Below are 46188 nucleotides of genomic sequence, written 5' to 3' on the forward strand. Positions count from 1 at the left end.
TCAAGCTGGTGAGAAATCCCATTTTCACCCGCTTTCTCATTCCGTGAACCAACCTTATACCAAACCTGCGCGCTAACTACAGGTGCCGTGTGAACTTCCTTAGTAAGTACAGTTAAACCATTCGCCAGTACCGTTTTCCGTACCCCCTGAGTCAGAGAATCCGCAGGAACCGCGAAAGCGAAATTTGATGGCAACAATACACCACTCAAAAGAAAACTAATAAAAAGACCTATTAATATAGACCGCCGAAACTTGGAAAATATACGCATACAAACTAAATTTTTCCCTAAATATCAAGATACACAAAGCATCAACAATTGTTTCCCCACCATCTCCATGTTAAAAATCTCTCTTGCCATTTAAACAACATGAGAGCGCCAACAATCGTACATAAACAATAAATTTAAGATTTGCTTAATTTTAGGCTAACAACCCCGTGTGAACTACCTGTGACGATTATTTGAATTTTTAATAGACAAACCCAAGATTTTTGCGGTTTATAAACTAAATATCCGTTACATCCGTTCTATCCGTTGCCAATTTCTTCCTCGAAGCCCAAAACTTCAAAAACTCCGTCAAACGCTTAACTCCACTCAGCGTTACCAAAGTTAAAAAAGCTGCGAGTAAAGCCATTTGCCATAAACCGCAACCTATCGCAGCTCCTAAACCTGCCGAAAGCCATATCGATGCTGCTGTCGTTAGTCCCCGCACTCTTAGCGATTTTGATTCTCTGGGTGATTCATGTAATATTAATCCGGCGCCAATAAATCCTACACCAGTTGATACACCTTGAATTGTCCTACTCAGCGCATTGGCTGCATTCTCAATATCACTACCCGCTTGTAAAGGAATCATTACAAAAAGTGCAGACCCCATGCTTACCAACATAAAAGTTCGCATTCCTGCTGCTCTACCACCTTTTTGACGATTCAAACCAATAATGCATCCAACAAAGAGCGCTAAAACTAGTCTCGTTCCTATTTCCAACCAGTCATCAGAACTAACAAACATCGCACCCATCACTCTATCTTAACCATAAGTTAACCAATATATAATCTTTTCACCTGCAATACATACCTAGCAAGGATGAGAGTAGGCTCTAAAAGCTTGTCTTTAGACTGAATTCTACTTACTTGACAGATTATATCTATATACTACAATAATAATACAGCATGAAACTTATCAAGTGCGGGTGGTGGTACAAAACAATATGAGTGTTTTAAAAGTTGAAGTTGTAAAAATTAGTGAAATTAAGCATCATCCCAATGCAGATAGATTAGATATTGCTCTGTTTGAAGGAATGGCATATCAAGTTATTACAGTCAAAGGTAACTTTAAAGTAGGTGATTTAGCATATTACTTTCCTATCGATAGCGTTATTCCAGATAAATATTTAGATGAATTTGGAATTCGCAGCTATTACTTAAAAAAACTACGTGCGGCGAGACTGCGAGGAATTTTTTCTGAAGGTTTATTGATAAGAGTTGGCGCCAATTTTACAGGTCAACTTGGTGACGACTACACCGAGCATTTTGGTGTGACTAAATATGAATATCCTATCCCACGCGGAATGAGTGGAGAAATGGAAAATCATATTGGACAATATAAATTTCCAAGTCCCGAAAACATCAAACGCTATAAAGATGTATTCGTTGACGGAGAAGAAGTTGTAGTTACCGAAAAAGTACACGGCACGAACTTCACTGTTTTAGTCGATGATGAGGGAGTGGTTAAAATTGGCAGTCACAACTACTTCTGGAAAAATAGCGAAGCGAATAAAAATCTAGTTTATATTCGTGCATACCATGAAAACCCAGCTTTGCAACAATTACCAGTAAACACCCAAGTCTTTGGAGAAATATATGGTGTACAAGACATTAAATATGGTTTAAGCAATGGTAAAATTGCGATTGTCTTATTTGCAGTACGTCGTGGTAGTGAATTCCTGAACTACGATGAATTTGTCGAATTTTGTAACTCATACTCCCTTCCTAAAGTACCTTTACTTTACAAAGGCGCCTACAGTTGGGAAACAGTATCACAATTCAATAATAAAGACAGCGATATGAGTCCAAGCTGTATGATGGAAGGAGTAATAATTCAACCAGTACAAGAAAGAACACATCCAGAAATTGGACGAGTAGTAATCAAATTAATTAGTGATAGATATCTGCTCCGTAAAGATGGTACTGAGTTACATTAATGTAGAGACGTAATATATTACGTCTCTCTCCACAACATGGAAATTTTACAAATAACTTAGCACTACCATCAAAATGCAAACCATTCTTTTTCTATGCACGGGTAATTACTACCGTAGTCGCTTTGCAGAACACTTGTTCAACTACCTCGCACGTAAACATGAACTCAACTGGCAAGCTGACTCACGCGGTTTGGCACTAGAACGTGGTATTAATAATGTTGGCGCCATTTCTCACTATGCCAAAACAGCATTAGCACAAAAAGGAATTACACTACTTGATGAAGAACGCTTTCCCCAAAGTGCGCTGCTAGAAGACTTCCAGTCATTTACCAAAGTCATCGCTATTGACGAAGAAGAACATCGTCCACTCATGACCGAACGTTTTCCACAATGGGTTGATAATATTGAGTATTGGTTAGTCCACGATATCGATAAAACTGCTGCGGACGAAGCTCTAGGTCAAATTGAATTAAAAGTAACTCAGTTAATTGACGAATTAAGCAAAATTTGATATTACTTCTCTGCGCTCTCTGTGCCTCTGTGGTAAAAAAATACACGTAGAGACGCAATTAATTGCGTCTTTACTTGACACGCCACTGTTATTGTAATATCCTGTATTACACTTAATTTATGATAGAACAAAAATATATAAATTGAATTATATGTATTATTTTATACGAATTATAGTTGAGATAAATAAGTAAACAAAAGAAAAACGCTACACTTGAAAAGATAAGTAAAAATAGCTTATTGATTCCAATCTCTACCTTTTTATTTCTAGAGAGTCCACCAATTTAGCTCCATCAGTGTTATAAAACTGAAGTATGGATTTTGATTATTTTAGAGGCAATGACGGCTCTGCCGAAAATAGAAATCGTCACAACCTGCTAGCTAGCGGTTGGAGACCGTTTAACCGTGATTTTAACGTTAAGTATTTTTGGGAAGTACTTTGGAACGATACACAGGAGTTAACTCAAAGAAGCGTTAATTTAGCAAGCTTTTACGCTGATGCTTTAGGACGACGAGATTACAGTTGGTGGGCAAACATCTTAAACGTAGCTTCTGACTATACCCGTGCGGAGTTTGAGAAGTATTGGAATTTTATTACCCCCCAACCTTTAACACCCGACCATCGTTACAAAGATGTTTTAAGTACCGAAACTCCCATCATCCAGTTTGTTAGTCGCAATAGTATTCCTATCGATTACGTTTTGAACCGTTTGCAAGAAATAACAGTTTTGCGAAGCTTAGAAATTCTTGATCGTCCCGATATTATCACACAGTACTACTCAGAGCGCGATTTTTATTTTCCACCAGAGAAATTTATTAGCTGGGAACGTCTTGATGTTCTCAACACCGTTTACGCTTACTGGTCACAGTATGACGTTTGGTTACAAATTGACCCATACGACCGTGGACGGCGCCATTATTCTTTGATGGCCAGAAACTTGGCGCCTTTAATCAATAAAGCGACATATGATTTAGCAGTAATGCTGAGTGGATACCAAAGTCGTGTAGGCAAAGTCCAAAGTCAATATCCAATTCGTACCTTTCCTTCAGGTATTCAAAATTTCACTGATACCGTACAACAAACTGTTTTAAACCAAAATCAGTTAGCGGTTCTAGTGCATGGAGAACCAGGAACAGGAAAAACAGCATGGACACAAGCTGTTGCCAAAGAAATATTAGTACCACTTGGGTATGTAATATTTATTTTAGACCACGATGCCATTACAAACTTCGTTCCACCCACCTACTTAGAACGCATTTGTATAATTATTAATGAAGCCGATAACTTAGCGCAAAATCGCGCATCAGAAGTTGCTCAGTATAATAACAAAACCGAACATATTCTTAGCTTACTCGACGGAACGCTCTATCAAAGCGTCATCGATGAAGGTGGTATTCAAATTCAACAAAAATTAGTCATTTTATTGACATGTAATACAACAGAGCGTCTAGACCCTGCTATGTTGCGTAAAGGCCGCGTAGATTTAATGTGTGAATTTATACAAAAATACGTTTAGGAATTCCCAAAGTAAAACCATCTATCTTGTGGAACAGGCATCCCTGCCTGTCCCAAACCTACACAATTAAACCTATAATTTGCCTTTTTTAACAAAAGTTAATAGTGAATGTACCCTGGAAAAAGCCCTAGTAAAACTGAAGATTGGGCATTTAATTCACAAAGCAACAGCTTTGCGTTTTTTTTGCACCCTAATGAGTCAAATCTCCATCCTATTAACAGGATAACACCAATTAGCACATCACGAATCACTAAATTGTTAAACCATAACAAATAGCTTGGTTTTATCTTAAATAAATCTGTAATTGATTTACAAAATAAATTCATAAAGATTGTATCAAAATTGCCGCCCCCAATCTTCACGCCAACGTTCTACAACAACTTTTGTTTGTGTAAAAAATTCAACTGCATGATTACCTTGACCGTGTAAATCACCAAAGAAACTTTCTTTCCAGCCGCTAAATGGGAAGAAAGCCATCGGTGCCGCAACACCAATATTGATACCAATATTACCAGCCTCTGTTTCGTAGCGAAATTTGCGTGCGGCACCTCCACTAGTAGTAAATAAACAAGCCATATTTCCGTATTGACCACTATTCACGAGCGATATGGCTTCATCTATTGTATTAAGATGAATTAAGCTCAATACTGGTCCAAAGATTTCAGTCTTCGCAATCTCCGAATTTGGATCAACGTCTTGTAAAATCGTCGGACGCACAAAATAGCCGTTTTCATAACCGCTAACTTGTGGTTGGCGCCCATCTACTAGTAATTTTGCACCATCAGAGGTACCTTTCTGAATTAAAGCTTCAATACGTTGTTGACTTTCAACAGAAATAACAGGCCCCATTTCCACACCCTTTTCCAAACCATTACCAACAACTCGCTTCATCGCTGTTTCAGTAATAGCTTCGGTAAATGTTTGCTTCGCAGAACCCACAGTCACAGCTAAAGAAGCAGCTAAACATCTTTGTCCTGCACAACCAAAAGCACTATCAGCAGCAATGCGAGTAGTCATGGTCATATCAGCATCAGGCAAAATAATAATTGGATTTTTTGCCCCACCCTGACACTGTACCCGTTTTCCATTTGCGGCACCACGACTATATATATATTTCGCCACAGGTGTAGAACCAACAAAACTAATTGCCCGAATGCTAGGATTATCAATAATCGCATCTACAGCTTCTTTGGCGCCATTAACTAAATTAATAACCCCTTTGGGTAAACCTGTTTTTTCAAGTAACTCAAATATTTTTTGCATCGTCAACGGTACTTTTTCCGAAGGTTTGACGATATAGGTATTACCGCAAGCAATAGCATAAGGTAAAAACCAAAACGGAATCATCCCCGGAAAATTAAACGGACAAATTACCGCGCACACACCTAACGGTTGCCGTATCATCATTTCATCAATACCGCGTGCAATATCTTCGCTATTAACACCCTGCATCATTATTGGAATACCGCAAGCAACTTCCACATTTTCAACTGCACGCTGCATTTCTCCTTTTGCTTCCGCCAGCGTTTTACCACACTCAGTTGTTATAGTAGAAGCCAAATCATCAAAATTTTCTAATAATAAAGTTCTTAATTTAAATAAATACTGCACTCTCTCAGTAGGTGGTGTCCGGCGCCATGTTTTAAATGATTCAGAAGCTGCATGTACTGCCTCATTAACTTCAGAAGCAGTAGATAAAGGTACTTTCGCGATAACTTCACTCGTTGCTGGGTTAAAAACCTCTAGTTGGTTAGTAGCTTTAGATGCAACCCATTCCCCATTAATATAATTGCGTATACTACTTATAGTCATTCTCTTTGCGCCCTTTGCGTCCTTTGCGGTTCGTTTTATTTTACCCAAAACAAATCCAATCATCCTCAACAAAAGCAATAATACCACCAGGAAAAGGGTCAGTTTGAGAACGTCTTGGCGCCGTTATTAACCCAATTAATTTTTCTATATGTTCAAAATTTGGAGACTGAGGAAGAATTTCGAGTAATATTTGACGCATTACCCTTCGTTGTAAAGCAAGTGGCGCCTTCTGTAAAATACGACGATTTAATTTAATTGGGTATTGACTTTCCATTGCTTGCTCTCGTAACTCTTGTGCAGCTTGTTCCAAGTACTCAACATCAGCTTGTAATAATTCAGCAGTCTGGGCAAGATTTGACGTAACTTGAGGATTAAAATTTTGATGTAAATACGGTAATAGCTCTTTACGAATACGGTTACGAGCGTATTTTAAATCATCGTTAGTAGAATCTTCCCAAATTTTCAAATCAAAATCTTGACAAAATTGACCCGTCTCTTTACGAGTAACTTCAAGCAATGGGCGCACTAATTGTACATTATCAGCTAATTGGCGCCGCCATGTTAAAGCTTGTAAACCATCGGCACCTGTACCGCGCATCAAATTATAAAGTAGAGTTTCAGCTCTATCGCTAGCTGTATGTCCTGTAATAACACAGACGTAATTATGTTGAAGTGCGACTTGAGTTAAAACTTGATAACGCCAGTCTCGCGCTGCTGCTTCTGTATTTACAGGTTTATCAGCAGTTTCGAGGTAAAAAGGTACTGAGTAACTGTTTACTAACTCTTCCACATGCTGCGCGTTAGCCGTTGAATCTTGGCGCCAACAGTGGTTACAATGAGCAACACCCAGGCGCCATTCCCATTTTGATTGTAAATCTAATAATAGCTTTAATAAACATAACGAATCTTGACCCCCTGACACTGCAATGAGTAAACCTTGCCGAGGTTGAAGTAAATTACGCGCACGGATAGTTCGATGTATTGCTGCATGTAAAGAAGTCCACACCATTAATTATTTTGAATTGCTGTGTACTTATTTACTTTATTCTAAATTCCTGCCTTTTTTAAGGTCAGGAATTTTATTTTTTACCACAGAGACGCAGAGTACACAAAGGAGGAGGGGATGAAGAGAGGTTTATTACTTAACATTTATGAACTTCTGTATCTTGTAACTCTTTAGCAAAATCTTCTAATGGTGATTCATTTTCATCAGGTCGAAATTCCAACGATAGTCTGACTTTTCCACGTCTCCAACTGTTAGCACGAAAACGCAGTACTTCACATTCGATACCTTTATCAAATAATGAAGACTCTGCTGTTTCTAACCCAACTAGCTCTTTGATTGCTTCTAACAGTTGAATCACTTTGAACGTATCTGATACATCTAAGCTATCTAGATTTTCTGTATTTATAGATACAACTTCATAGTGATGTAATCGATGAAATTCATTATCCATAGACATCTATAATATTTATTTTAAATATATCTATTTTTTATATAAAAGTCACAAATTAACATAAATTAAATATAAACTTCAAATAGTAAGGTAGACCGAAGCCCACCCTACTTTTCAAACCCGGTATCAAATTAAAAGAACCATCCGTAAGAATGTAAACCTTTACCCAGCAAATTGACACCTAAATAACAAATCCACACAACAACAAAGCCACTAGCCGCTAAAATTGCAGGGCGCCGACCTTGCCAACCACGTGTAATTCTCGAATGTAAGTAAGCAGTAAATACCAACCAAGTAATTAAAGCCCAAGTTTCTTTAGGGTCCCAACTCCAGTAAGAACCCCAAGCTTCGTTTGCCCAAACGGCGCCTGCAATAATACCAATTGTCAGTAAAGGAAAACCTAAACCAATGACACGGTAACTAATATTATCTAATGTTTCTGCAAGACTTAAACGCTGTGGTGATAAAGTTGATGCTGTTACTGCTTGAGTATCAGCCGCAACAATATTTAAAACCGCAGAAGAACCATTTCCATTATTATTACTGCCTTTGTAACGCCCATAGCCGTTGTTATCAGCAATACTATTTACATCTGGTTCCGTTACAAGCTCACCAGCTTTATGCAAACGATAACCATTACTACGATATCCGCCGGCACCAAACGAACTACCTTGAAGTTGAATATCTTGTCCTTTTGTAACAACAAGAAATGCAATTGCTAACAACGAACCAACCATTAGCGCAGAATAACTTAGCATCATTACACTAACATGCATCATCAACCAGTTAGATTTGAGTGCAGGTACCAAAGGTTCAGCTTTTTGCATCTCAGACGGTAAAGTTAATGTTGCAAAAGCTGTAATACCCATAGCGACAGGCGCCGTTGCTACTCCAACTAAACGACTCCGGCTAGTATTTTCAGCTATAAGATGTACTGTAGTAATACCCCACGCCAAAAAAAACAGCGACTCGTATAAATTACTAAGAGGGAAATAACCCGCTTCAATCCATCGCGCTCCTAACAATGTTGCCATGCATAAATTCGCTATCGCCATTCCCGCAGTCCCCAGTGCAGGTAAAAAGGGTAGGTTCCCAAACGCCGCGCCGCTCCAATATACCAGCATCGTAATAAACAAAACTGCAAAAGAAGCATTGTCCAGCCAGTTCTGGAGGACAACCAGATTGACAAAATTCATAAAACGTGTTCTCCAGTCAATTCCTGAACAGTTTATTCTATTACTTAAATCCTAACTTTTTCTGACGATTTGTTAAATGTATTGCGTCTTTGGTTTACGGTGTTACAGTCGGACTAGGCAACGGCGCTGGCTTTCCACCTTTTTTAAGCGAGATAAATATATCGTAACGATTGCTGCGGTTATCACTAACTGCACTCGTTACTCCAATCGAACGTGTAGCGTTTAAAAATATTTGCTGGTTAGGAAACAAAGGAGGCAACGGAAAGTTTTTAGAGGTACGTTCCACATCTAAGAAAAATTGACCGTTAATTGGATTCAGTTCTGATGGAACTGCTTTTTGAAAAGCTTGAGTGCGTGCAAGCGAGTTATCCGATTGATTCGTAGTCAAAATTTTCTCAGCAATCGGCGCCCCTAATGCTATAAAAGCAACATCATCATCCATCCATCCATGACTGGCAGTTAAAGTACCAAATGGCCCAATCCAATTAATAATCGGCTTACCTAACGCTTGCTTCTCTTCTATTCTAAACTGGTACTGACTACGCATAGCCTCATCAAGCTGTTTGAGAGCAGCATCAGCGCGTTGACGATTGTTAGTCTTTACCATAAATACTAACGCGGCGCGGAAAGTTTCATCTTGACTATCTTTAGAAGTCGGAATTACTGATACCGAAAACTCACCATTCATCCAACTCAAAAAATCGCGCTCTAAATCCATATTAACCCAAGATTTAAAGCCATTACGTAATTGCTCGGGCGGCATTGGTGATAAAGGATTATTTTGCGATGTTGAACTATAATCTGCCCAAGCACGCGCTAAATTTCCACCTGACAGCATCATCAGTGTTTCAGCAGGGACACGATTTTGCATTTCCCCCGCACTGTTATCCACTCTTAACACTCGTGAACTATTAGGGTTTAACCAAGAAACACCTTTAAGCCTAACTCCCTCATTTTCTAAAGTAATTGTTCCTGCAAGACCTTGATTAGTTTGCAATTGCGATAACACTTGAGCTGGAAACTGACGGTTTGGAGCTGCACTCGCAATTTTCGCACTCGTTGGTACATTTATATAGAATTGACCAAAAGGCTGGTAGCTAGAAATTTTAGAAATATTATTCGCATACCCAGGAACTGTAGAAAGCGATGTTTTTGCTTGGTAAGCATCAATTGCTTTCTCCATTGCCTTTGAATCATCAGTAATAACTACATATTTATTTTCAATAACCGAGACAGCAAAATCCTCATTTGTGCTACTGGGATTAATATCAATCTCTTTTATTGGTATATTTTTATACTGGCGTTCTTTTAAACTGGCGCCTTTTTTAGCTTGAAGTTGAGTTAGAGCAGTTTTAGCATTTTGAGCATTTTTAATTGGTAATACCAAAACTAACTGTTGACTACTAGCAGTTCTAATATTTTCAGCCACAGGTTTAGCAGGTGGTTTTGAGCTATCAACATTAGCAAGAACCGCTAAAGTTACTTCTTCTCCTACCCAAGGTTGGATATCTTTGTGAAAATCGTAACCATTATTACTAAGAAAACGGTCGCGTAACTGAACTATATTTTTATCGATTTCTGCTTGTACCTCGCTAGTTCCAAACTGACGTAACTGCTCCCACTGTCTAACATCAGTTGTTAACGAAACAGCGAACAATGCGTCTTGAGGAATAATAGTCGCTCCAGGTGGTAAATCCCTAGATAATGGCTTTCCTTGTGTTAATAGCCAGTATCCAGCAATACCACCACCAATCAGTAATCCAGCAGAAGATAACGTCAGTATCAGAGACGGTTTCTTTTTTTTCATTGAGACACACACACTTACCCGTGCCATTGGGACTTACACCTCATCAATATTGCTTAAATTAATCAGAAACCGGGTTTCTACGCATTCCTTGTCGCAGACAAATTGTCATTTTTATTACAATATATCAACAAGAAACCCGGTTTCTTAGATTTTAAAATAACGTCTAAAACTCAGAATTCAAGCCATTAGAAGCGTTTAATATCAAAATTCTGCTTAAAACCGTAAATTTTAATCATCTGAACAACAAAGCACCATTATATCTACATGCGAATACTGCTTAACTTATAACACTTCCATAATCTACATTGATGTATTATTTACTACCTATTAAAAACCATAACGCCGTAGAGACGTTACATGTAACGTCTCTACATCAACGGGTATAAAAAATATGATATTAAATCAATCAAAGCTTTGGAGAGCCGAGATATTTTGCCAAATAAGGAGAAAAAACTTCGTAAATTAAAGTAAGAGGTTGCCCATGATGCCAAAACAAGTAATGGCGCCCCCAAAAAGGCCCAGGCATGTCAAAACCTGACTCTAATGCTTGAGAGTGACCAAAGTAAATTCCTTGAACATCGCGATAAAGTTCTGTACGCAAGCGCGCGAGACTTGCCCAAATTGGTAACGAACGATTTTGTAAATACTCATCCACATGCGAAGCTTCCCACCATGAAGTTGCATATGCCAAACGTTGCCCACTAGCTGTGCGTAACCAAACTTGCCGCCGTAGTCGTGGTCCCGGTACAGCTTGAATTAAATCAGGTGCCCCATCCATATCCATGCCAATTAACGACATATCAATGACATCAACCTCTGTAGGTTCGCCAGTTAACAATTGTAAATGCCTTGTCGGAGAACCATCACCCAAAAGCAACAATTGCCAAGCTGGCGCCAATTCGTGATGAGGCAAACCCTTTTGAATTGCTTCGTCAGTACCTGCCCAACTAGGAGATAACCTATGCCAAGCATTGGGCACTATTAAATTATTCGTTGGTGTAAATATAGCAGTCATTCTTTACAAAACTTTATCTATATATATAAAAGCACAAAAACCAGCAAAAAATGTAGAGACGCGATTAATCACGTCTCTACAATGTGAAAATTATTGAAAAATATCATAATGCGGATGGCGAGACTCGAACTCGCAAGCCAAAGGCACACGCCCCTCAAACGTGCGCGTATACCAATTCCGCCACATCCGCTCAACTTATTCAACTAAATAGAGAATATAACACATAAATCTGGTTATGGCGATAGGGGAGTGAAAAAATTTTAATATAAGTGAAACTAACTTGCGCTACAGCAAGGTTTTAAAATGCTGCTAACGTAGTGAAGCAGTTCGTAATACTTAATTTTTTATTGTGGACAGCATAAAGCTCAAATGCTGTCATAATCTAGAATTAACCCTTGAGTCGCTGGTATGACAAAGCGTGTAGGTCTATTTATTCAATCTTGTTGAAGCTAAAAGATGAAGTTTGACAAAATATTAATTGCTAATCGAGGAGAAATAGCGTTGCGCGTTCTCCGGGCTTGTGAGGAGATGGGGATTGCGACGATTGCTGTTCATTCTACGGTTGACCGCAATGCGCTGCATGTTCAACTTGCAGATGAAGCGGTTTGTATCGGGGAACCTGCTAGTGCTAAAAGTTATTTGAATATACCTAATATTATTGCGGCAGCTTTGACTAGGGGAGCCTCTGCGATTCATCCTGGTTATGGTTTTCTGTCAGAGAATGCACGCTTTGCTGAAATTTGTACTGACCATAAAATTGCATTTATTGGCCCATCTCCAGAATCAATTCGGTTGATGGGAGATAAGTCAACGGCGAAAGAAACGATGCAGCGTGCTTCTGTGCCAACAGTTCCAGGAAGTGATGGGTTAGTCGAATCTGAAAGTGAGGGGTTAGCAATTGCACGAAAAATTGGCTACCCTGTCATGATTAAAGCTACCGCTGGAGGTGGTGGACGTGGTATGCGATTGGTACATTCAGAAAGCGAATTTGTCAAACTATATTTAGCAGCACAAGGAGAAGCAGGCGCCGCATTTGGTAACTCTGGTGTTTATATAGAAAAATTCGTTGAACGTCCTCGTCACATTGAGTTTCAAATCTTAGCAGATAACTACGGCAATGTAGTACATTTATTTGAGCGTGACTGTTCGATTCAACGTCGTAATCAAAAGCTATTAGAAGAAGCTCCCAGTCCTGCCTTAGACCCCGAACTACGCGAAAAAATGGGACAAGCTGCTATCAAAGCTGCTCAATTTATTAATTACAGCGGCGCCGGAACCATTGAATTTTTGCTTGACCGTTCGGGACAATTTTACTTCATGGAAATGAACACCCGTATTCAAGTCGAACACCCTGTAACAGAAATGATTACTGGTGTTGATTTAGTGGTAGAGCAAATACGTATAGCTCAAGGAGAAAGACTAAAATTTACACAAGACCAAATATTACTTCGAGGTCATTCAATAGAATGCCGTATAAACGCTGAAGACCCAGACCACGATTTTCGTCCGGCGCCAGGTCGTATTAGTGGCTACCTTCCACCAGGTGGACCAGGTGTAAGAATCGACTCTCACGTTTATACCGACTACCAAATACCCCCTTATTATGATTCGCTCATTGGTAAATTAATCGTATGGGGTCCCGACCGTCCAACAGCCATAACCCGAATGAAGCGCGCGCTGCGTGAATGCGCTATCACCGGACTGCCCACAACAATAGGATTCCATCAAAAAATTATGGAAACACCACAATTCCTCAAAGGTGAGGTATACACTAACTTTGTCCAAGAAATGAACGAAGCAAAACCTTAAATAAGTTAGGAGTGAGGAGTGAGGAGTTAGGAGTTTTTTGTCACTCAGCACTCAGCACTCAGCACTTTCTAACTCATCATCGTCAACAACCCTTGCTGTCCAAGTAAAATCTCGCGTATTAAGCTAACGATACCCACCCAAATAATGGGGGTAATATCCACCCCACCAATCGGTGGGACAATTTTGCGCGTTGGAATCAAGAAAATTTCAGTTGGCAGCGCTACTAGATTAAATGGAAAGCGCTTTAAGTCTACTTGTGGGTACCACGTCAGGACTATACGGAAAATAAACAGAAAAATCATTAGTCCTAACAACGGACCAAGTATCAAAGTTGTAATATCTACAGGTGTCATAGGTTGTATACTGAATAACCTTAAGCTTTGTTAAGACTTCTTTCATCTTAACGCGAAGGTGAAATGGGCAAAACTCATACAGTTAATTTCTTTTACTCCTTTTCAAGTACGCTATACACTATTAGAATTGTTAGTAAGTATGTAATAAAAGGCTGGTTTAAAGTTATGACACCTTCTTTAGCAAATTTTCTTTGGAGTCTACTTGCTGGTACATTGATTGTCGTCGTTCCCGCAACCGTGGGATTGATATTTGTCAGCCAAAAAGATAAAATCCAGCGCGGCTAGAATTTTGAGAGTCAGCGTGACTCTTAAAATTGTCTCAAGTGTTGACAGATTCTACTTTCCCCTAATTTTGGAAAAAATCTTCTAAAATTAGGGGAAAGTCCTGTATCTAATCATGATGTCTCTTGTACATATATTGTTATTGTGATTTGTTAGAGTAGAGTTTTTAATATTAAGCCGCTAACATAGATTTTGAGATTAGGTAAAAGATAATGCTAATTTTTGGGCTGACAAGCGCCAGTGTTCTGGCTCAGGTAAATGTAGGCGCCACCCCAGCTACTTTTTTAGGGATTTTCCTGGCTGTTGCTGGGGCAGCTCTCTATTTCATTCGTAACGTTAAACCAGAATTAGCCCGCGACCACGATATATTTTTCGCGGCAGTTGGTTTGCTTTGCGGGTTTATATTAATATTTCAAGGTTGGCGCCTTGACCCGATTTTGCAATTTGGTCAATTAATGCTTGTAGGGTCAACGGTGTTTTTTGCTTATGAGAGTATTCGTTTGCGAAGTATTGCAACCGAACAAGCAAAGCGCAACACACCAATTGTTGACGAAGACCGTCCTGTTAGTAAAAACTACGGAAGTTATCGTAGAACTTCTAAAGCTGAACGAGTAGACATGGACTTAGAGCCACTTCCTTATTATGAGGACGACGAATATCAAGAACGTCCTCGAATTCGTGGTAGTAATCCCGAACGGCGCCCTAGAAGCGGTTACGATGATTATCAAGATTCGGACGTAGATTCTTCACGTCGTACATCGCGTCGCAGTAGTAACGATAGAAATGATTTAACTACCGATAAACCCGCTCGGAAGAGAACATCTCGTACAGAAGGTCGTACTTCCCCAAGGTTTGATGATGACGATTGGAATTCTTCAAGCTCCTCAAGGGGCAATAACGAAGATTGGGATAGCCCAGCTAGCGAAGAACGTAGAACTTCACGTCGTGGCAGCAGTTCCGAACGTCCAGAAACTCGTTCCAACGATGATGTTGCACCAACGAGACCTAGACGCAGAAGACCTTCTTCAGAAGGAGCGCGTTCAGATAATTTCGATATAGATGAATCAATACCGACTGCTGATTATACACCGCTTGAGCAACCAAAAGAAAGACCAGAGCGACCAACCAAGTTTGATGATGACGATTTGCCAATGAGCTAGTAATATTACACTGACCTGTTTTAATTTAAATAGGTGAGCGTGAACCCGATGGAAAATAGTTAAGGTGAAAAAACTTACACCTAAATGGCTCCAAAATAAAATCTATTGGAGTCTACTTTTTAGTTTAGTCGTTACTTCTTGTAGTTCTGACAATATTCCTATAGGTCCGACATCGCTCAACAGTCGTTTTACCGAAGAACAACCAGCGTTGAGCGGTAACGGACGTTTTTTAGCGTTTATTTCAAACCGTAACGGCGCCCATCAACTACTAGTATACGATTTGCAACAGCAAGAATTCTTTCGTATCCCACGTTTAACCCGACCCGATACAATTATTGAGAGTCCGAGTTTAAGCTACACAGGACGTTATGTTGCTTATATTACAAGCGACCAAGGTAGACCCGTTATTGGACTATACGACCGTGCTGCCCAACAGTCGCAGATTCTCACCCCAATTTATCGCGGCTGGGTGCGTAATCCTAACATTAGTCCAGATGGGCGATATGTAGTATTTGAAACTAGCGCACGCGGTCAATGGGATATTGAAGTACTCGACCGAGGTCCAAATATTGAATTAGATATTCCAAATGGGGCGCCAATCAATCCACCCTAACATCACCCTAATGTATGGCTAGTATGGCTACATGAAAGCATGACAAATAAATCTATTTTTATACCCTTATTGTTAAGCCTAGGCTTTTTAGGTGGATGTGGTGGATATCCACGTATATTAACCTATCCTTTTGACCCAGGTGGCAGAGGTCTAAATAGTTTTGCTTCAGAATTAAATCCTCAAATATCAGGTAGATACATCGTTTTCACTAGCGACCGTAGAGGCAGTCAAGATGTATACATGTTTGATACAGCTACACGCTTCTTAATCGATTTACCAGGCTTAAATTCATTTGATACAATTACCTCACATCCTAGCGTTACAGAAAGCGGTCGCTACATCGTATTTGCCGCAAGTCGTCAAGGTAGGTCAGGTATATTTATTTACGATAGAGAAACGCGACAATCACGCAATTTAACGACAAATTTGCAGGCAGAAATTCGCAATCCTACTATTAGCGCAGATGGTAGTAGAATTGCTTTCGAGACAACAGTAAACGGTCAATGGGACATATTAGTGTACGACCGAGCATCAGGACAACCCCTAAACATCCCCCAAGACCCAAGGTAAGAGAGTGCTGAGTGATGAGTGCTGAGTGCTGAGTAATTTTTTATAACTCCGCGCCTCCTAACTTTCTTCTTTTTTCACTGCCTCAATTAAAGAACGAACTTGTTGTGTTCCTTCAGATGGCTCAAATTTGAGGGGAAATTTTCCACGCTTAAGCATTCGTAGTCCTAAAGGAGCAATACTCAATAAACCATTGAGGTCTTGAAATTGATTCCCAACTACTTGTAACCCAAATTTACGCTCATCAATCCAACCACCGTTTTTGACTAAATCAATTAAAACTTTACGGTGACGAATTGAGCGACCATCGCTTTTTTGTTTCCGCTCTAGAATTTCTTGTTTAATTTTAGTGATTTGATCTAAAGGAGCAACATCCATTGGACAAACGGAGTTGCAGTTATAACAACGAGTACACCCCCAAACACCTTTACTATCTTCGTTATAATTTTCTAACCTATTTTCAGTGTTGTTATCGCGTGAGTCTGCTACCATTCGATATGCTTTTGCCAGTGCGTGAGGTCCTACAAAATTTTGATTCACCTCGCGCGCATTACATTCTGAGTAACAAGCGCCACACATAATACAATTACCAGTTTGGTCAAGAAGTGCGCGTTCGGATGGTGTTTGTAAAAATTCACGTTCTGGTACTTGTCGTCCAGCAGTACTAACGTATGGTGCCACAGCTTCAAGATTGTCCCAAAAAGGGTTCATATCAACTATTAAATCTTTAATAACAGGCATATTACCCAGAGGCGCCACTGTTAAAACTGGTTTGCCCTCGTAAGTATTTGTTGTAGCTGTATTTTCATATGATGATTTTAAGAACTCAATCTCGCTGCCAACATTTTCTTTACAAGCCAAAGCCGAACGTCCGTTGATTCTAAGAGCACAACTACCGCAAATAGTGTTACGGCAATTCTTACGGAATGCTAGAGTTCCATCTTGCTCCCACTTAATTTTATTAAGGCAGTCGAGGATTGTATTTCCAGGCTCGGTTTCCACCAAATAATCCTGCACCGAAGGCTTGGAGTTCGGTTTTTGTCGAATAATTTTAAAGATAACTTCCATATACACAAATCCTATATATCGTATTTAACTCGGTTAATATCTATTACACACCGCAGTGGCTATTATTCTCACTCAGCATCATCAATCCCTGCTCTTTAGTACTGAAGAGCCGCAAATGTCTTGATTACAGCACACTTAAGATGAAAGGCGCGGCACCTCCAATTGGTCTGAACATCTTCCAAGTATAACCATTAAATCTAAATCCATATGCTCAGAATCTGATTCAATTACATAAGCGTAATATCCAAGACACTACAACTTATAAGAGTTGGTTGGGCGCTCCACAGGCAATATTAAGCAGCTATAACAAGCAAACCAACCACGACCTACCCGTGGCTCACGTAACCTCAAATATGTAAATATGTTCAAACACGTATTTGACGCGAACATCAACACCTTACCGTAAGGTTGTAGTTGTTGGATATATAGAATTGTTAAATTGTCTTGCCTCCAAGTCAACACCTCATCCAATACCCAAGAATTTAGCCTTCGCTGATTCTCATGTTGCCGAAATATGTAAGGCATCGGATGGTGAATTTTGATTTCTTGAGTAGCCAATACTCACCCTAAAGGTAGAAATTTATATGTAAAGTGTATCGTAAATTTAATTCTAAATTAAATAAATATTTTGCTATTATTAGTCCATGCTAGTATTTAATATAAAATAACGGAGTGACAAATCGAGTGTAAATCGCCCTGACTGTGCGAATATTACTGCTTTGTTTATTCGTAATTGTAAAGACGTGAAAATATCGTCTTTACATGTACGAGAAAAAGGTGTATAACCTCAATACCCTCGATATATACTATGCACTGTTCGCTCTTGAACTGAGTTAATGAATGCGCGCATTCTAAAACTTGTTTCTTGATTTGGGTAAGTGCAGTCGTTAAAAGCCTGTCCATGTGCAAGTCTATAACATAGCTGTTATAGAACATGAGCAGGTATCGAATCTTGATGAGCCAAATTTTCCTGAATGTAATTCTGGAACTCAACGCTCCCCTCCTCACAATCTTTCAGCCACCGATTTTACCTTTGTTGGCTTGAAGTCAAATTGCCACATCAATGCCAGTCGTAGAAAAGAATTCTCTGACCGATGGCGAATGATGGTTACAAATGCCGTAATATTACCGCGTTTCAAACCTGCTGATATTTTTGAACTCTCTTTGTGTGAGGGAAACCTTCACCGCAGAAAGTCTCAAAGTTCTTCATAAGCAGGAATCTGCCGTAACCCCTGGATATGAGCCGCCGTGCAAATAAAATTGGCTCAATATGTGGTATTTCATTACCCAGTTAAAACGTTTGGAGACCTTTATAGGATAATTTGAATCGAATGAGTGAAACAGCTACCGCGCCATTAACCGGAAAAGCCCTGCTTGCTAAAGTCAAAGAGCTTTCAACTTTACCAAGACGAGAAAGAGCTAAACAATGTGGCTATTACACCACTACTAAAGGTGGTCAAGTACGAGTTAACTTGACTGATTTTTACGACGCTTTGCTATCGGCTCGAGGAATTCCTTTGAGTCCAGAATCTCCCAAAGATGGTCGTGGTCGTGAACCTACGTACCGTGTTAGTGTCCATCAAAACGGTCAAATTGTTATTGGTGCAACATATACCAAAGCAATGGGTTTAGAGCCTGGTGATGAGTTTGAAATTAAGCTTGGATACAAACATATTCATCTGATTCAAGTTGACGGCGATAAAAAGAGTTCCCAGTTAGAGGACTCAGATATCGATGACGAAGATGAAGATGAAGACGAAGATGACGAAGAGTAAATTTTCAGCAATAGAGTTAATCAACTAGTTTTAACCACAGGCTTACAAACTGTATCGTGTTATAAACGGCACTCTATTGCCGAAATTTTCGCTATCTTAAATTTAGACGATTGATACATTCCCGACACATTTAATACGCACGTTGGGAATGAGTACAAAAAATTCAATGTTACTTTTAGCAGCTAGAGTCATATCTGGCTGCTTTGATTTTGCTCTTACTTAATCCCAAATATTCTTTATAAAAATAAAAATCAACAAAATTAATTATAAATAATCACATTGCATCTAGCTTCTTATTAACACTCTAATATCAAGTTAATAGATGTAGGTTGGGTACAACCCAACCCCAAAAACTACAAATTTTTAACTACCGCTAAAAGGAGTTAAACGTTTAATCGCACGACCAGCAACATCTCTATAACGTAGTTGTCCGCAAAGAATTTTGCCCATCAATTGTGGACCACTTGGACGTTTAACACCCAGGTTATAACCAACGTGAGGCAGACGGTAGAAAAGACTTGCTATTTTTGAAGCCCACGCCATATCGGCGCCCCATTCAGAATTCATAATATTGGAGTAATTTTCTAGTGCGTTGATATCACCACTAAGAGCATCATCGATGGCATCACTAGCTTTGAGTCCGCTAAAAATTGACGGACGAATACCTTCAGCAGTCATTGGGTCAACAACACAAGCAGCTTCACCAGCTAAAACAGCATTAGTCGTGTGAAGAGTTTGTTCACCGTTCCATAAACACAGAGCATGACCATACTGTTTACACGTACTAACATTCAAATTAAAGCTCTTGCCGTATTCGTCAACGATTTTTTTAAAGTTTTGTGCTTGCCCACCAATAAAAGTACCTACACCAATCGAATAACCATCAGCTTTCGGAAAATTCCACGCATACCCGTTTTTTACAATGCCAAATTCTAGGTCTATGACATTTTTTCTTTCAACAATAGCAGGCGCCTCAGCTTCTAAAGCACCAGCTAGACGACGTAACCTATCTTTAAAACCAAGCCATTTTGCCATTGGTCCAAAGGCGCCATCAGCAGCGATAATATAGCGACCCTGGAAACATCCATTTTTAGTATTAACTTCCCAGTAATCACTTTTAAATTCAATACCCGTTACTTCGGTGTTATCGCGCAGTTCAGCGCCTTGCTTTTGAGCCTGCTGAATAATAAAATGGTCGAATACATCACGGCGAACCAACCATACTGGCTCTGGTGTTTGTAGTTCAACCTCAATAACATCATCCATTTTCCAAGTAAAGCGAATTGTATCAGCTTTAACCGAAATCGCTGGACTAAAATCAAAGTCAAACCATTCAGCGATCTGAGGAGATACTCCACCACCACAAGGTTTATACCGTGGTAAAGATTCTTTTTCTATAACTAATACCGAACGTCCCCTCTTGCTTAAATGATACGCAGCAGTTCCACCCGCAGGTCCGGCACCGACGATTATACAGTCATACATAAAATTTTATACCTACCTGAATAAAGTCTTATCAATAAGAAAGCAAAGCTTAAAAAGGGGTAAGAGGAAAAAAGCAAAGGAACAAACATCCTTCACCCTTCTCCTTTTACCCCGTCCAACAGCCCAAAGTATTAACGACTAACCGAGTTAGAGCTAGACAGTAGTAATGTCTTTTTCTTTCTCCGCCAGTAAATCGTTAATTTTAGCAGTATATTTGTCTGTTAGTTTTTGTAGTTTGTCTTGTAAATCGCGAGATTCATCCTCAGATATTTCTGATGCCTTTTCTTGCTTGCGAATCGACTCAACGCCATCACGACGAATATTACGAATTGCAACGCGCCCTTCTTCGGCATATTTAGCTGCAATTTTGACAAATTCTTTCCGCCGTTCGGTCGTTAATTGCGGAATATTCAGGCGAATCACCGAACCATCGTTACTGGGTGTTAAACCCACATCCGACATTGAAATTGCCTTTTCGATGAGAGTTAGTGTGTTTCTATCGTAAGGCTGAATTAAAATAGTTGTCGCATCTGGAGTACTAATGTTCGCAAGCGATTTCAAAGATGTAGGCGTACCGTAATACTCTACAGAAATTCTGTCGAGTAAACTTGAATTCGCGCGCCCAGTGCGAATAGTATTGAAAGACCGTAGCGTTGATTCAACGGTCTTTTGCATGGTACTCTCAGCGTCAGCTAACTTCACAAGAACCTCCCACAAGCGTTCCAATCGATTCTCCCACAACTGCGCGGTAAATATTACCACTAGTGGTTAGATCAAAGACGAGAATCGGAATATTATTCTCCTTACATAAGGCTATCGCGGTACTGTCCATTACTCGCAAATCTTTTGCCAAAACGTGAGAATAAGTCAAAGTCTTATAGCGTTTGGCGTCAGGTACTTTCATCGGGTCAGCATCATAAATACCGTCTACTTTTGTAGCCTTAAAAATGACTTCTGCCTCAATTTCAGCCGCGCGTAGTGCCGCAGCAGTGTCGGTGGTAAAAAATGGGTTTCCAGAACCGGCGCCAAAAATAACCACCCGTCCTTTTTCTAGATGACGGATGGCACGACGGCGTATATAAGGTTCTGCTAGTTCTTGCATAGCAATAGCCGTTAAAACTCTTGTCTGTACTCCTATACGTTCGAGGGAGTCTTGGAGTGTCATGGCGTTCATTACCGTGGCAATCATGCCAATGTAGTCAGCGGTTGCTCTGTCCATTCCTGCCGACGCGGCTTTGACACCTCTAAATATATTGCCCCCCCCTACGACAATAGCGAGTTGAACACCTGTGGCTACTACCTCTGCTACTTCTTGTCCTATGTTCTTGACCACTTCGGGGTCAATTCCATAACCCATGTTGCCCATTAGGGCTTCACCGCTCAGTTTAAGTAAAACCCGTCGGTAATGTGTACCCATGAAGTTTCGTTTTATTTCAAAGAAAAAAAGTTGTAATTTCCTCCAATTTAAGATAGCAGTATGACGACAATATGTCTCTACTTGTGACAAATTTTAGTCACGCCAAATAATTTTTGTGCCGATTGGCTCAGTTTCTGTAATATCTATATTATTGTTACCAAACAGTGACGCTATCGCGCTTCTAAGATATCGTACCTGCACTGCTTCCGGGTTTTCCGGGTTGTCGTCTATTTGCCCACGATATCGTACTCTTCCTTCAGAATCTATTAAAAAACACATTGGCGTAGTCATGGCGCCAAAACTGCGAGTTACATCTTGCGTTGAGTCCCATAGGTAGGGAAAGTTAAGTTCATGCTTCTGGGCAAAACCTTTCATCCGGTCAAAACTTTGCACTAAGTCTTGGTTCGCAGCGCTGCCATTTACGCCAATAAGCGTAAACCCAAAGCTTGAAAACTCTTGTTGAATTTGTTTCAACCGTTCCAGGTAATGTCCAACATAAGGGCAGTAGTTGCACATCAAAACGACGCCAACTGCGTGGAACTTTTCGAGATAACGACTGAGATGATGAACCTGCCCGTCAATACCTGGCAGTTCAAAATCTGGTGCGTAGCTTCCTATCGGAGTATCAGTTGTTAAGCGCGTTTTCATTTTCCCCTGGCTTCAAGGAACTAGGAACAAAAATTTGGTTTAATGAACATGTCATGCGACCGCATCGAACCGCTTTTTGCTGTAAATGCTTGATATTCGACCATTTTATAAACCTATCTACACCACCGACCGCCGCGAAACTACTGAAATTATCCTTTCTCAGATTTATTCTTATTTTGTGAAAATAAAGTCTTAAAATATTGTTAACTTATGCCACGGTGCTTGTGAGCGATCAGGGAGGAGATGCTCTACTTTGAGATTCATCACTCGATCCGTTGGCACACCCCAACCGTCAAAAACACATACTATCTCCGGAATAATCTATGTCAATCGGCTATGTTGCGCTCGTTCTCCACGCACACCTGCCCTTCGTTCGTCACCCAGAAAGCGACTACGTGCTAGAAGAGGAATGGCTGTATGAAGCAATTACAGAAACATACGTACCTTTATTAAAAGTATTTGAAGGGTTAAAGCGGGACGGGATTGACTTTAAAATTACGATGAGCATGACACCACCTTTAGTGTCAATGTTACGTGACCCTTTATTACAAGAACGTTACGATGCCCATTTAGCGCAGCTAGAAGAGCTTATCGAGTTAGAAATCGAGCATAACGCCCACAACGGTCATATCAAATATCTCGGAGAACATTACGCCAAAGAATTTAGTGAAACACGCCTTATTTGGGAGCGTCATCAAGGAGACTTAGTAACCGCGTTCAAAGAATTTCAAGACTCAGGCAACCTCGAAATTATTACTTGCGGCGCCACTCACGGGTACTTACCATTAATGAAAATGTACCCCCAAGCAGTGTGGGCACAACTTCAAGTCGCATGTGAACACTACGAAGAAACATTTGGACAACCACCAAGAGGAATTTGGTTGCCAGAATGTGCGTACTATGAAGGTTTAGAGCGAATGCTTGCCGACGTTGGCTTGCGTTACTTCCTAATCGACGGACACGGCATTTTATACGCACGTCCCCGTCCCCGATATGGTACTTATGCTCCAATATTTACCGAAACAGGGGTAGCAGCATTCGGTCGTGACCACGAATCATCGCAACAAGTTTGGTCTTCTGAAGTCGGTTATCCCGGCGCCGCAGAATACCGTGAATTTTATAAAGACCTAGGATGGGAAGCGGAATATGAGTACATCAAGCCGTTTATAATGCCAAACGGTCAGCGTAAAAATACTGGAATTAAATATCATAAAATTACAGGACGTGGACTAGGGCTATCGGATAAAGCTTTGTATGACCCTTACTGGGCAAGAGAAAAAGCCGCAGACCACGCAGCCAACTTCATGTATAACCGTGAACGACAAACAGAGCATTTACACGGAATAATGGGGCGCCCGCCAATAATAGTTTCGCCCTACGACGCCGAACTATTTGGTCACTGGTGGTACGAAGGCCCCTGGTTTATAGATTACCTATTCCGTAAATCATGGTACGACCAACAAACCTATAAAATGACACACCTCGCCGACTACTTACGTGCAGAACCGTCACAACAAGTTTGTCGTCCCTCACAATCAAGCTGGGGTTATAAAGGCTTTCACGAATATTGGTTAAACGAAACCAATGCGTGGATTTACCCCCATCTCCATAAAACAGCCGAACGCATGATAGAAATATCAACAATAGAGCCAGAAGACGAACTTCAATGGCGCGCGCTTAACCAAGCCGCACGAGAATTACTCTTAGCACAATCATCCGACTGGGCATTTATCATGCGAACCGGAACAATGGTACCCTACGCAGTACGAAGAACACGTTCTCACGTTATGCGCTTCAACAAACTTTACGAAGACATAAAAATCGGCAAAATAGACAGCGGTTGGCTAGAAAAAGTCGAACTAATGGACAACATCTTCCCCAACATCAACTACCGCACCTACCGCCCCCTATAACCCCCTTGTAGCACAGCCTTCCCAGGCTGTGCATTGTGTTTAATTCTCATTACCACAGAGACACAGAGTTCACAGAGAAAAGATTTATCAAAACTTATGTTAGCTCTTGTTCCTCGGCGCCAACCTACAAAGATAAGGGTAAGGTGGGTATTGCTCACCCTTATAATGGGCAATTTGAGCATCTTCTTCGCACTGACTTATGTACATTTCTATTTTCATAAGTTATAACTGACACAAAATATGTTCAAACATTAGCTAGTTATATACCTTCCTAGCTAAATTTGTTATGGATAGCTATTGAATAACAGTTAAAAGGAGAGTAGATTTGGCATTATCAAGCACAATAAAAGGTGAGATAAGTGAATATCTAGAAAGTTTGATACCCAGCGTTATAATTTCTCTAAATAAACTTACATTAAAAGACATTCTTTATCATAAAAATCCTTTAATAAGAGAAATCTTCTACGATAATCCCAAAGAATTTATTTCATTTTTCGTGATGGAAAGGGTTGAACGTTCATTTGTTACTACAATGGATAACGTTATCGAAAATATAGTTGAAATCTTAGTCAAAAGCCAAGGTGGAGAAATTGTAGGTACAAAAAAAGATTGGAAACCTTATGATTTAAAGTTTCGTTTGCCAGATGGAAAAGAATACTGGCTAGAAATAAAATCAATACTAGAACAAAATAATAGTAATAAAAGAAGCATAACAACTTATAAAGATAATGCTGCTGAACATGGCAAAGAATTTCGCTTATGTATTTATTATCCAACTAAATTAACAAGTAAAGAACCACATATCCTTATAGGTAAAGAATTTTGGAGCTTCGTAGGTGGACATGATAACACACAGTCAGAAGTTTTTAACTTAATAAGATACACAGCAAAAAACTTTTCTTTTAAAGATTTAATTGACAGTCGAACAGAACTCCTTCTTGAAGAGTATATGGCAGCTAGTTTACCTTCCTCATAATGCAACTTTTGTTTTTTTGTAAATATTTTTGTAACTTTAGATTTAAACTAGTTATTAATTTACTGGTAGTCATAAAATTACCAACTTACAATTCTATATATTGTTTCCGACTTCGAGAAAATAATCGGGAATCTGTTTATTGATTTTTTATAAAACAAATGTCTCCTGATAGTTTGTAATATCAAGCCACCGCAAAATCTGTATATTCTCTCATTTTTTGCTTATGGAATGCCAGTACAATATCCTCTTTCGGTACACCTTGACGAACTAAATCGTTTGCAATACCTTCCTCCGTCAAATCTTCTTCTATCCAGAATTTACCATTATTGATTCGGATATAAACCGTCATACCAGCAACACGTTCACTTTTTTGCCAGCCAAGATTCATCCAAATATAATGACCTTTCATATCATCCGCTATTAAAAATGTTTCAATGTTATTATTACCATAGCGATTGGACAATTCTATATATTCAGACAAGATATTTTTGATAATTTTTGGGTACTCGGTTAATTTATCCATTGTGTAACCTTTAGCTATACTAAATCAAAACTAAATTATCACGATGTACAACAGTTTCGGCGCCCTCATACCCTAAAATCTCTCTAATTTCTCTAGAATGGCGCCCACGAATCTTTTGCAATTCATTACTACTATAATTCACTAATCCCCGCGCTATTTCATTCCCATCCCCATCAAATATCCCTACAGCTTCTTGCGTATCAAATTCACCTTTTACTTCAGTAATACCCGCAGCAAGTAGAGATTTTCCTCCATCAGAAATTGCTGTAGCGGCGCCATTATCTAAATAAAGCTTACCCAATGGAACTAAACCATAAGCTATCCAGCGTTTGCGCGCTCCTGTTGGTTCCGGTTGTGGTTCAAACTGAGTACCAATAGACTCACCATTAATAATTTTGCTTATATTATGAGGGTATTGTCCTTGTGTAATTACTGTCCGTACTCCTGCTGCTGTAGCAATGCGAGCCGCAGAAATTTTTGTTACCATTCCCCCCGTTCCCCACTGCGAACCTTGACCACCTGTTTGAACTTGCATAGCCGTCAGTTCTTTTATACTGTTTACCAAACTAATTGGTTTAGCATCAGGTACAGAGCGAGGGTCTGCGGAATATAATTTATCTACATCTGTAAGCAAAAACAGCCAATCAGCTTCAACTAAACTAGCAACAAGTGCAGAAAGAGTATCATTATCACCAAACTTCAACTCTTCAACAGCAACAGTATCATTCTCATTCACGATAGGAATAACACCAAGTTCGAGTAACTCCCGAAACGTATTGTAAACATTTAAATATCTACTACGCTGCACCAAATCACTACGAGTTAAAAGTACTTGAGCAATAGGTTGTTGCAACGTCGTAAACAAATCATCATAAACCCTCATCAGGCGCCCTTGTCCAACAGCAGCAACAGCTTGTTTTAGGGCAATACTTTTTGGACGTTCGGTTAAACCTAAACGCGCACTTCCCACTCCTACGGCGCCACTCGATACAAGAATAACTCTATGTCCTTTCGAGCGCAGTTGTGAAAGCACTTCAGCTAATGTAGCAATAGTAGATAGCGCTAATAATCCTGTTTCAGGTTGAGTAAGACTAGAAGTTCCAATTTTAATAACTAGAGTCTGAGGCATCTTATATATCGTAGAGGCAGTTTAACAAATATCCTAAAACAGCACGCAACACCTCGTACACCCGCTCTGACATCCAAAACACTAAAGCGCCAGTTCCCCTATCGTGAGGACTAGCGCTTTAAAGGTTTTAAAGTTATTTACTATGGCTAGGGTATATATTTTGTTTACCCCATCTTATTAATTTTCATAATCCCTTATTTTTGTCTGTAAAGAACCTTTTTTAATTATTTCTTTAGATTTACTTCCTTGAAGATTTATTACGCTTTGTAAATCTTTTTTCCTTTGGACTAATTGTAGCCCCTAAAATTTCAGATGCCCACACTTCAAAATTACGGACAGGGTGAGAGCGCAATGCCGCGCCAGGATGCATCATTGGTTCAACGAGAATTGTAAACATTCCCAAACGATTACCAACCAATACATCAGTAAATAACCTATCCCCAACCATGCCAACTTGGTTTACAGGCAAATTCATTTCAGCGAGTGCTGCACGGACTTTACGACGTGACGGTTTCGCGGCGCCATGATAATAAGGTAAATCTAGCGCACGGGCAATATTGCTAATTCGATTTTCACTGATATTATTGCTGACCAGCCATAAAGACGCGACTTGACGCACTTGTCTTACCCATTCAGTGAGTTCAGGCGAAGCAACAGCCGCTTTAAATGGTACTAATGTTTCATCAACATCAAGCACCAGCCCTTTAAGGTTATACCGTTGAATAATATCAGGCGTAAGGCTTAATATCGAAGAAGAGAGAATTAAATCAGGTTGTAGTAATTCGTTCCAAGTCATTAGTTCAAATTTAGTAATGTAGAGACGTGACATGTCACGTCTTTGTCTTTCAAAAATTTAAAATTATCTTTTCTGTCGTTCTCTACGAATTTGAGCAACAGCGGCTTCGTGTTCCTGTATAGTACGACTAAAAACGTGAGTCCCATCATACCGAGCAACAAAAAATAAATAATCAGTATTTTCAGGATTCAACACAGCTTGTAGTGCAGGCAAACCAGGCGCCGCTATGGGAGTAGGAGGTAAACCAGGTGTAGCATAAGTATTATATGGTGATGGTTGTCTGACTTGTGCGAATGTTAAAGGTCTATCAGGAGTTTGAGTAATTCCAAAAGCATATTCAACAGTGGGATCACTTTCTAGTTTTATCCCTTTTTGCAAGCGAGATACAAATACACCCGCAATCCGGCGCCTTTCTTCTGCCACAACAGCCTCTTTTTCCACGATACTAGCAAGCGTCACCCATTCTTTAAGTGTAAAGTTTGTTTTACCTTTCTCTTTTTGGTATACAGGTAAAGCAGTTTGCTCAAAACGTTCAAGCATTTGCTCGACAACACCTTGAGGTGTAATTTTCTCCGCTGGAAGTTGGTAAGTATCCGGAAAAAGAAAACCTTCCAAAATCGGAATATCAGCAGGAAGCCAAGAAAATTGTTTTCTATCAACTTTACTTGCAGCCTTTATAAAATCTTCAGCAGAAAACCAACCCTTTTCTTGAAAGTACCTCGCCATTTGTCTCAAAGACCAACCTTCTGGGATAGTAAAACTAGTTTGCACAACCTTACCATCTCGAATTGTTTCAGCTATTACATTCATTGGCTGATTTGCAGATAATTCATAGGTACCAGCCTGAAAATCACCTTTTGGGTCTTGCCAATTTTTATATCTTGCCAATAAGCTCCAGGCATATTTCGACCGAATTAAACCAGCTTGTTCTAACTTGGCGCCAATTTGTTGAGTAGCTGTACCTTTATGAATTTGGAACCGTTGAGGTTTTGCGGTACTAGATACAGGTGAAATAACCCAACTCCACCAAAGCCAACTGGTGCTGCCAACAATACCCAACAGTAAAGGCAGCAGGCTAAATATAAATAACCGCTGCCAACCTCTTTTTTGATAACTCATCATTAAGTACTGATTTTTACGAAAAAATTCTTTACTCAACTTCGTTAAACAACTGTTCTTCCAAAAGCGGTTGAACTTTACGAAATTCTTCAGGAGATAAAAGCTCAGGTTGACCAGATTTTGTTAATCGTGCAAAAAACAAAAGCGGGTCAAGGGGAGTGTATATGGCGTATTCTTGCTCATCTTGGTAAAAGGTCGCAAGCAATTGTAATTGTTCAGGTTCTAAATCCGCGTCTTCGTCTTCAATTTCGAGAGTGAAAAGTTCGGAATCTTCAACAGGCGGTAATTCACCTGCTACAGTTAGGGCATAAGCTGTATTTTTGAGCGCTAAATTGTGTTCTGACAACACAGCTTGAGCGTTGGCAAATAACTCATCAATTGCGGCATCGTCTTCTACTAGAATTGCTTCTTCTTCCTCATCGTCACCTTGCCAAGCAAAGATTTCTACGGGGGCATCTACAGGAAGAAGTAAAACATATTCTTGCCCTTCCACCGAAAGTGAATGCTCGACATAACATTCAAGCGTGCGTCCTTGCTCATCCGTCAAGGTGATGGAACCAGCTTGAGCTTTATCATTGTCTTCAGGAAATTGTGAGGAATACATAGCCGATATATGCAAATATATTAACTACCAGCAACTGCAAAAACTGCTTAATTGTTTCTTAAACAGGTAATGTAAATTAAATTGAGTCGAACTGGCTACCAAACTTCAGGATATCATGCATTTGGAATTGGTCGTGTTTCAAAATTCCTTCTTGCATCAAGCCATTGTTGCAAAATCAATGCTGCCGCTTTTCGGTCGATTAAACCTTTATTACGAGATGGAGAACGATTGGAAGCTAAAATCATTTGTTCAGCTTGAAACGACGTTAAACGCTCATCAACATATTCCACTGGCAGGTTTAATATTTTGCTAACACGTTTGGCAAATTTCTGAACGTGTTTTGCTTGAAACCCTAGAGTCCCATCCATGTTATATGGTAAACCCACAACTAATACATTTATTTCGCGCTCAATAACTAATTGGCGTAATTGCTCGATATCCTTCGAGAAAGCAGTGCGCTCAATAGTAGTTATGCCAGTTGCGATAAGTCCTGTTTTGTCGCAACCAGCAACACCAATTCGCTTGCTTCCTACATCTAATGCTAAAGCAAGAACGTATTTAGATTGAGATGAGGAAGACACTAAAGAAACTTCATTGTCTTCCCTTAACTGCTGATTAACCACGCAACTGCTCCTGGTCGGCATCGCTTTCAAAATCATTCGATGCTTCTACGCTACCGTGATTATAGGAAAATGCAACCGAATCTTTAACAGTATTATTTTTGACAATCCTGTCCGGAACTGACGGTTTACCTTGTTGAGTCCAAGACATTCCACCAGGTATTGGTTTACGTGCAGGTTGTAAACCTTGTAATACTTCAGGCAGTTGAATACCTTCGAGCGAAACAAACTTCGATTCGCGCACTTTATGCCACACTGACCGGGACATAATTAATGTATGCTCAGTTCGGCTTGCTCCAATTCGTTCTAGATATTCCTCTCCTTCTGGTAAATAATCAGCTGAAGCTATACGTAAAGCTTGCTTAGGAAAATCTTGAGCGATGCGTGCTAACTGAGAAAGTAGCTCTGGATATAGCCAAGTATAAGCAGGATGTACCGTTAGTGTTGCGACGTGTGGTGAATTTCCTTTTCTGTCTACAGTTATTTGAAAGTAACCTATCGCTGCTTTGCGAGAAGGTTCAAAAACATACCCACTAACAACTTCGCTTTTATTGAGCCACTGTTTAAAAGCATCCGTCAACCCTTCAAATAAACCTGTTTTAAAGTCACAAGTTTGACGGTCAAATACTTGTCGCACCAAAGGTGGCATTGATGCTGTATCTAATTGATACAACAATTGGGCATCAGCATTACTGACAGGAAGTAAATTTGGCAAGTCTGGTTCTGCCAAAGCCAAACTTGATAATAATTCTGGTTTTAATTCCCAATACGTAATTTCCGCAAGACGTTGGAATCCGTTGCGACGGTAAAGTGCTAATGCGTCTGCGTCGTTTACATTAACTTCGAGTATCCAGGTACGCGCTTCTAATATTGACTCGAAGCAATGACGTAAAAGCTGTGAGCCAATGCTTAATCTATCATTACCCCGTTCTAGCAGTACACGGTCTACGCGCCAAGTACTTCGTGTCCGGTTAAATGGTGACACTTGCACCATCCCTAATAATGTTCGTCCAGTCTCTAAAACGTAAGCACACAGACGATATCTTAAAGGGTTGGGAAACCAACTTAAACATTTCAGCAACCCATACCAACGACGTAACCATTGTACTTGCTTGGCGCCGTCACTTTCTCCCTGTGGTGTTAGGGCAGAGAATGACTCGTGAGTCAAGCGTTCAATACCGTCCAAGTCACGATACTGTACTGGTCGGATAACAACACTTAGATTTTGGGGTAATAAAGAAGTCATTTTCATTCGAGCCGCTACACAGCCATAGGTAATGGTGTTGAGAATATATATCTATTGCATTAATTTTAACGGCTTTTGACGTTTTGGCGCCAAATCATAAGAGGTATTTATTTAAAGCTAAACGCCAAAAAGCAAACCCAGCTAGAATAAATTTACCCTAAAGAAACTAGGTCTGCTTTAAATATATTTTAAGTTTTGTTAAAAATTGTATAAGCCTTGCTACGCTTGACGAGAAATTTGCTTCTCAAAATTAGCTTGTGTTTGATGCAGCAAAAGCTCTCGACTGTCATCTAAGCTTTGCTTGAGAGTAGGAACCAGATTACGAGCTTGTAGTGTCATATGAAACTGTAAATGAGCAACATATTCGCTGAACTCCTCATTTACCGCGTCTTTGCCCCTTTTGAAATTTGATTCCGTTGCCACTGTGTTCTCCTTGATTAATTAATCGTGCCGAATATTGATTAACATTTGCCAAACTTATCATATTGTTTTATTTCAACATCGGCTTCGCAATGAACTGTTACGAAAAGAGTGTAAAGTGCTGAGTGCTGAGTGCTGAGTATAAAATGCTAACTCAGCACTCAGCACTTTCAACTCAGCACTTTTAAGCTATGGCTTCAGCTTTTTCTACTTTTTCAGCTTTAACAACTGGTACATAAGGCTTTTCGGCGCCTTGTGCTAAGTACTCAGCTAGTTGTGCTTCGATTTGGTCACGTACAATTTGACGGTATTCTAAGAAATGCTCGTTGTGCGCGCAAGTTGCTAAATAGTGGTCAAACACTTTTGGATTATGCTTCAAAATGCTAAATAAGTGATGCCAGAACTTCCAGCGAGTTTCCCGCTTAATTCCCTGGCGCCAAATTATAGTTAAGAAAGCTTTGACTACAATTAATTCTGGCATTTTCGCAGGTGCCGTCCAACTTGGCCCACCCATGATCATAAAACAGCGATAAGTTCTGTCTAAATATGCTACTGGGTCATATAAAGCACAAAAGGCTTCAACATATTCACGGGCTATTTCTTCTAATGGACGGGTGGCAACAAAGTTCATTAATGTAGTTTGATTAATGTTACCGTCTGCATTTTCCCGCAGGCGCCCTTCTCTACTTAAACGATGCCATAAAGCAGTATTAGGTAACGCTTGTAACATTGCGAAAGTTGTCGAAGGAATGGCAGCTTGTTCAGCAAACCTAACAATACGTGAACCCGCGCCACTTTTTTCACCATCGAACCCAATAATAAACCCAGCCATTGGACGCAAACCAGTTCTGATAATGGTTTCAACTGCATCCGTTAAAGAACTACGGGTATTTTGAAACTTCTTAGTCATCTGCAAACTGTCTTCGTCAGGTGTTTCAATACCCAAAAATACAGCTTTGAACCCAGACTCAACCATCAATTGCATCAATTCTTCGTCTTGAGCAAGGTCAATAGAAGCTTCTGTATCAAAACTGAAAGGATATTGATGTTCAGCCATCCAGATTTTTAACTCTTTGAGCAACAACTTTACATTCCGCTTGTTGCCAATAAAGTTATCATCTACCATGAAAACGCTACGGCGCCAACCCAACTCATAAAGACGGTCAAGCTCTGCAAGTAACTGTTCTGGATTTTTAGTCCGGGGTTTACGACCGTAAAGAACAATAATGTCGCAAAACTCGCACTGAAACGGACAACCACGCGAAAACTGAACTGACATCGAGTCGTAAGCATCAAACTCTAACAAGTCAAAGCGCGGTATAGGTGTACTAGTAACATCAGGTTTTTCGGTTGCTCTAAAAATTCCTGACTTTTCACCTTTATTTACAGCTTCGACAAACATCGGTAGAGTAATCTCACCTTCGTCTAAAATCAGGAAGTCGGTTCCAACATTTTGGACTTCGTGCGGAACTGAGGTGGGATAAGGACCACCAACAGCAACTAACTTACCACGTTGCTTTGCTTCTTTAATTTGGTCAAGTAAATCTTGCTTCTGAACAATCATCGCAGACAGAATTACCATATCTGCCCACTCCCACTCTGCCTCAGTAACTGCACGTATATTACGGTCAACTAATTTAAACTCCCATTCTTGGGGTAATATTGCAGCGACAGTTACTAAACCCAACGGAGGCAGTAGAACTTTGCGGTTAACTAGATCTAAGATTTTTTCGTATGACCAAAATGTTTTAGGAAACACCGGATAGACAAGCAATACACGCATAAATTTCTACTCCTACCGCATCATTTTTATAAATCAATGTAAACTCACTTAATATGTAGATGAGTTTTATGTAAATATGTTTCAGAAACCGGGTTTCTTTACTGAACATTTACGACAAAACCAATAATTTTGGGCAGAAACCCGGTTTCTCAAGCCCTTTCACATTAGCATTATTACTTATTTTTTTTTGCTACTCTGTTATACCTTACGTACAAACTCTACCTTTTGACACCGCTAAGTCTTAAAACATCACTCATCGTTTCACAGTAGTTGGTTAAACCAAAGCTTTTCGGACTCACAGCATTTTTGTACGTAAAATGACGATATTCCATACAAAATCTGTCCCACGCTGCCATCTGAATACGGAACAGCACAATAATTATATTCGCCAAACCGAATGAAAGGGGGATACGGAACAAGATTTTTTTACCAAGGTAAGCACAAACTTGTTCTATAACTTGGTTTGCGGTAATTCTAGTTTGTCCCAAAACTAACGACCGCTCTTGACCTACACTAGGAGGATTATTGACAAGATGTTTAACAACAGTAGCAATATCCTGACCGTGGATGAAGTGAAAACTACCATCTGCCTTTAAAAATCGGATGATATCTATATATTTAGCTACTTCAGGAAGACCTGTTGTAATGTGCGAGTAAGGTTTGTTCGCATCTCCACCAAAAACAAACGTGGGAAAAACAGTTGTAACTTTCGCTGCAATCTTCAACTGCGATTTTTTCATTAAACAGTCGTACTTGGAACGAACATAGTCAGTTCCTATCTCACCTGCTTCTTTAAGTGGTTCCCCATCATTACCTAAAACACTCGCAGTCGAAAAGTATATAACTTGTTCGCAGCGTTCTGGGTCTAACATATTCATTAGCTCCAGCGTTTTCGTGACATTCACATCAAACGTAATATCACCACCCCAAGCTGTTGCCGTCAAAACAGCCACATCAATAGTTTTCAATAAATCAGCAAACTTCTCTATCTCCTGCATATCACCTTGCAGCACATTAATATTACTACGAACATTAGTATCAACTTTTAATTTATCTGAATTTCTTACAAGTAAAAATAATTCGTGTTCAGTCTCTTGAATTAACTGCTCACTAATATAATGACCCACACACCCACTGGCGCCTGTAACTAAAATACGCTTAGACATAAGATTTTGATCAAAATCCGGATTAAATTTAGGTAAAAATAATATCGCAGAGAATCAGCCAGTGCAAGTGTTTTGCTACACACGACATGACATTATAGATTTAAAATTCACCTGTAAGTTCCCCAGAATCTGCATAAGTCAAGCTTTATTAGATTTAGTAGTGGCATTATAGGCGCCTCCAACAAGCGCATCGAATGTGAACCAATGGTTCACAAAACACTATCTATGGATTAAAAATTATGTCATTTAATGTTTTATGCAAACGTTATTTAGGTGTAATGGCAATAAGCTTTGCTGACTTTCCTGTGCGTGCCAGCGTTTTAGTTGATTTTGGGCAGGACTTGAATCACTTTGTGATACTTCGACGAATTAAAATCTTGATACAATTGTCATTCTGAGCGTAGCGAAGAATCTTTAAATTATAGACAAGTTATAGAGATGCTTCACTACGTTCAGCATGACATATATAGCAATTTACACTGCTGTTAAACTTAACTGCTTTGCGGTTTCAAAGAAGAATCTTACATTGTCTTCGGGTGTTTCAGGTAATACACCGTGACCGAGGTTGAGAATATGACCCCAGTTACCTGCTTTACGAACTGTATCGTAAATACGTTCACGAATAAATTCTTTGGAACCAAATAAAACACCTGGGTCTAAATTACCCTGTACTTTCATGGTTTTACCAAGACGTTGACGCGCGTCTGCCATGTCAACTGTCCAGTCTACTGATATTATATCGGCGCCTGATGTTGACATGCGTTCCAATACACCAGCACTACCTGTTACCAAAAGAATTAATGGTGTGTCGGGATGTGTTTGTTTAACGCGCTCGAAAACCATTTTTTGGTAGGGTTGTGCAAACACTTCGTAGTCTTGAGGACTAAGTTGTCCTGCCCATGAATCAAACATTTGCACTACTTGGGCGCCGCAGTCAATTTGATAGCGAACATAAGTAGCGATAGAATCAGCGAGTTTTTCCAACAGTTTATGTAAAATCGTAGAGTCGGAAAACGCCATGTTTTTGATCACCGAGTAGGTTTTGGAACCTTTACCTTCTACAGCATAAGCCGCCAAAGTCCACGGGGCGCCGACGAATCCAAGTACAGTAGACTGCGTACCAACTTCAGACCGTAAAGCCTGTAAAATCGTTTTGATGAAAGGTAACGATTCTTCAGGGTTTAAAGCGTGTAAATTATCTACTTGTTCCTGTGAACGAATTGGTGCATGAATAATTGGACCCTTCCCTTCGGCAATATCCATATCGATACCCAAACCAGGAAGTGGGGTAACAATATCAGAAAATAGAATTACACCATCGGGTTGAAATGCTTTCCAGGGTTGCAAAGAAACTTCGATAGCAACTTCGGGAATTTCCGACCGTTCGCGGAATGAGGGATACTTCTCTCTCAAATCGCGATAAGCTTTCATATATCGTCCAGCTTGTCGCATCATCCAAACAGGAGGACGATCTACAACTTCACCACGAGCAGCCCTTAACAAATGAGGCGTATTTGCGGAAATACCCATTAACACTTCATCCTATATCGCTTTTTTATTTCATCATTTAGCTTACCATTCTAGGCTGACAAAAGTATAACCAAAAAAGAGAAAACAGCCAAAACAAAGACTTTTTCTTCATACCACAAATATTAACTTTCAAGCAATATTGTTACTTTCTGATTGTAAATTTTTGTAAATTACATATCCTTCGATTTCAGTTTCATAAAGCAGAACAGTCGTCTCTGGGCCAACTCTACCCATTTCAGGTAACGGGCCCATTTCCATTTCCACAAAATAAGTCCAACTACCAGAGTCTTGATGGTAATTTAAAACTTTACCCATACCACCTATAAAAGAGACTTTTTGGTTTTTACGGTATTTGGGCTGGGATTGCTTCTGATATACATTAGTAAGCATGGTGATACACCTTAAATACAAAGCTAATTTCTTAGTGAGCTAGCGGCGCCTAATTTCGCTAACAAAGCTACAAAATAAAGTTCAAGTACTATAAAATAAATAAAATGTATAAATCAGTCAGTATTATCGTTTATCGTTCTACTAAAGTACTTTCTTACTAAATTCAAACAACCTACCTCTGGACTTAAAATCTGTATGCACTAAAGAGTGATTTTGTTCAATCCAAAGTATAATTTTGTTGATTCATTAACGGAAATATTAGTATAAAATAATACACAATGTTTAGAAGGATTGTAGCGATATAGAACATTGCAGGTAATCTGCGTCTAAAGATAGTGTTCGACTTATGCCAAAAGTGCCATATTCGTAGGAAATAACCTATCATATTGGCGTATATCCATAAGTTTAAAATGTCGTCAAAATCCCAAGTTAACGTCCTACTAGTGGATGACCACACAGAAAATTTACTGGCGCTTGAGGGTATACTAGGAGGTCTAGGTCAAAATTTAGTGCGAGCAACTTCAGGTGCCCAAGCGTTGAAGTGCTTACTAAATCAGGATTTTGCCGTGATTTTGCTAGATGTGCAAATGCCTGATATGGATGGTTTTGAAACTGCTGCTTTGATACGTCAACGTACACGTTCGCTTTATACACCAATCATCTTTCTAACTGCATTTAGCACGAGCGATAATATGGTCGAGCGGGGTTACTCATTAGGTGCAGTAGATTATTTATTCAAGCCTCTTCAGCCAGAAATATTAAAATCAAAAGTGATAGCGTTTATTGATTTGTATCAAAAAACTGCTGAAATCGAGCGACAAGCGGCAGAACTAGCGGCAATAAATGCAGAACTCAAAAAAAGTGAAGAAAAATTTCGTGGTTTGAGCGCTTGTTCTCCTGTAGGTATTTTTCTTACTGATATAAACGGTTTTTACACTTACACAAATCCATCCTGTCAAAAAATATATGGGTTCGCGGAAGAAACTCGTATGATTGGTGAGGGGTGGGTACAAGCCATTCACCCAGATGACCGCGAGCGAGTAATTAACGACTGGTATAAATTATCACGTGCGGGTGAAGAATATCACGACGAGTTTAGAATTATTACCAGTAGTGGAATTGAGCGTTGGGTTTATGTTCATAGTTCGCCAATGCGCTCAGATAAGGGTAATCTCATGGGTCATGTTGGTACGGTTGAAGATATTACCTCGCGTAAACAAGCTGAAGCTGAACATATCGAATTGATTCGCGCACAAGCAGCACGTGCTGAAGCAGAAAATGCAAATCGTTTGAAAGACGAGTTTCTGGCAGTATTATCGCATGAACTTCGTACACCCTTAAACTCGATACTCGGATGGGCAAAACTGCTTCAGCGTCAGAAATTTGATGAGAAAAATGTTGCACGCGGTTTAGAGATTGTGGAGCGTAATGCTCTTTTACAAACCCAGCTAATTAACGATATTTTAGATGTATCGCGAATTATGCGGGGTAAGCTAAAGCTCAATCTAACTCCCGTCAACTTAGAGTCTTTAGTGTTGCAAACAGTAAATGCTGTACGTGTTGAAGCTGAAGCTAAAAAGTTGCACCTCGACTGTGTAATTGAACCTCTTCGCGAACCACTAGCAACACAATCACACACTGATATTCAGGGAGCATCTTATATAGTTACAGGTGATATTAATCGGTTACAGCAAGTAGCCGGTAATTTGCTTAGTAACGCCTTGAAGTTTACACCACCCAATGGCAATATTCAAGTCAAGCTGTACCTCGATAACGAGAATGATTCTATAGCTTCTGTGCCTACCGCTTTAATTGAAGTTCGTGATACAGGTATTGGTATTAGTGCTGATTTTCTTCCGCACGTTTTTGATAGATTTCGTCAAGCTGATGGTAGTACAACTCGAAGCCATAATGGGTTAGGTTTAGGATTAGCAATAGTGCGGCATTTGGTAGAAATGCACGGTGGTAGTGTTAGTGTTGCGAGTCTTGGTGTAAACCAAGGAGCAACGTTTACTGTTAAATTACCTCTACGAACCTATGGACAAGGGGTGCAACAAACACAAGATTCCCCACTTCTCAAAGAAGTTGAGAACTTAAAACGCTAAATATTTAGTGCATAATTTAGAAACCTTAGTATTGCTAAATCTTGTGATGTGTTTGTATTTGTATTCGGCGCCTGATAAAATTGACCTGTTACCCAATTTTGATTATCTTCTGGATTTATATACTTTTGATTTTTGACATCATAATATTTCCAATAAGCTTCGTCTTTAAGCTTGTTATAATCACTTTGAGTAAATAATTCATCACATTTAGTAAAACTTAACCAGTTACTTAAAGTATTTTCCATCTTTGCAATTCTACCATCACAAAAATGGAAATGTATATAATCTTGATGAGTTTCATAATCTGTAATAAGCTTTGTAATTGCACATTCACTTTGACTTTGAATAATGCGATAAAGAAAAGTAAAAAATTTACCTTGTAATTCTGTATCTTCACATGATGCTAAAACTCTCCATTCATAAGTCGGAGTTGAAGTATTTTGTAAAAACGGGGTGATATTTATCGAAGTATAACGAGGATTTCTGACTATAATTGAAGCTTGACGTAAAACTTCGTGAGTTGTTTTTCCTGATATGCCCAATATTTTTTTGTAGTTATATTCATGCTGTACAGGTGCTATACCATACGCGACACCAAGTACAAATTCGTAGATTGCCGCATCTTGATCATCCAATAAATCAGGGTCTTGAATCACACCCTGTTTAACCATATTAATTTTTTTCTGGATATATTCTAATTTACTCAAACGTTTTTTATAGTGTCCTATATGTTCATCGACTTGATTACCAAATGGCATTGCATAAATATTACTTTTTCTTGTAGGTGGCAGAATTGGCTCTAAAATTTGAGAGACCGCAGCAGATACAGAAGTAATATTCGCAAGGTGGTTAATTATTTCTTCAGTGGTTTTGTATTGATTTTTTATACCTATATGTAAATGTACTCCTGATGTTGTAGAAAAGTGGACTCCATTTTTTTTCAGCGTTGAGACTACAAATTCATATATATTAATTATTTCTTCTATCGACTCGCATACAGGAAAACCAATTTCTTGACCACTATAAATTTTAAATCGAAATCGAGTATCTCGATTTTGTTTATAAAGATTTTCGTAATAATCTATATTCTCTTGATTAGTACCATGTACTGACCCGTCAATTCCCACCTTTAATACATTATTACCTGGCGCCTCCACTAAATCCAAAGCTTCGAGACGATTAAAAATAGCCAAAACAGTTTGTTCGATTTGATTATAATTATAGTCTTTGCTTGTGTCATATACTTGTAAAACTTGATTTTGTTTTTGTTTTAACTTGATATAATCCCAAGTAGTTTTAATATTTTGAAAAAAGTTACATAATTTTGATTCTTGATTATAATACTGCAAATTAGTATTAAGTTTATCATGTTTGTACGCAGTTTTAAGCATAGCTTGCTTGTGTTTTTCAAAATCAACACGATTTAGCTTTGCCTGATATTTTGGGTTTCCAGGATATTGAATACTTCCATAATGATTAATTAATCCAACCGTCACTATCATTTGAATTAATCTATTAAAATGTGGCTGACGTGTAATGATGGCGCCATTTATCTTACTCAAATCATAAATTGGCTTTAACTTTTTAATAACCTCTGGTGCCAAACGGTACATAGGAAAGTCTGTTAACGGTAAAAACTCCAACTCGGCGCCGGAAGTCACCAAATTTAAGAGTTGAGTATCTGGAACTAATTCAATAGATACAGTATCGCTATTACCGAGGCTGATGACCATAAAATGAATTGTAAATATATATCTTGCTGAATATATATTGAACGAAAATTTAAAGTCAAATAATCAGAATACATTTGCTATAAATATTTCATATTTAATTATTCATTGAAAACGTTGCTTTACATAGCTCCTAGCTTACTCAATAAATCCAGATTTTAATTTAGACATATGTTACGATATGTTAAAATTGCAAATGCATGAATATAAACCGTCGTCAGTTTTTAACTACCTCTGGAATTACAGCTTTATCTACGATTTTATCGGCACCAAAAGTCAGAGGAATACCACCACAAACGATAATTAAACCGCCGCGCTTACGAATTGGTGATACTGTTGGGTTAGTGGCGCCAGCGAGTATTGTTGAACAAAGTGATGTTGATACTGCACAACAGACTTTGATGAAATTGGGGCTAAAAGTTAAACTCGGAAAGTATGTATTAAAACAGTACGGGTACTTAGCAGGGCAAGATAGCGAACGAGCGTTCGATATAAACGCAATGTTTACAGATAAATCAGTTCAGGCAATAATTGGGATGCGTGGAGGTTGGGGTTGTAATCGGATATTACCGCTACTCGACTATACTCGTATTCGCAACAATCCTAAAATTATTCTTGGCTATAGCGATATTACATCATTATTATTAGCGATTGGCGCCCGTAGTCGCATTATTACTTTTCACGGTCCAGTTGCGACATCAACATGGAACGACTTTACACTTTCTTACCTCAAACCTGTTTTATTTGATGGTGCGACAGTGACAATGCAAAACCCAACAACCTCTTCAGGCAATATTCAAGTTATCACACCAGGTAAAGCAAAAGGCAAACTGGTTGGTGGAAACTTATCAGTACTGTGTGCAATGGTCGGTTCTATATACCTTCCCTCATGGAACCATCGAATTTTATTTTTAGAAGACATTGGTGAAGATGTTTACCGTGTTGACCGAATGCTAACACAATTAAAGAACGCAGGAATTCTCAACCAAATATCTGGACTGATTTTTGGACAATGTACCAATTGTAAACCAGGAGAAGCGCCGACATTTGCTTTAATAGAAGTACTAAAAGACCATATTCAACCTTTGGGTATTCCAGCTTGGTACGGTTCAATGATAGGTCATATTAAAGATAAGTTTACCGTCCCTCTTGGCGCCGAAGTAGAAATAGATGCCAGTTTAGGATTAATCAAAATGTTAGAACCAGCAGTAAAATAATTATCTTATAATAACTCTTGTGGAACGGGCATCCCTGCCCGTCTCCCACTATTATTTCCCACTATTACCTATTCCTAAAATCAATCAAAGATTGTAAATAAGCATCAGGCATTCCAACATCATAAAACTTACCTTGAACAACATAACCCGTCATACCCGCACGCTGTCTTAATGTATCCAAGCAAGTAGTAAGCTGAAATTCGCCCTTCATCCGGATATTATTATTAATTTCATCTTCTAAACAATTAAAAATAGTCGGTGTTAAAGCATATAATCCGAATATACTTAAAAACTCATCTTCTCCCAAACCATCTACACGCAAATTTTCACGCGCGTATTCAATTGCTGGTTTTTCATAAACTTGTGATACAGATAAAATAGAGTTTTGCTCCTTCCAAGTACCTGTTACACATCCAACTTTATGTAAAAGCTCTGAATTAACAATAGTTAAACCAATAACGCTGTGGTTAACCTTTTCGTATATATCTAAAACTTGTTTTGCACAAGATTTTTTTTCTTTCGATGAATATATATGGTCGCCAAGCATTAATAAAAATGGTTCATTGTCTACCCATTCTTTCGCACAATATACAGCATGACCATAACCTTCTTGCTTATCTTGGGTAATGACCTTAATTCGGTCGCCAATATCAACTAAACGTTTACTAAGCTTTTGATTTTCTGGCGTTAGCTTTTCAAATAATGCTGCGCTTGGTGGTCTTTTAAATAACTTCTTAAAAATCTGCTTATCATCAGGCTGAACGATAATAGCAATTTCCTCAATTCCGGCACTAAGCGCTTCTTCAATAATTAAGAAAATTACAGGTTTAGCGCTACCATCTTTATCTATGACTGGAAATAGTTCTTTCTTAACTACTTTAGTGGTTGGAAATAACCTAGTTCCAAAACCTGCTGCGGGAATAACTGCTTTTGTGATTTTATTTGCTGGCATAAATCGTTAGTTTCAAACACTGCATTTGGGGAAAGTCATGTTCTATGATGTCGATAACCTGCTGCTGACTCTCCTCGTTTTCAACAAGAAATTGCGCTGTTCCGTCTCCCTGCGAACCAACTCCTTTACCACCCAATATATAACGCTGAATTGGCGGATAATCTAGTAAGTTATGTAACACAGGCGCCGTTAACTGTTCTGGACAAGCGGGGATCAGATGGGCATCAAATTCAGCTTGGGCAGTTCGCATCAAATTACCAAGTTGTTTTGCATCACCTGCTTGTAGAGCATCAATTGCCGCTTGGGTAATTTCATAGCTAACCGTACTAAGATATTTTTGAACATTGCTTTGAACCGAATTTTTAGCAAAAGGATAACACTCATTGAGTTTAGCCAAAATTTCTTGAGTATTTTTGCCCGCATTCAAATCAACAAGCACAAGATACAGATTTTTCGGCGCCTTTAACTCAATTATTTCCGCGCGCTCGTTATCGAATACCATTGCGATGGGACGATTTCCATATGCACATCCTTGATCCATACGTCCACATTGCGAAGGCGTAGTAATTTCCCCTAAATAAGCAAACTCCATTTCACCGCGCAACGTCAACTTTAAGTTATACACCTGATTAAACGCTCTCGCCACCAAAACGCAAATCGCCGCACTTGACGATAAACCCTTCTGAACTGGTAAATCTGTAAGATAATTGTCAATTTCTAATCCACGCACTTGGAAGTACGACAAAAATTGATAAGCAACTCCTGCCGCATAGCTAAAAAAACCTCCTTTTTGCGCCTCATGCAATAAAACCTGTTTTTCCATCGGTAAAGCCAAAATCTCGCTACCTTCAACAGAAGACCGCACAATCAACTTATGGGGATGCGCTTCAGCTTCTGCATACAGTCCTTGATTTGTGCCAACTAACAATGTATAACCTACTCCCAACTCAGGATTATAACGGCGATAACCCCCCGCCCAATCACTATGCTCACCAAACAAACACAGGCGCCCAGGTACAAACAGGTTCATAAATAACCCCAGAATGAATATTTTTCTTATGTACTGTATGTAACATATTTTCCGTAGTTATTAATTTTGGCGGGTAGATTGGCAACGGATGTAAAACGGATGTAACGGATAGTTGATTCGTTATTTGAAGGCACCGAAAGTTTGAAAATCTTATTTGTAACAAATAAATCATCCGTTACATCCGTTGTATCTGTTGCAAACTAACACATCAGAATTAATGACACGAACCAGTATGATGGGCAGTGCTCACCCTACGACGGGCGCCAATATACTAAAACTAATGACACAAACCACTAGTACTCCTAGTCATTAATTTTGGCGGGTAGATTGGCAACGGATGTGAAACGGATGTAACGGATAGTTGATTCGTTATTTGAAGGCGCCGAAAGTTTGAAAATCTTATTTGTAACAAATAAATCATCCGTTACATCCGTTATATCCGTTGCAAACCAACACCTCATAATTAATGATACAAACCATTACACCTGAAACGCAAGAACAAAGTGCATACACGCACCATAACATTCATGTAGTATAAGTAACATGGAAAATTATTCTATTCAAACATATGAAGAATCGTTATCAAAGCTCATTTTCACAAGACACCACCCTTATTTCCAAACTATTCAACCTACTAGAAATTGTATTTCCAGGCGCCGAACTTACTACATTAGCAGAACAAGCAAGAAAACTAGGCGCTGCATGGGAAGATGCATCAATACCATTTGTACGCTTCGATAATGACGGTAGCCTAATAGCCCACGTCGGAGTATTAGAAATTCCAATGCGACTAATGGGAGAAAATGCAATAGTTGGAGGAGTTCATGCAGTATGTACTCATCCCGATTATCGTAGACGTGGTTACTATCGTGAAATTATGAATGAAGTATTAGATTATTGTGATAAACGCTACGAAACCTTAGTACTAACAACTTCCAACCCAGAATATTACCAACCATTTGGATTTCGTTTTATCCAAGAACACAGTTTTACAACCAGCATCAATTCAGAAGGTAGTGTAAACGAAACACGTTTGCTTAATATTAATAATATTGATGACGTGAGACTATTACACCGACTATTAGAAACGCGGGCGCCTGTATCTAACATTGTAGGTATAGTTAATGAAAAGCCTTTATTTCTGGTCAACGAAGCGACAAGGCCCATGTATTACTTTCCAGACTTAGACACAATTGCCTGTATGTCCATTCAAGACAATGAACTTAAATTGTATGACTTAGTGGCGCCGAAAATATTCCCTCTACAAGAACTTGTACAAAGAATACCTCAACCAATTCAATCTTGCTCTATTTACTTTAGCCCAGATAGCCTTAACACAGAAGCCCAAGCATCACCAGAAATGTTAGACGGAGATTCACACTTAATGGTTCGCGGCACATTTACCCCCGAATCTCAAAAATTCATGATTCCACGCTCCGCGCGTTGCTAAGTAAGTAGAAATACTATACCAATTCAAGTTTATTATGTAATTCATTTTAACTTAAATTTAAATTAAGTTGAAAGATTATTTTGTTTTATCATTTCCAATTCAAATCTAAAAATTTACTTTTGCCCTGTAGTCGCGCCTAAGTTCTGCAAGAGTGAAATTTATCGACATTTTAGGTATATTTACTTCCGGATGCGGAAAAATTATGATACTAAGTTCAGCATTTAGCTAGATATTAACCGCAAGATAGATACAATACCCCTATATTTTCTGCTACTACATAGGATTTGTGCTTTGCAAGACAAACATATACACGTAACTGTTTAATATGAACTGTGAGTTTTTGACTAGTGCCAGATGAAAAAGTGTCACTCACCTCACTCCGCAACTAATTACACAGGGGATATTCTAAGTTAGTGCAAGGAGTGATACCACTTCACCATATGTTTGCCACAGGTTATTTCGCTTCGACCCCTTACACTCTGGGGTAGGGCGAAACCTCAAATGTTGCAGCAAACTAGTGAATTGGTATTAAGTTATACGGGGAAGCGCTAGGAGTCGTCAAAATCCAAGCGCTTTTTTTGCGCGTACACAAAACACAGTTTATACAAGGCACCGAGCGAAAATGTAATATTTCGTTCAGATTTTACTTTGCCATGTTTTTGACAAACAGGTATTGTTTCTCACACCTGACTGGCGCCTAGCAACATATACGTTGTAACCCACATTCCGCACTTCAATTTGAAGTACAAAAGATTACAACCAAGAAAAAAGCAAAAATTCAGGATGACGAAGAAA

The 46188-nt window shown here is 39.2% G+C and carries 47 protein-coding genes and 1 tRNA gene (1 of these 48 only partly in view); 17 read left to right on the forward strand and 31 right to left on the reverse strand.

Features of this window, described 5'->3' with window-relative positions:
• Nucleotides 1–269: the beginning of a M16 family metallopeptidase gene (locus DSM106972_RS36170; RefSeq protein ID WP_127085217.1), read on the reverse strand. 2512 nt of this gene lie to the left of the window's left edge; only the first 269 of its 2781 coding nucleotides appear in the window; its start codon is at nucleotides 267–269; the stop codon falls past the left edge of the window.
• 235 nt (nucleotides 270–504) lie between these two features.
• Complete coding sequence (locus DSM106972_RS36175) at nucleotides 505–1020, reverse strand: MgtC/SapB family protein (RefSeq protein ID WP_127085218.1); 516 nt, start codon at nucleotides 1018–1020, stop codon at nucleotides 505–507.
• A 190-nt stretch (nucleotides 1021–1210) separates the two neighbouring features.
• Here DSM106972_RS36175 and DSM106972_RS36180 point away from each other — a divergent pair, with 190 nt between their 5' ends.
• The 3 genes from DSM106972_RS36180 to DSM106972_RS36190 all read left to right on the forward strand — a co-directional run bounded on the left by DSM106972_RS36180 (nucleotide 1211) and on the right by DSM106972_RS36190 (nucleotide 4230).
• Nucleotides 1211–2203 (forward strand): RNA ligase (ATP), encoded by a 993-nt coding sequence (locus DSM106972_RS36180; protein ID WP_127085219.1) that lies wholly within the window; start codon nucleotides 1211–1213, stop codon nucleotides 2201–2203.
• Nucleotides 2204–2276: 73 nt separating this feature from the next.
• A complete protein-coding gene (locus tag DSM106972_RS36185; protein ID WP_127085220.1) occupies nucleotides 2277–2714 on the forward strand; it encodes an arsenate-mycothiol transferase ArsC in 438 nt (145 codons plus the stop codon).
• Nucleotides 2715–3027: 313 nt separating this feature from the next.
• Entirely contained in the window at nucleotides 3028–4230 is a 1203-nt protein-coding gene (locus DSM106972_RS36190) for an AAA family ATPase (RefSeq protein ID WP_127085221.1), read from the forward strand.
• A 336-nt stretch (nucleotides 4231–4566) separates the two neighbouring features.
• On the opposite strand, the gene DSM106972_RS36195 is transcribed toward DSM106972_RS36190, so the two are convergent.
• The 7 genes from DSM106972_RS36195 to DSM106972_RS36225 form a co-directional block, all read right to left on the reverse strand.
• Complete coding sequence (locus tag DSM106972_RS36195; RefSeq protein ID WP_127085222.1) at nucleotides 4567–6042, reverse strand: CoA-acylating methylmalonate-semialdehyde dehydrogenase; 1476 nt, start codon at nucleotides 6040–6042, stop codon at nucleotides 4567–4569.
• A 40-nt stretch (nucleotides 6043–6082) separates the two neighbouring features.
• Nucleotides 6083–7051 (reverse strand): tRNA lysidine(34) synthetase TilS, encoded by a 969-nt coding sequence (tilS, locus tag DSM106972_RS36200; RefSeq protein ID WP_127085223.1) that lies wholly within the window; start codon nucleotides 7049–7051, stop codon nucleotides 6083–6085.
• A gap of 133 nt (nucleotides 7052–7184) precedes the next feature.
• A complete protein-coding gene (locus DSM106972_RS36205) occupies nucleotides 7185–7499 on the reverse strand; it encodes a KGK domain-containing protein (protein ID WP_127085224.1) in 315 nt (104 codons plus the stop codon).
• Between the two features lie 131 nt (nucleotides 7500–7630).
• Complete coding sequence (gene ccsB, locus DSM106972_RS36210) at nucleotides 7631–8695, reverse strand: c-type cytochrome biogenesis protein CcsB (protein ID WP_127085225.1); 1065 nt, start codon at nucleotides 8693–8695, stop codon at nucleotides 7631–7633.
• Nucleotides 8696–8789: 94 nt separating this feature from the next.
• A complete protein-coding gene (locus tag DSM106972_RS36215; RefSeq protein ID WP_186538827.1) occupies nucleotides 8790–10502 on the reverse strand; it encodes a DUF3352 domain-containing protein in 1713 nt (570 codons plus the stop codon).
• 406 nt (nucleotides 10503–10908) lie between these two features.
• The gene (locus tag DSM106972_RS36220; protein WP_127085227.1) at nucleotides 10909–11517 is read right to left on the reverse strand and encodes a chorismate lyase; all 609 of its coding nucleotides are present in this window, start codon (nucleotides 11515–11517) and stop codon (nucleotides 10909–10911) included.
• 109 nt (nucleotides 11518–11626) lie between these two features.
• Nucleotides 11627–11707 (reverse strand) — tRNA-Leu (locus DSM106972_RS36225).
• Between the two features lie 266 nt (nucleotides 11708–11973).
• Between DSM106972_RS36225 and accC the strand changes: the two genes are divergently transcribed.
• Nucleotides 11974–13326, forward strand: coding sequence for an acetyl-CoA carboxylase biotin carboxylase subunit (gene accC, locus DSM106972_RS36230; RefSeq protein WP_127085228.1), 1353 nt, complete (start codon nucleotides 11974–11976; stop codon nucleotides 13324–13326).
• A gap of 68 nt (nucleotides 13327–13394) precedes the next feature.
• Here the strand turns inward: accC and DSM106972_RS36235 are convergent, their stop codons facing one another.
• Nucleotides 13395–13679, reverse strand: a complete 285-nt coding sequence (locus DSM106972_RS36235) for a YggT family protein (protein WP_073620033.1) — start codon at nucleotides 13677–13679, stop codon at nucleotides 13395–13397.
• A 165-nt stretch (nucleotides 13680–13844) separates the two neighbouring features.
• Here DSM106972_RS36235 and psbX point away from each other — a divergent pair, with 165 nt between their 5' ends.
• The 4 genes from psbX (at nucleotide 13845) to DSM106972_RS36255 (ending at nucleotide 16304) form a co-directional block, all read left to right on the forward strand.
• The gene (gene psbX, locus DSM106972_RS36240; RefSeq protein ID WP_026093584.1) at nucleotides 13845–13964 is read left to right on the forward strand and encodes a photosystem II reaction center X protein; all 120 of its coding nucleotides are present in this window, start codon (nucleotides 13845–13847) and stop codon (nucleotides 13962–13964) included.
• A gap of 209 nt (nucleotides 13965–14173) precedes the next feature.
• Nucleotides 14174–15121, forward strand: coding sequence for a Ycf66 family protein (locus DSM106972_RS36245; protein ID WP_127085229.1), 948 nt, complete (start codon nucleotides 14174–14176; stop codon nucleotides 15119–15121).
• 64 nt (nucleotides 15122–15185) lie between these two features.
• Nucleotides 15186–15734 carry a TolB family protein gene (locus DSM106972_RS36250; RefSeq protein ID WP_127085230.1) on the forward strand — a complete coding sequence of 183 codons (549 nt, stop codon included), beginning with the start codon at nucleotides 15186–15188 and terminating at the stop codon, nucleotides 15732–15734.
• Nucleotides 15735–15773: 39 nt separating this feature from the next.
• Nucleotides 15774–16304 (forward strand): TolB family protein, encoded by a 531-nt coding sequence (locus tag DSM106972_RS36255; protein WP_127085231.1) that lies wholly within the window; start codon nucleotides 15774–15776, stop codon nucleotides 16302–16304.
• A gap of 57 nt (nucleotides 16305–16361) precedes the next feature.
• On the opposite strand, the gene DSM106972_RS36260 is transcribed toward DSM106972_RS36255, so the two are convergent.
• Complete coding sequence (locus DSM106972_RS36260; RefSeq protein WP_127085232.1) at nucleotides 16362–17369, reverse strand: succinate dehydrogenase/fumarate reductase iron-sulfur subunit; 1008 nt, start codon at nucleotides 17367–17369, stop codon at nucleotides 16362–16364.
• A gap of 377 nt (nucleotides 17370–17746) precedes the next feature.
• On the opposite strand from DSM106972_RS36260, the gene DSM106972_RS51720 reads away from it, so the two are divergent.
• From DSM106972_RS51720 to DSM106972_RS36270, 3 genes are all read left to right on the forward strand, one after another.
• Nucleotides 17747–17911, forward strand: a complete 165-nt coding sequence (locus tag DSM106972_RS51720; protein WP_158632933.1) for a hypothetical protein — start codon at nucleotides 17747–17749, stop codon at nucleotides 17909–17911.
• A 361-nt stretch (nucleotides 17912–18272) separates the two neighbouring features.
• Complete coding sequence (locus tag DSM106972_RS36265; RefSeq protein WP_127085233.1) at nucleotides 18273–18581, forward strand: hypothetical protein; 309 nt, start codon at nucleotides 18273–18275, stop codon at nucleotides 18579–18581.
• A 119-nt stretch (nucleotides 18582–18700) separates the two neighbouring features.
• A complete protein-coding gene (locus DSM106972_RS36270; protein WP_073620025.1) occupies nucleotides 18701–19144 on the forward strand; it encodes an AbrB/MazE/SpoVT family DNA-binding domain-containing protein in 444 nt (147 codons plus the stop codon).
• Between the two features lie 363 nt (nucleotides 19145–19507).
• Here DSM106972_RS36270 and DSM106972_RS36275 read toward each other — a convergent pair whose 3' ends face one another.
• The 4 genes from DSM106972_RS36275 to DSM106972_RS36290 all read right to left on the reverse strand — a co-directional run bounded on the left by DSM106972_RS36275 (nucleotide 19508) and on the right by DSM106972_RS36290 (nucleotide 22694).
• Nucleotides 19508–20629, reverse strand: coding sequence for a geranylgeranyl reductase family protein (locus DSM106972_RS36275; protein ID WP_127085234.1), 1122 nt, complete (start codon nucleotides 20627–20629; stop codon nucleotides 19508–19510).
• 153 nt (nucleotides 20630–20782) lie between these two features.
• Nucleotides 20783–21331, reverse strand: a complete 549-nt coding sequence (frr, locus tag DSM106972_RS36280; RefSeq protein WP_127085235.1) for a ribosome recycling factor — start codon at nucleotides 21329–21331, stop codon at nucleotides 20783–20785.
• Nucleotides 21318–22046, reverse strand: coding sequence for a UMP kinase (gene pyrH, locus DSM106972_RS36285; RefSeq protein ID WP_073620020.1), 729 nt, complete (start codon nucleotides 22044–22046; stop codon nucleotides 21318–21320). Before pyrH ends, frr begins: the two co-directional genes overlap by 14 nt.
• Before the next feature lie 93 nt (nucleotides 22047–22139).
• The gene (locus DSM106972_RS36290) at nucleotides 22140–22694 is read right to left on the reverse strand and encodes a thioredoxin family protein (protein WP_127085236.1); all 555 of its coding nucleotides are present in this window, start codon (nucleotides 22692–22694) and stop codon (nucleotides 22140–22142) included.
• Nucleotides 22695–23017: 323 nt separating this feature from the next.
• Here DSM106972_RS36290 and DSM106972_RS36295 point away from each other — a divergent pair, with 323 nt between their 5' ends.
• Complete coding sequence (locus DSM106972_RS36295; protein ID WP_127085237.1) at nucleotides 23018–24607, forward strand: glycoside hydrolase family 57 protein; 1590 nt, start codon at nucleotides 23018–23020, stop codon at nucleotides 24605–24607.
• Nucleotides 24608–24932: 325 nt separating this feature from the next.
• Nucleotides 24933–25583: a PmeII family type II restriction endonuclease gene (locus DSM106972_RS36300; protein ID WP_158632934.1), complete on the forward strand. Its 651-nt coding sequence runs from the start codon at nucleotides 24933–24935 to the stop codon at nucleotides 25581–25583.
• Between the two features lie 181 nt (nucleotides 25584–25764).
• Here the strand turns inward: DSM106972_RS36300 and DSM106972_RS36305 are convergent, their stop codons facing one another.
• From DSM106972_RS36305 to DSM106972_RS36350, 10 genes are all read right to left on the reverse strand, one after another.
• Nucleotides 25765–26106, reverse strand: a complete 342-nt coding sequence (locus DSM106972_RS36305; RefSeq protein ID WP_127085239.1) for a XisI protein — start codon at nucleotides 26104–26106, stop codon at nucleotides 25765–25767.
• A 19-nt stretch (nucleotides 26107–26125) separates the two neighbouring features.
• On the reverse strand, nucleotides 26126–27235 hold the full coding sequence (proB, locus tag DSM106972_RS36310; RefSeq protein WP_127085240.1) for a glutamate 5-kinase: 1110 nt from the start codon (nucleotides 27233–27235) through the stop codon (nucleotides 26126–26128).
• A gap of 238 nt (nucleotides 27236–27473) precedes the next feature.
• Nucleotides 27474–28031, reverse strand: a complete 558-nt coding sequence (locus tag DSM106972_RS36315) for a YqeG family HAD IIIA-type phosphatase (RefSeq protein ID WP_127085241.1) — start codon at nucleotides 28029–28031, stop codon at nucleotides 27474–27476.
• A 63-nt stretch (nucleotides 28032–28094) separates the two neighbouring features.
• Nucleotides 28095–29189, reverse strand: a complete 1095-nt coding sequence (gene mltG, locus DSM106972_RS36320; RefSeq protein WP_233787689.1) for an endolytic transglycosylase MltG — start codon at nucleotides 29187–29189, stop codon at nucleotides 28095–28097.
• Nucleotides 29182–29754: a DUF3727 domain-containing protein gene (locus DSM106972_RS36325; RefSeq protein ID WP_019495578.1), complete on the reverse strand. Its 573-nt coding sequence runs from the start codon at nucleotides 29752–29754 to the stop codon at nucleotides 29182–29184. The genes mltG and DSM106972_RS36325 overlap by 8 nt, the downstream gene beginning before the upstream one ends.
• A gap of 113 nt (nucleotides 29755–29867) precedes the next feature.
• Nucleotides 29868–30377 carry a Holliday junction resolvase RuvX gene (gene ruvX, locus DSM106972_RS36330; protein WP_127085242.1) on the reverse strand — a complete coding sequence of 170 codons (510 nt, stop codon included), beginning with the start codon at nucleotides 30375–30377 and terminating at the stop codon, nucleotides 29868–29870.
• Nucleotides 30370–31626, reverse strand: coding sequence for a GNAT family N-acetyltransferase (locus DSM106972_RS36335; RefSeq protein ID WP_127085243.1), 1257 nt, complete (start codon nucleotides 31624–31626; stop codon nucleotides 30370–30372). Before DSM106972_RS36335 ends, ruvX begins: the two co-directional genes overlap by 8 nt.
• Nucleotides 31627–31839: 213 nt before the next feature.
• The gene (locus tag DSM106972_RS36340; protein ID WP_073620007.1) at nucleotides 31840–32043 is read right to left on the reverse strand and encodes a hypothetical protein; all 204 of its coding nucleotides are present in this window, start codon (nucleotides 32041–32043) and stop codon (nucleotides 31840–31842) included.
• 181 nt (nucleotides 32044–32224) lie between these two features.
• Nucleotides 32225–33823 carry a B12-binding domain-containing radical SAM protein gene (locus DSM106972_RS36345; protein ID WP_127085244.1) on the reverse strand — a complete coding sequence of 533 codons (1599 nt, stop codon included), beginning with the start codon at nucleotides 33821–33823 and terminating at the stop codon, nucleotides 32225–32227.
• A 218-nt stretch (nucleotides 33824–34041) separates the two neighbouring features.
• Nucleotides 34042–34989: an NAD-dependent epimerase/dehydratase family protein gene (locus DSM106972_RS36350; RefSeq protein ID WP_127085245.1), complete on the reverse strand. Its 948-nt coding sequence runs from the start codon at nucleotides 34987–34989 to the stop codon at nucleotides 34042–34044.
• Nucleotides 34990–35228: 239 nt separating this feature from the next.
• Here DSM106972_RS36350 and DSM106972_RS51725 point away from each other — a divergent pair, with 239 nt between their 5' ends.
• The gene (locus DSM106972_RS51725; RefSeq protein WP_158632935.1) at nucleotides 35229–35387 is read left to right on the forward strand and encodes a hypothetical protein; all 159 of its coding nucleotides are present in this window, start codon (nucleotides 35229–35231) and stop codon (nucleotides 35385–35387) included.
• A 76-nt stretch (nucleotides 35388–35463) separates the two neighbouring features.
• Here the strand turns inward: DSM106972_RS51725 and hemE are convergent, their stop codons facing one another.
• Together hemE and DSM106972_RS36360 are read right to left on the reverse strand one after the other, a co-directional pair.
• On the reverse strand, nucleotides 35464–36519 hold the full coding sequence (hemE, locus tag DSM106972_RS36355) for a uroporphyrinogen decarboxylase (protein ID WP_127085246.1): 1056 nt from the start codon (nucleotides 36517–36519) through the stop codon (nucleotides 35464–35466).
• Nucleotides 36520–36648: 129 nt separating this feature from the next.
• Complete coding sequence (locus DSM106972_RS36360; protein WP_127085247.1) at nucleotides 36649–36909, reverse strand: hypothetical protein; 261 nt, start codon at nucleotides 36907–36909, stop codon at nucleotides 36649–36651.
• A gap of 410 nt (nucleotides 36910–37319) precedes the next feature.
• On the opposite strand from DSM106972_RS36360, the gene DSM106972_RS36365 reads away from it, so the two are divergent.
• The gene (locus DSM106972_RS36365; protein ID WP_127085248.1) at nucleotides 37320–39014 is read left to right on the forward strand and encodes an ATP-binding protein; all 1695 of its coding nucleotides are present in this window, start codon (nucleotides 37320–37322) and stop codon (nucleotides 39012–39014) included.
• Here DSM106972_RS36365 and DSM106972_RS36370 read toward each other — a convergent pair.
• On the reverse strand, nucleotides 39011–40747 hold the full coding sequence (locus DSM106972_RS36370) for an amidoligase family protein (RefSeq protein WP_127085249.1): 1737 nt from the start codon (nucleotides 40745–40747) through the stop codon (nucleotides 39011–39013). The genes DSM106972_RS36365 and DSM106972_RS36370 overlap by 4 nt on opposite strands.
• A gap of 197 nt (nucleotides 40748–40944) precedes the next feature.
• On the opposite strand from DSM106972_RS36370, the gene DSM106972_RS36375 reads away from it, so the two are divergent.
• Nucleotides 40945–41961 carry a S66 peptidase family protein gene (locus DSM106972_RS36375; RefSeq protein ID WP_127085250.1) on the forward strand — a complete coding sequence of 339 codons (1017 nt, stop codon included), beginning with the start codon at nucleotides 40945–40947 and terminating at the stop codon, nucleotides 41959–41961.
• Between the two features lie 64 nt (nucleotides 41962–42025).
• Here the strand turns inward: DSM106972_RS36375 and DSM106972_RS36380 are convergent, their stop codons facing one another.
• The 3 genes from DSM106972_RS36380 to DSM106972_RS52775 form a co-directional block, all read right to left on the reverse strand.
• The gene (locus tag DSM106972_RS36380; RefSeq protein ID WP_127085251.1) at nucleotides 42026–42913 is read right to left on the reverse strand and encodes a sugar phosphate nucleotidyltransferase; all 888 of its coding nucleotides are present in this window, start codon (nucleotides 42911–42913) and stop codon (nucleotides 42026–42028) included.
• On the reverse strand, nucleotides 42900–43943 hold the full coding sequence (locus DSM106972_RS36385) for a mevalonate kinase family protein (protein ID WP_127085252.1): 1044 nt from the start codon (nucleotides 43941–43943) through the stop codon (nucleotides 42900–42902). Before DSM106972_RS36385 ends, DSM106972_RS36380 begins: the two co-directional genes overlap by 14 nt.
• 302 nt (nucleotides 43944–44245) lie before the next feature.
• Nucleotides 44246–44404, reverse strand: coding sequence for a hypothetical protein (locus tag DSM106972_RS52775; RefSeq protein WP_186538825.1), 159 nt, complete (start codon nucleotides 44402–44404; stop codon nucleotides 44246–44248).
• Between the two features lie 107 nt (nucleotides 44405–44511).
• Here DSM106972_RS52775 and DSM106972_RS36390 point away from each other — a divergent pair, with 107 nt between their 5' ends.
• Nucleotides 44512–45393 carry a GNAT family N-acetyltransferase gene (locus DSM106972_RS36390; RefSeq protein WP_186538822.1) on the forward strand — a complete coding sequence of 294 codons (882 nt, stop codon included), beginning with the start codon at nucleotides 44512–44514 and terminating at the stop codon, nucleotides 45391–45393.
• The last annotated feature ends 795 nt before the right edge of the window (nucleotides 45394–46188 follow it).

Source organism: Dulcicalothrix desertica PCC 7102, assembly GCF_003991905.1.
Taxonomy (GTDB): Bacteria; Cyanobacteriota; Cyanobacteriia; order Cyanobacteriales; family Nostocaceae; genus Dulcicalothrix; species Dulcicalothrix desertica.

What these genes read in the sequence shown, in the direction of transcription:
- DSM106972_RS36175 (WP_127085218.1), bottom strand. Translation starts at nt 1,020, where the DNA reads ATGGGTGCGATGTTTGTTAGTTCTGATGACTGGTTGGAAATAGGAACG.
- DSM106972_RS36180 (WP_127085219.1), top strand. Translation starts at nt 1,211, where the DNA reads ATGAGTGTTTTAAAAGTTGAAGTTGTAAAAATTAGTGAAATTAAGCAT.
- DSM106972_RS36185 (WP_127085220.1), top strand. Translation starts at nt 2,277, where the DNA reads ATGCAAACCATTCTTTTTCTATGCACGGGTAATTACTACCGTAGTCGC.
- DSM106972_RS36190 (WP_127085221.1), top strand. Translation starts at nt 3,028, where the DNA reads ATGGATTTTGATTATTTTAGAGGCAATGACGGCTCTGCCGAAAATAGA.
- DSM106972_RS36195 (WP_127085222.1), bottom strand. Translation starts at nt 6,042, where the DNA reads ATGACTATAAGTAGTATACGCAATTATATTAATGGGGAATGGGTTGCA.
- tilS (WP_127085223.1), bottom strand. Translation starts at nt 7,051, where the DNA reads ATGGTGTGGACTTCTTTACATGCAGCAATACATCGAACTATCCGTGCG.
- DSM106972_RS36205 (WP_127085224.1), bottom strand. Translation starts at nt 7,499, where the DNA reads ATGGATAATGAATTTCATCGATTACATCACTATGAAGTTGTATCTATA.
- ccsB (WP_127085225.1), bottom strand. Translation starts at nt 8,695, where the DNA reads ATGAATTTTGTCAATCTGGTTGTCCTCCAGAACTGGCTGGACAATGCT.
- DSM106972_RS36215 (WP_186538827.1), bottom strand. Translation starts at nt 10,502, where the DNA reads ATGAAAAAAAAGAAACCGTCTCTGATACTGACGTTATCTTCTGCTGGA.
- DSM106972_RS36220 (WP_127085227.1), bottom strand. Translation starts at nt 11,517, where the DNA reads ATGACTGCTATATTTACACCAACGAATAATTTAATAGTGCCCAATGCT.
- accC (WP_127085228.1), top strand. Translation starts at nt 11,974, where the DNA reads ATGAAGTTTGACAAAATATTAATTGCTAATCGAGGAGAAATAGCGTTG.
- DSM106972_RS36235 (WP_073620033.1), bottom strand. Translation starts at nt 13,679, where the DNA reads ATGACACCTGTAGATATTACAACTTTGATACTTGGTCCGTTGTTAGGA.
- psbX (WP_026093584.1), top strand. Translation starts at nt 13,845, where the DNA reads ATGACACCTTCTTTAGCAAATTTTCTTTGGAGTCTACTTGCTGGTACA.
- DSM106972_RS36245 (WP_127085229.1), top strand. Translation starts at nt 14,174, where the DNA reads ATGCTAATTTTTGGGCTGACAAGCGCCAGTGTTCTGGCTCAGGTAAAT.
- DSM106972_RS36255 (WP_127085231.1), top strand. Translation starts at nt 15,774, where the DNA reads ATGACAAATAAATCTATTTTTATACCCTTATTGTTAAGCCTAGGCTTT.
- DSM106972_RS36260 (WP_127085232.1), bottom strand. Translation starts at nt 17,369, where the DNA reads ATGGAAGTTATCTTTAAAATTATTCGACAAAAACCGAACTCCAAGCCT.
- DSM106972_RS36270 (WP_073620025.1), top strand. Translation starts at nt 18,701, where the DNA reads ATGAGTGAAACAGCTACCGCGCCATTAACCGGAAAAGCCCTGCTTGCT.
- DSM106972_RS36275 (WP_127085234.1), bottom strand. Translation starts at nt 20,629, where the DNA reads ATGTATGACTGTATAATCGTCGGTGCCGGACCTGCGGGTGGAACTGCT.
- pyrH (WP_073620020.1), bottom strand. Translation starts at nt 22,046, where the DNA reads ATGGGTACACATTACCGACGGGTTTTACTTAAACTGAGCGGTGAAGCC.
- DSM106972_RS36290 (WP_127085236.1), bottom strand. Translation starts at nt 22,694, where the DNA reads ATGAAAACGCGCTTAACAACTGATACTCCGATAGGAAGCTACGCACCA.
- DSM106972_RS36295 (WP_127085237.1), top strand. Translation starts at nt 23,018, where the DNA reads ATGTCAATCGGCTATGTTGCGCTCGTTCTCCACGCACACCTGCCCTTC.
- DSM106972_RS36305 (WP_127085239.1), bottom strand. Translation starts at nt 26,106, where the DNA reads ATGGATAAATTAACCGAGTACCCAAAAATTATCAAAAATATCTTGTCT.
- proB (WP_127085240.1), bottom strand. Translation starts at nt 27,235, where the DNA reads ATGCCTCAGACTCTAGTTATTAAAATTGGAACTTCTAGTCTTACTCAA.
- DSM106972_RS36315 (WP_127085241.1), bottom strand. Translation starts at nt 28,031, where the DNA reads ATGACTTGGAACGAATTACTACAACCTGATTTAATTCTCTCTTCTTCG.
- DSM106972_RS36325 (WP_019495578.1), bottom strand. Translation starts at nt 29,754, where the DNA reads ATGTATTCCTCACAATTTCCTGAAGACAATGATAAAGCTCAAGCTGGT.
- DSM106972_RS36335 (WP_127085243.1), bottom strand. Translation starts at nt 31,626, where the DNA reads ATGAAAATGACTTCTTTATTACCCCAAAATCTAAGTGTTGTTATCCGA.
- DSM106972_RS36345 (WP_127085244.1), bottom strand. Translation starts at nt 33,823, where the DNA reads ATGCGTGTATTGCTTGTCTATCCGGTGTTTCCTAAAACATTTTGGTCA.
- DSM106972_RS36350 (WP_127085245.1), bottom strand. Translation starts at nt 34,989, where the DNA reads ATGTCTAAGCGTATTTTAGTTACAGGCGCCAGTGGGTGTGTGGGTCAT.
- DSM106972_RS51725 (WP_158632935.1), top strand. Translation starts at nt 35,229, where the DNA reads ATGTCATTTAATGTTTTATGCAAACGTTATTTAGGTGTAATGGCAATA.
- hemE (WP_127085246.1), bottom strand. Translation starts at nt 36,519, where the DNA reads ATGGGTATTTCCGCAAATACGCCTCATTTGTTAAGGGCTGCTCGTGGT.
- DSM106972_RS36360 (WP_127085247.1), bottom strand. Translation starts at nt 36,909, where the DNA reads ATGCTTACTAATGTATATCAGAAGCAATCCCAGCCCAAATACCGTAAA.
- DSM106972_RS36365 (WP_127085248.1), top strand. Translation starts at nt 37,320, where the DNA reads ATGTCGTCAAAATCCCAAGTTAACGTCCTACTAGTGGATGACCACACA.
- DSM106972_RS36370 (WP_127085249.1), bottom strand. Translation starts at nt 40,747, where the DNA reads ATGGTCATCAGCCTCGGTAATAGCGATACTGTATCTATTGAATTAGTT.
- DSM106972_RS36375 (WP_127085250.1), top strand. Translation starts at nt 40,945, where the DNA reads ATGAATATAAACCGTCGTCAGTTTTTAACTACCTCTGGAATTACAGCT.
- DSM106972_RS36380 (WP_127085251.1), bottom strand. Translation starts at nt 42,913, where the DNA reads ATGCCAGCAAATAAAATCACAAAAGCAGTTATTCCCGCAGCAGGTTTT.
- DSM106972_RS36385 (WP_127085252.1), bottom strand. Translation starts at nt 43,943, where the DNA reads ATGAACCTGTTTGTACCTGGGCGCCTGTGTTTGTTTGGTGAGCATAGT.
- DSM106972_RS52775 (WP_186538825.1), bottom strand. Translation starts at nt 44,404, where the DNA reads ATGAGGTGTTGGTTTGCAACGGATATAACGGATGTAACGGATGATTTA.
- DSM106972_RS36390 (WP_186538822.1), top strand. Translation starts at nt 44,512, where the DNA reads ATGAAGAATCGTTATCAAAGCTCATTTTCACAAGACACCACCCTTATT.